The following is a 49,987-nucleotide window of genomic DNA, read 5'->3' as shown; positions in this document are numbered from 1 at the left end:
GTGCACTTCGGGATGACTTCGAGCGATCTGGGCGACACGGCGATGTGCTACCAGATGGTCCAGGCCATCGACATCGTGATCGAAGACGTTCGCCACCTCGGCGACATCTGCCTGCGGCGCGCGGCTGAGACCCGCGACATGCTCTGCGTTGGCCGCACGCACGGCATCCACGCGGAGCCGATGACGGTGGGCATGAAGTTCGGCCGCTGGGCGTGGGCGTGGCGCCGGGCACTCGATCGGCTCGAGCGCACGCGAGACAACATCGCGGTCGGGGCGATCTCGGGCGCCGTCGGCACCTACTCCAACATCGACCCGTTCGTGGAGTCCTACATCTGCGAGAAGCTGGGGCTCACCCCCGAACCGCTCTCCACGCAGGTCGTTCCGCGCGACCGGCATGCGCAGTACCTGGCCGTTCTCGCGACCGTCGCATGCACTGCCGAGGAGATCGCTACCGAGGTCCGCGCGCTCCAGAAGACCGACACCCTCGAGGCCGAAGAGCCGTTCGCGAAAGGCCAGAAGGGCTCCTCGGCCATGCCGCACAAGCGCAACCCGATCACGGCCGAGCGCGTCTGCGGGCTCGCGCGCGTGGTGAAGGCCAACGCGCAGGTCGGCTTCGACAACGTGGCGCTGTGGCACGAGCGCGACATCTCTCACTCGGGCGCGGAGCGCGTCGTGCTCGCCGACTCGACGATCGCGACTGACTACCTGCTCGACAAGCTCGCGTGGATCCTCGACGGGATGGTGCTCTATCCCGAGCGCATGATGGCGAACCTCGAAGCCACGCGCGGGCTCATCTACTCGAGTCGCGTATTGCTCGCGCTCGTGAGTGCGGGGATGCTGCGCGAGGACGCGTACGCGATCGTGCAGCGAAGTGCGATGGCGGTCTGGGACGACATCCAGAACGCGCGCAGCGGGCCGAGCTATCGCGAGCGGCTCGAAGCGGACCCGGAGTTCCCGATCTGTGCCGAGGAGCTCGACGCGATCTTCGACCCGCGCGGGTTCCTGTCGCGAGTGGATGTGCTGTTCGAGCGGCTCGAGGAGTGTCGGTTCTAGGGCGGGCTGTCCCAGCGTGCCCTAGAGGCCTCTCATCCGCCTATCTCCGGCGGATGGCTCGACCGCAGGTCAGCGTGATCAGCGCGACAAGCGCTATGCCCGCCATCCCCAGCAGGGTGATGTCGAGCGCGGGCTGCCACTCGACGCTGTCGGCGCGGATCACATAGACGCCGGCAGGTCGCGCCATTCCGCCGAAGCCGCCACCGCTGCCTTCGACGCTGCTCTCCTCGGCGATCGGACCGACGCCGCCCCCGCCCCCGCCTGCGACCATGGCCACGGGAATGACGATGACCCCGTCCTTCTCGATCGGATCGCCGAAGACTCTGCGCACCGTGTACGTGTCTCGCCAGGATTCCAACATGCTGTTCACAAACGCCATCTCGAGCGCTCCTTCCATGTCGCGGTACCACGGGATTGTACCCGCAAGACGTGCTAGACGGCCTGGACCTCGACTACCCCCGCCAGTGCGTTGGCGAGCTTGCGGTCGGCCGTCGCGAGCGGGCAGCCGAGCGAGACCGCCAGCGCCGCGTATGCCGCATCGAACGCCGACAACTGGCATTGCTCGAGCAAACCGACCGCGCCGAGCATCAGCTCCCGGCTGGGTGGCACGAGGTGCACGCCTGCGTCGTAGAACGCCTCGAGCGCAGGACTGACCCCGGAGCCGGGCAGTCGACGGGCGAACACGCCCATGAGTTCGTGGGCGATGAGCGCGGGAGCCACGAGCAGAACGCGGCCTTCGGCATGTTCCGCGAGCAATGCAGCAGCCTCGGCCACGCCGGACTCGTCCTCGGCGAGGAACCATTTCACGGCGACGCTTGCGTCCACAACTACTGTGGGAGCGTCACCGCTCATGCCGGCCTTCTTCCGCAGAGCGCGACTCGGCGACAAGGCGTGCCGCATCGCCAGTCAGCCCGAATTCGGTGCCGATTCGGCGCATTCGGCGGGCGGCGGCCTCGATGCGCAGCCGTCGCGCCTCGGCTTCCCGGTCCTCGCGGGTCGCAACGACGTAGCGAGCGGATGCCTCCTGGATGAGCCCGCTGCGCGAGAGGCCGAGCGCCGTGGCCTCGGCGTCTATCTCGTCGAGGAGCTCCTGCGGCATGGAGATATTGAGCTTGGTCATGATGGTCTCCGTGGTGGAGAATGGAATTCACTACCCAGAGGATACACCCGGACTCTGACACGAGTCGAGCTGCTGAAGAACCGTCGGCATGTCCCGCGTAGCCGTGAGCCACAACGCGTCCATGTCGACTCCGTCGTACTCGTGCGCAAGCCGGTTTCGCATACCGATCATCTGCATCCATGGTACTGCGGGAAAGCGGCTGCGAGTCTCCTCGGGCGTGCGTTTCGCGGATTCACCGATGACAGTGAGGCACCGGATGACCTGGTCTTGGATCCCGATATCGGAGACGAACTCATCGTGTGTGACGCCGTCGACGTAGCCAGAGATGCGTTTCGCATACGTGACGATGTCGAGCAGGGACGCCTCAGGGTCGCGCATAGAGCGTTCTCGCTTCGGCTAGAATCTTGCGCCGTCGCAGGTAGTTCTCGCTTCGCTCGATTCCTGGTCTTGAGACGAGATCGGTTGCTCGTCCGAGGATAGCGGCGAGTTCGGTCTCGTGGTCCGTCAGATCGAAAAGCGAAGGAGCGGCGTCGTGGTCGTAGGTCACGAGCACGTCGATGTCACTGCCTGGCCCGAAGTCCGGCCCAAGCACTGACCCGAAGAGATCGAGACGCTCGATGTTGTGTGAGCGCGCGAACGCGGCGACTGCGGCCGGCGGTGCCCCGGTGCGAGCAAGGGCGCGGAGGGCCTCCGGCTCGGCGCCCGGTAGGGCTGTCGCGTATGCGGCGGGCGCCTCAGCGGCAATCGGGAGGTCGGGCAGCTGCGTGCCGACCCCCAGGGCCTCTGCGACGGCACCGACACGTTCCAGCGTGACGTTGCGGTAAACGGCAGCCTCCCAACGTGCAATCTGGGGTTGGGACACGCCGAGACATCGGCCGAGGTCGGCCTGCGTCATGCCGCGTGACCGCCTCGTCTCAATGAGGGCGTGCCCGATGTCAGCGAGTCCGCTCATGGGCCGACAATAACGGAGACGATATATATATGCAAGGCGATATGCGCGAGCGCAACCATCGCGCCGCCGGTCGTCTATACTTCTCGCGTTCCTTGGCCCGCGTCGATGACCCGGAGATCCGCGTGACCTCGACTGACAAGACGCCCCCCGGCCCAGCGCCAGACCCCGCCGCCCAGAACTGGCAGCTCTGCCACGAGTGCGGCGGGCTGTGCTGTTGCCTGTATCTCGCCAACGACGAGAATGGCGACTACATCGGCGACGGATGGCTGCCGGCCTACATCGAGCAGTGGCTCGAGTGGTTCGAGGCCAGCGGCGCGCTCGTGTGGGAAGGCCAGCGGTACGTCGCGGGAGCCCACGGCATCGAGCCGTATCACGATCCCCGCATCAGCCATCTGCCCACGCGTGAGGGCGAGGCGTACCGCGCCGGACTGCCGACGTGGGTAGACGTTCGCAAGTGCCAGTTCTGCCACCCCGGGCTGGGTTGCCAGCTTCCGCACGAGTACCGCGCCCCGATCTGCGACGAGTACCGCTGCGAGCTCTGGAGCGACTGATTGGCCGCGCATTGCGCAGTCCTGCCGGGGCGGGTCTAAGATGTCTCCATGAAGCAACCAGCCTCACGTCCTGAGTCCTTGCCCCCCACTCTTCGCGACAAGGCAGTCGTCGTTCTCGGCTCCGGCAAGGTCGGATCCGCCGTCGGCATGTTGCTGCGCGAGGCTGGGCTCGCTATCGCGGCGGTGACGACCCGGCACTTGGCCACGGCCGAACACGCCGCTTCGCAAATGGGCAGTGAGGCGGGCATCGACAATGCCGCGGCGGCAGCCAAGGGCGACATCGTGCTGGTCACGACGAACGACGACTCCATCGCTCGTGTCGTGGCGGAAGTCGCCGAGGCGGGCGGCTTCCACCCGGACCAGCTCGTCGTGCACATGAGTGGCGCGCTCCCGCTCTCCGTCCTGGCGCCCGCCGCCGAGGCAGGTGCCGCGATCGGTTGCGCGCATCCCCTGCAATCGTTCGCCACGGCCGAGGACGCATCGCGGACGATTCGCGGGTCGTTCTTTGGCATCACGCCCGGGTCTGGCGCGCTCGAGGCGCTTGAGGCCCTGGTCGGAGTGCTCGGAGGGCATGCCGTCACCATCGACGACGAGGACAAGGCCCTCTACCACGCGGCAGCGGTCATGGCTTCGAACTACCTTGTGGCGGTCGAGGACATGGCGGTGCACCTGCTGGTGAGCGCCGGGTTCGATGAGGCGTCCGCCCTGAGAGCTCTCCAACCGCTCGTGTCGGGAACGGCTGACAACATCAGCGTCCTCGGTCCGACGAGCGCGCTGACGGGACCGATCGTGCGTGGCGACGTCGACACCGTGCGCGGGCACGTGGAGGTGCTGCGCGGACTATCCGGCGGCGAGTTGGAGCTGTACCGCGCACTCGGACGTCACACGCTCGAGATCGCTCGTCGGCGGGGGACACTCGACGCCGAGACGCTCGAGGCGTTGCGCGAGGTGCTGGCCGAGGAGCGCGGCTCCGGGAGTTGACGCGCCATCCAGGCCGCCCACGCTCCGCGTCCTACTGCGCGTTGTCGGCGAAGCGCAGCTGAGCCATGGTCGCGGCCACTCCCGCCGCGAACGTGAGCGCCAGCACCACGTAGCTGCCTGAGGGCAGCGTCTGAGGCTGACCCACCATGCCGACCATGTTCGGCACGATCGACCACGGGAACCAGTCAGACCAACCTGTCTTGCCGAACACGTTGCCGAGCGCCATCATCGCGATCGCGAAGCCGAGCGGAGGCATGAAGCCGCGCCCAACCGTGGTGATCCATGCGATCACCGGCACAAGCAGGAACGAGATCGCCGCGGCGAGCAATGCGTTTCCGATGCCGCTCGCGATGAGCGTCGTCGAGACGTCCGGCAGTCGGAGCGCGAACCCGATCGCGATTGCTTCGGTCAGCACCGCCGCTACGAGCGCCGCCCACCACGCTGCCGCGACCACGAGCTTCGCGACCACGAACCAGTGCCTGCCGACGGGTAGCGCGAGCAGGTTCTTGGCGGTCCCCTCGGTGTACTCGCGGCCAAAGATGTAGGCGACGATGAACGACAGCAAGATCATCCCGCCGATGCCCACGAGCATCGTCATCATCGTCAGGTACGACGGCCACGTCGCCTCGAGCCCCGCGAGGTCGGCCTTCGTGCCAGGAGACCCATCTGAGCTGCGCGGCCCGGCTCGCGCACGATCCACATGAACAGCGAGAGACCAAGCGGTCCCATCGACAGGCCGCCGAGCGTGGCCCACGTGACCTTGCAGCGGCGCAGCTTCGCGAACTCGGTTGTGAGTGCGGGCATCACTGCGTGCCCCCCGTCAGCCGAAGGAAGTAGGTCTCGAGGTCTTCCGACGAAGGCGTGAGCTGCGTGAGTTCGAGATTCGCGCCCACGAGGGTGCGAGCGATCTCGCTGGCGCGCTCCTCGGCATCGAAGACGCGAAGCGCGCTCTCACCGTTGCGCTCGATGTTCGCGAATCCGGTCACGCGCAGCAGCTCCTCTGCGCGCGGCAGGTCTGAGGCGCCGACCTCGACGAACGCGCGCGCCTTGGCGTGGAGTTCCTCGCGGTCGAGCTCTTCGAGCAGCCGGCCGTCGTGGAGGATGCCGATGCGGTCGGCGAGATGCGCGACCTCGGCCAGGATGTGGCTCGACATGAAGACGGTGACGCCACGGTCGTCCGCGAGCGCGCGGAGCAGTTCGCGGATCTCGACGATGCCGACGGGATCGAGCGCGTTGGCGGGCTCGTCCAGGACGAGCACGTCCGGAGAGTGCAGCAAGGCCCGCGCAAGTGAGAGACGCTGCTTGTTGCCGAGCGAGAGACGGCCGGCTCGACGGTCGGCGAGCGAGCCGAGTGCGAGGAGTCCGATCGCCTCGGCCGTGGCGGTACGCGGCGCGCCGGTGAGCTTGCGCTGGATCTCGAGGTTCTCGCGCACGGTGAGGTTCGGGTAGGCAGTCGCGGACTCGACCAGGTAACCGACGCGTCCGAACACGCTCGTCTCGCCCGGCACGATGCGTCGGCCAAGGACGCTCAGCTCACCTGCCGTGGGCGTGATCAGGCCGAGCAGCATGCGGATGGTGGTGGTCTTCCCGGCTCCATTCCGGCCAAGGAACCCGTAGATCTCGCCGCGCCTCACATCGAGTTCTAGGCTGTCGACGGCGAGCACCTCGCGGTAGCGCTTGGTGAGGCCATTCGTCGCGATCACAGTATCCGGGGTCATCGGGGCTCCTTGTAGCCGAGGGCACGAAGGGCGAGTTCGGTGGCGGCCGCGATTCCTGCGGGCATGTCGGCGGCCCGCGTGCCTGCGAGCTCGACACTCTGCAGCCCGCCGCCGACGAACCAAGCGGCCGCGTGCGGGTCGGGGACGTCGAAGACGCCTTCGGCGATGCCCTGCGTGATGATTGCCTCCACGAGAGCGACCAGCTTGGTCGCGAGATGCTCGGCGAGCCGGTCGTGCAGAGCGCGGTTCGCCGGGCTGTGAATGAAGTCGGCCAGTTCGACCGCAGCCGGGTTGGCGTCGAAGCTCGACAGGATGTCGCGGAGGCTCAAGAACTTGTCGACTGCACTCGCGTCTGCGGTCCCGACGGCGGCCTCGATCGCGGCGACCATTCCGTCTGCCATCTGCTCGGCGACGGCGAGGACGACGTCGTCTTTCGTGTCGAAGTAGAGGTAGAACGTGCCTTGCCCGGCTCCGGCTGCCTTCGCGATGTCGCTGATGGTCGTGTTCGTGACTCCACGCTCGGCGAAGACGGCAGCGGCGGCCAAGGCGAACTCGGCACGGCGTGCGTCGCGGTCGACGATCTTTGGCACGGGGGACTCCAGGTCACAGGATTATGAATGAACGTCAGTCAGAATACGCTGCACCCCGCTCGAGTGCAAGTGGCGGCGAGGTCGGCCCTCTTGCGCGTGTCATACCCACGGTGTACGGTGAAACCTAGGTTTACAACAGTTGTAAACGAGGTGATTCGAACATGGCGCGAACGGCTACGACGATCGGCTTCTCGGTGCCGCCAGAACTGGCCGCCGAGGTCGAGCGCATGGCGCAGATCGAAGGCCGGACCAAGAGCGAACTCTTCCGAGAGATGGTGCGGGTGTACCGCCGCGAGCGAGAGATCCTCGTGTTCGAGGATCTCTCGGCGTACGGACGTGAGAAGGCTCGCGCCGCGGGTGCGATGACCGAGGCGGACGTCGAGCGTCTCATACACGAGGCGCGAGGTGTCTAGAGTCGTTCTCGACACGAATGTCTACATCTCGGCGTACGGTTTCGGCGGCAAGCCGGCGGATGTGATGCGCGCCGCGATTGCCGGCAAGTTCGAGCTCGTCACCTCGCCCGCCATCCTCGTTGAGTTGGCCGACAAGCTTGAGACGGTGCTCGACTTCGACCGGGAGCACACCGAAGAGGTCGTGCGACAGATCGCGCGTGTGGCAACCGCAGTGCGGCCCGAGCGGCGGCTTGCGGTGGTGGCGGACGATGCAGACAATCGCATCTTGGAAGCTGCAGCCGAGGCTGGCGCCGAGTTCATCGTCTCGGGCGATCCGCATCTGCTCGAACTTGGCACCTGGGAGGGGGTGCGGGTGATGAGGGTGGCGGAGTTCCTTGGCCGGTAGATGGGCTGCGGGGGCGGCGATTGTGCGCGCGTGTGGCACGAATCGGCTCCTACACGCATAATCACAAGGTTACGAACGCGAGATAGGAGACTTCCATGACGACTGCAAGCGCCCGCCACATCCTCGTTCCTACCGAGGACGAGGCCAACGACATCAAGGGTCAGATCGCTGCCGGTGCCGACTTCGCCGACATGGCCCGGCAGCATTCGAAGTGCCCATCGGGTAGCGGCGGCGGCGACCTTGGCGAGTTCGCCCCGGGCCAGATGGTGCGCGAGTTCAACGACGTCTGCTTCAACGATGAGGTCGGCGTGGTCCACGGCCCGGTGAAGACGCAGTTCGGCTATCACCTGATCGAGGTCACCAAGCGCGACTAACCCCGCTGCGGTTACAGCTTCTCGGCCGACAGAGCAAGCTTGTCGAGCCACATGACACGCAGCTCCTCGAGCTCCTCGGACGCATCGGCCTCCGGGGAGCTCGATGGCTTCAGCGTGTCGAGGACCTCGAAGACGAACGCGTCTTCGCCGAGCCGGTTCTAGTCGGCCTGCAGGTCGCGAGACGGGTGGTCGCCGACCTCGAGCGTGAAGCGCTCCCGGTTGAGCCGCCCCGCCGCGTTGGGACTCGCGCCGACGAGCGCCTTGCCATCCACGGTGTTGCGGACGGCCCAGACCCCCATCGGCGGAGACTCCTTGTACGCGCGGGCGCAGCCAAACCGCGTGCGTGGTCGCGCACGTCCTCGGGCCAGGTGGCGGTCGTCTCGGCGAAGCGCCCGGCATCGCCCGCGTACAGCGCGCGCATGGCTTCCTCGAGGCCGACCTCGTTGCCCGCCATCGTGACCGTGAAGCGGTAGGTTGACTTCTGCGCCGCCCGCTTCCGGTCCGCCCCCCGCTGTCGCGGCGGGCGTTGTCCACGAGCTTGCGCAGCGTCGCCGAGGCCCCCGCAGGCTGCGTGGCGAGCCACTCCCAATGCCGGGGCAGCAGGGTCACCTCGCGAGAGACGACTCCGAGCTTCGGCCTGCCCGGGGACCGGGGCGTGGGCGGATCCGCAGTCTCGTGCGGAAGCTGGCCGAGGACATCATCCACGGTTCCTCGGAAGTCGATCTCGATCGTGTGGCGGGTGACCGCGTCGAAGATGAGGACCGTCGCCTGGTCGCCGGCGTCGAGGCGCTCCTTGGTGCGCCGGGCGACCTCGGCGAGATCGCTGCGCGCGATGAGCGAGCTGCCGGCGAAGGCGACGATGGGTGATGGTGGGCTGGTGGTATCCGTGGGGGTGCTCCTTGGCGGGTGTGTGTCGGGGAGCCATATGACCCGGGTAGAAACAAGGACGCAAGGCCATCTGGCCAGAGGTCAGGTAGATCAGGGGTTGCGAACGGTGCAATAAATCATATAATCGTTTATATGTAAGCGAGAACCGCTCACGTACGGGGAGCTCAACATGTACCGCTACACCATCACCAATGAAATAGCCGCCGACCTCGAGCGCCTTGAGGAGCTACGGCGCGTGCTTGACGGTCGCGGCGTTCTCCCCCGGCGATGGGTCGGGCGCGTACGCCGCGATCTCGAGGCAGAGGCTGTTGCCGCGTCGACATCGATGGAGGGCGTTCCGGTCACCGTCGAGGAAGTTCGCCGGATTCTCGTGGGAGATCGGCCGCGGGCCGTCTCCGAGGAGGATGAGGCACTAGTCAGAGGCTACCGGGATGCCATGGCCCTGGTGCTGCGCCGCGCAGATGACCCGGACTTCGAGTGGTCGCCCGAACTCGTTCGCAGCATCCACGATCGTGTGCTCGCGGGTGACTACTCGAGGGAGGCTGGACGATATCGCCAGAAGCAGGTGCACCTTGCGGTCGAATACGAGGGGCGTCTCGTCTACTCGCCCCCTCCGGCTGAAGAGGTCGCCGAGCTTGTCCGTGACGTGTGCGAGTGGATGGACGACTCCGGAGAACTCGCGCCTCCGTTGTCGGCGGCGCTTGCGCACGTCCGGCTTGCCGGCATCCACCCGTTTGTCGACGGCAATGGGCGCACGGCCCGTATTCTTGCGTCGCTCGTGATGTATCGGGGTGGGTTCCGCCTGCCCGAGTTCACCAGTCTCGAGGAGTGGTGGGGCGCCCACACGCAGGACTACTATGCGGCGTTCGAGTGTCTGGGCACCGGGTGGAACGCGGATGCGGATGTGACCCCGTTTGTCCTCGCGCACGTGCACACACAGCGTTCACAAGTCGAGGCGCTCTCGTTGCGGCAGGCCACGGAGCGTGCGATATGGACCGCCCTCACCGATTTCGTCACCGAGGACTTGGGGGGCGACCCTCGGATGGCTGACGCCCTCTTCGACGCGTTCTTCGGTAGGCGGATGACCAATCGCTACTACCGCGGACTTGCCGACCTCTCGCCCGTTGTTGCCGCTCAAGACCTGCAGCGTCTGACCGCGAGCGGGATGCTTAGGTCGACTGGAGCTGGACGCTCGACCGCCTACGAAGGCACCGCCCGGCTCGCGGCTGCCGTCTCGCGGGCCGCAGAACTGTTCGACGTCGACGAACAGACCCCCCTCGAGCAGCAGCGTCCGGGAATAGTCGCGATGCTGGCTGAGCGATTGAGGGGTGGGTGCGCGTAGACGCGCCCAGGCATCCGATTGAGCAACCGTCGCGGCGCGCGTCTTCTGTGACTTTCGGCCCGGCTTCTCGAATGTCGGCCCTATATCTATTTATGTCACAGTACCTTGACAGACATACTACCTTGCCGGACTATGTGGTTCGAAGGAGGTGCGACATGGTAGATGCGCCGATCAGCAGCGACCTGATTCGCGGGCACATCGATACGATTGTGCTCGGGCTACTCAGTACTCAGGACCGGTACGGCTACGAGCTGTGCAAGCAAGTGGCGGTGCTTTCGGACGGCGAGTACGAGCTCAAAGAACCGACACTGTACTCGGCGTTCCGTCGCATGGAAGGCCAGGCGCTCATCAGCTCCTACTGGGGCGAGGAGTCCCAAGGCGGCCGCCGCAAGTACTACCGCATCTCCTCGGAGGGGCGCGAAACCTACCTGCGCAATCTTGAGGACTGGAAACGTGCACGCACGCTCATCGACCGGCTGGTGTCGGGCGAAGCCGAGAAGGAGTGACCATGGAAGCCATCAAGTACTACGTCAAAGGCGCGTTCGTCGGCGTTGCGGAGACTCCGGAGGTGCTCGAGCAGCAAGAGGAGCTTATCGCCGACCTCACGGCGAAGGTGGACGACCTGGTTTCCGAAGGGCGATCGCAAGACGAGGCGCTCGGCACGGCCATCGCCTCGATGGGCGACCTGAGTGGGCTGGTCAAGGAGTTCGTCGCCAAAGAACCGGCCGATTCTGATGCCCCGGCTGCGAAGCCGGTGCGCACTGTGGAGGCGTACGTGAGCAAGTTGCGGGTCCACGTGGTCGTGATCAGCGCGGGTGTCGCGGTCGCAACGCTGTTTGTGCTCTCGGTGTTCGCCGCAGTTGAGGGTACTCTCGGCGGCTCTTCGGCGCTTCTGGACCTGATGATCGGTGTGGCGGGCCTCGGATGGATCGCGCAAGCGCTGCACGACTTCCACGCACGGCCAGAAGCTGTCGACACGGTCCCTCTGGGTGGCACGCGTCTGCGAACGGCGGTGCTGCAGTGGGCCGGTGTCTGCGCGGCGGCGCTTCTCATCAACGTGGCTCTCGGTTCGGGCCGTTTGTGGGCGTGGACGGTGTGGGTCGGCGGGGCCGCGTGGCCACTGAGCGTGTTCGTCGAACATCGGCTGCTGACCACAGGCCGTTTCGTCCATCCCAAGGTGGAGGTGGGATCGGCCTCCTCGGCCGCTGACGTGTCGGCGAGTGCGACCACCGAGAGTTGCGTCTAGCCCGAACGGGGGTCGAGCGCCATGTCCCACCCATACTCAACGGCAATCGCGTGACGCTCCGGGAGCTCACGCACGACGACCTGCCGCGCATCCTCGAGATCGTGCTGCAGCCGGGGGTGAGCGAATGGTGGTCGGGCTACGACATGCCGCGCCTGCGCGCCGACACGTTTGAGACCCCCGGTGTCACCTCGCTCGCGATCGAGTTCGTCGGCGAGCTCATCGGCCTGGTCATGTATTCCGAGGAGACCGACCCCTTCTACAAGTCGGCGGGAGTCGACATCACGCTTGCCGCGGACCACCTCGGCCAGGGACTCGGCACCGACGCGCTTCGGACAGTAGCGCGGCATCTGTTCGAGGCTCGGGGGCATCATCGCCTCACGATCGACCCCTCCGTGGCCAACGAGCGCGCGATCGCGGCGTACCGCGAGGTCGGGTTCAAACCCGTAGGCGTCATGCGCGCCTACGAAATGGACGCGGACGGCATCTACCACGACAACCTCCTCATGGATATGCTTGCCGAGGAACTGCAGTAGAGGACCGGAGCACCGATGTCGCTCGAGCCACTGCCCGCTCGTCCCACGCTCACCGTCGTCATCCCCACGCTCAACGAAGCCGAGCGGCTGGCGGTGCTGCTCGAGCGGCTGGCGGCCCAGACGTACCCGGCCGACGCCGTCGTGATCGCCGATGCGGGCTCGACCGACGCGACACGCGAGATCGCGATCGCTGCCGGAGCGATCGTGGTCGAGGGCGGCAAGCCCGGCCCAGGCCGCAATGCCGGGGCCGCGGCCGCGACGACCGACCTCATCCTCTTCCTCGACGCCGACGACGAGCCGTCCGACAACTGGATCGAGATGGCTGTGCCCGAGTTCCTGGGGCGCTCCTTGGCGGTGGCCGCCGGGCAGGTCGAGCCGCTCGAGCGCGAACCGGCGAACGTCGTCGCGTGCGAGGCGGTCAACCTCTACCTCCAGCTCGTGCAGTACGCCGTCCCGCATGCGCCCGGCTTCTGCATCCTGGTGCGGCGCGATGTACACGAGCAGATCGGCGGCTTCGACGAGACGGTCGTGCTGGCCGAGGACCACGAGTACGTGCAGCGCACCGCGGAGGTCGGGAAGTTCCGCGTGCTTCGCAGCGCTCCCATGCGTACCTCGATGCGCCGCATCGAGAAGGAGGGTCTGGTCACTCTCGCCTTCAAGTACTTGTACTCCGAGTTGCACGTGATGACCGGCCGCCCGATGCGGGAGGTCCCGTTCGAGTACGAGTTCGCCGCGTTCGACCGGGAGAAGCGCGAGACGGTTCATGTAGGACTCGACGCGTTCCGCGAGATGTGGACAGCGATCGGCGATCCACTTGAGAGGTTCTCCTCGGAAGGCATCGAGCGAATCCGGCAGTTGGGTGATACAGACATCACGCCCGAGTCGATCGAGCGGTTGCTTCGAGAGATCGCCCCCGACGAAATCGTCGAGCTGCACGACCACATGAGTCGACGTCTTGAGTACGCGCGTCGGCTTCGGCCGATCGTGCTGCGGCGCATCCGTCGGGCAGGTGAACGCGTCTGGCGCGACATCGTGGCCCAGTTCGGCGACGAGTAGGGCGGTGGCCCGGGCGGGCTCATGCCTGTTTCGCGATTGCGCCCGACAAGCCAGACGTGCGCTTTGCGCGCACAAGCGGTAGGCTCACGCGTGGAGATGACCAAGCCGGGCTCAGGTTCGGCTTCTGGTGCGAGGGAATCTATGGCCGACGAGTCACAAGCGCTGCGCGAGGCAGCGTCGGACGCATGCGGTGGACAGCATCCTGTTGACCATGGTGCCACGGTCGACGCTCGACTTGTTCGCGCTCTCCTTGGCGGCGGCTCGGGTGAAACGGCCTGCGATACAGAGGGCGACACCGAGGCCGAACGCGTCGTCGGTGCACTCGTGGAGCATCTCGGCCTCAGCGGCGCGGGGCTGTCGCTGGCTCGCGCCGGTGCCGAGGGCTTCAAACTGGAATCGGTCGCCGCTGCCGGATCGCACGCCGCCTTCGTGCGGAGTCTGCCTGCTGTGGGCTTCGAGGCCGAAGAGGAGGCCGTGCACGCTCTCGAATCCGCCGAGGCCGAGTTCGTGGGCGACGCACACGGGCTCCCCGACGTTGCGCCGACCAACGGCGTGGGGCGCTGGCGGGGCTTGGTCGCGACGAGCGCGTATGCGGTACTTCCGCTCGTGTCGCGTGCACGGGCCGTAGGTGTGCTCACGCTCGAGTGGGCGCAGACCCGCACCTTCGATGCCGAGGAGCGCGAGGTGCTCTTGGCGGTTGCGGACATCGCTGCAAGCGTGCTCGAGCCGTCCTCGGCAGGTGCGAGCGCGGAGTTGGCGTCTGACGGCGAGATCGCCGGTGACGAGGACGAAGCGCCGACCGGATCCACGGTCACTTTCGACATCACTGCCGAGGGCCACGCGGTCGTTCACGACGTTTCGGGGCGAGGTGTGAATGAGCCTGTCGCGCGTCTCCATATCGCGGTGGGCACGCCTGACGCGAGTACTGCGGTTCCCGTCTACGACCTCACGACGACCCATCCCGGTGTCGTGGACGTAGCCCTGGGCGCATGTCGCGTCGTCGACGGCTCGGCGGAGCAGGGCTCGGAGATCGTGCGGACGCTCATGCGGGGGCACAGCGTAGCCGGTCTGCAGCCCGATGATGCCGTCGCGGCGCTCTCTGCGAACCTCGCGCGATCGGGTCTGCCGGGCATGGACGTGTCGGTTGTTCGTTGGCGGCTCGACGTGTCGTCGCGAGCTCTCTTCTGGGGCGGCAGCGGCGGAGGGTTCGTCGCGATCGAGACGAACGCCGGAAGGCCCGATCTGACACTCGTGCGTGGCCCGACGCTCCCGGCAGCGGACGTAGACTCCCACACCGAGGGGCTTCTCCTCCTTCTACCGGGCGATGTCGTGGTGTTTGCGGCCGCATGCGATGGCCGGGACTCAGATGACCTCGACGCCCGCGTGCGCGAGATGCTCGCCCGGGCGGACGTGAGGCCGGGGTGCGGAGGTGGGCCGGCAGAGGCGATCCTCGGCGACGATTCTGTGTGCGATTATGCGTGTGTGGCCGTGCTTGAGTGGCTACGCTAGCCGTGTTCGACACAACAGCCGCCAAGGAGCACACCACGTCCCACTGGGTCGCTATCGACTTCGAGACCGCCTCGCGCGAGAAGGCAAGCGCCTGCGCGCTCGGGCTTGCGCTCATCGAGGACGGGCACATCGCCGAGGAGCGCTCCTGGCTCATCCAGCCGCCTGGCAACGTCTTCGAGTGGAGGAACACATCCATCCACGGCATCCACGAGGACATGGTCGCGCAGGAGCCGGAGTTCGACGAGGTGTGGCGCGGAATCGAGCCCTACCTGCGAAACGCCGTCCTGCTCGCGCACAACGCGAGCTTCGACATGGCGGTGCTGCGCGCTTCGATCGCGCGCTACGAGCTCGAGCCGCCCGCGGCGCTCGGCTACCACTGCACGGTTGCGATGGCGCGGAAGGTCTGGCCGGACCTTCCCAACCACAAGCTCGACAGCGTGTGCGGCCACTGCGGCATCGAACTGGCGCACCACGACGCGGCTTCGGATGCCGCCGCCTGCGCGCGTATTGCACTGCGATGTCGCCGCACGGTCGGGGAGCCCACGCTCGATGCGCTGGCCGAGCCGCTCGCGGTCACGCACTCCACTCGGCGTCGAGCACTGCTTCGGCGACGCGGGTGATCGCGTCTGGCTCCTCGGCGAGGTCCTCGGCGCCCGAACCCGTCTCCGACAGCACGACCGCGCCGACGATGATCGCGCAGGCGACCAGCTGCGCGGGAGACAGCGTCTCGCCGCGTACGAGCCATCCGGAGAGCAACGCCACGGCCGGTACCAGGTTGATGGCAAGTGCCGCGCGGTTGGCGGGCATGTGCGTGACGGCCGTGTTGTAGAGCCCGAATGCGCCGAGCGACACGAACGTGCCGAGGTACGCCACGCTGATCCATCCGGCCCGCGACGCGTCTACCCAGCTCGCCGGTCCGCTCGCGATGGCGCCCGGCAGGAAGAAGACCAGGCCGACGGCCGCCTGCAGTCCGGTGAGAAACCACGGGTTGTACCGCCTGGATACATGCTTGATGGCAATCATCGACCCTGCGGCACACGCCATCGCCATGACCTCGAGCACGTTGCCAAGGGCCGGGTTCGGCGCCGAGGACTGCGCCTGCCCGCCCATCGAGAGCAGGGCGACGCCCACGAGAGATACCCCGATCGCGATTCCCGACCGGATCGACAGGTGTTTGCGAAGGAAGATCCACGCCCCCGCAGCCACGAGCAGCGGCACGATGGCGGAGATGACGCCGGCGGCGCTCGATGTCGTGAGGCGAACAGCGTAGCCTTCGGCCAGGTAGTACAAACACGGCTGGAGTAGTGCGATAAGCGCGAGCCACAGTGCGTCCCCGCGCTGGTAGGCGGGCTTCGGGATGAAGAACCACACGGGCGCGAAGACGACCGTGGCCAGTGCCATGCGCAGCCAGATGACGGTCATCGGAGAGAAGCTATCGAGCGCTGTCTTGAGCGCGACGAAGCTCGTGCCCCAGAAGACGACCGCGCCGAGCAGGCAGAGCAGGGGGAAGATGCGACCTTGAGGTCGAGAAGCAGGCACGGCAGCAGCTCCAGGAGGGCAATTGGGCGGGCGCGGGCTTCGGTCAGAGTAGTGCGCGGCGGGGCGATAGCCTAGGGGTGAGCGGCAGGCAGGGCGCCCGACACTGCCGTGCCGAGGACGGCCAGTCCTCGGTCCATCTGCTCGGGCGTGGCATGCGAGAAGTTGAGCCGCACGTAGCCGGTCGCAGGAGCGGTCGCCGGGAAGAACACCTCGCCGGGCATGAAGGCCACGCCACGCTCGAGCATCTCGGGAAGCAGTGGCCGCGTGTCGATACCGCCGTGCAGCCTCAGCCAGAAGAAGAGGCCGCCCGGCGGTGCGGTCCATTCGGCAAGTTCGCCGAAGTGCTCGGTGAGCGCCGCGTCCATCGCATCGCGCTTGGCGACGTAGGCCGTGCGCAGGTGCTCCAGCCGCACGCCCAGATTCAGATCGACGAGCTGGCGGTACGCCAGCCACTGACCGAAGCGGTTCGTGTGAAGGTCCGTGGCCTGCTTGAGGCGCACGAGGTGCGGCATCAGATCCGGCGACGCGATCACATAGCCCACACGGATTCCCGGCATGAACGACTTGGAGAAGCTGCCCTGGTAGATCCAGGACGTCCGTTCGAGCCGGGCGCAGATCGGCGTGCGATCGACGGGCGCGTATACGAGCTCCCGGTAGGGATCGTCCTCGAAGATAGTGAGTCCGAGTTCGTCTGCTGCACGCGCGACAGCTGTCCGGGTCTCGGCCGAGTAGCACGTGCCACTCGGATTCTGGAAGGTGGGAATCAGGTAGGCGAGCCGGGCGCCGGTGCTGCGTGCAGTGCCGGGCAGCCGCGCGGGGTCGATACCCCCGGGCTCGAGCGGGATTCCGTGACAACGCGCGCCGAAGAACTCGAACGCCTGCAGGGCCGCGAGGTAGGTTGGCGCCTCAGTGATCATCGGCGTGCCGGGGTCGATGAACAGCTTCGCCACGAGGTCGATACCTTGCTGCGAGCCGGAGACAACGAGCACCTGCGATGTGTCGCACGCGATCCCCAGGCCGCGTGCGTTTGCGGCAACCGCTTCGCGCAGCTCAGGCTCGCCCTCGCTCGGGCCATATTGCGCGGCCGAGGCGGGGATTCCGCTCCAGTCTGGAGTGGGAAGCTCGTCGGGTGCCGGTAGACCGCCCGCGAACGAGATCATCCCCGGTTGCTGGCTCGCCTCAAGGATGTCGCGGACGAGCGATGACGTCAGGCGCTCGATGCGTTCCGAGAACATGGGGATCCCTCCTGGCGTGCTAGCGGCGCCACGCGATAGAATGGCAACATGGTTGACTCAATAGTCTCGCGGCAGATTGGATATGTCAACATGATTGACACATCACGTGAAGGCCAGCTCAACGAGGCGCTCGAGCTGTTCTTCTTCGCCTACCGCGAGTTCACGGCGCATCCGGACGAGGTGCTGGCCGAGCGCGGCCTGCAGCGCGTGCACCACCGCATCCTGTACTTCGTCGGGCGAAACCCTGGGCTTGCGGTGAACCAGTTGCTTGCAACGCTCGGGGTCAGCAAGCAAGCACTGAATGCTCCGCTCCGGCGTCTCACCGAGCTGGGACTTGTCGAGAGTACGGTCGGGGCGACGGATCGGCGTGTCCGTGAGCTGCGTCTGACCAAGGAGGGCGCGCGGCTCGAACGCAACCTGAGCGGGTCGCAGCGCGAGAGGATGGCGGTCGTGTTCGGCAAGGCCGGTCCGGAGGCTGAGGCTGCGTGGCGAGCGATCATGGGCGAGGTCGCGAGCGAGTCGGTGGCGTAGGATATTCACAGGCGCAGGGGTACCGGGAGGGCAGTCCATTCATGTGCGACAACTCGAGAGAGTGCGCCGCGGCGTCACGACACGGCTTCGGCACGCGACCAGTGTTCGGCGAAGATGCCCGCGGCGGTGTTGGACGCCGGGAGATCCGCCGCGTGCGCGCGGACGAGTTCGACGGGCTCCTCGGCATCATCAATGAGGTCGCTGAGGCGTATCGCGGCGTCATTCCTGCCGACCGCTGGCACGAGCCGTACATGTCCGCGGAGTACCTGCGTGGAGAGATCGACGCGGGCGTGCGCTTCTCCGGGTTTGAGGCCGATGGTGAGCTGCTCGGCGTGATGGGGATCCAGGACGTCCGCGACGTGACGCTGATCCGTCACGCGTACGTGCGCGCGAGCGCGCAGCGCGGGGGCATCGGCGGTCGGCTGCTGCGCCGCCTCCTTGCGGAGACGAGTCGCCCGGTGCTCATCGGCACGTGGACGGACGCGGACTGGGCGATCGCGTTCTACGTGAAGCACGGGTTCCGTGTGACAGGCCGCGAAGAGACTGAGCAACTGCTGCGCACGTACTGGGACATCCCGGCGCGGCAGGTCGAGACGTCAGTGGTGCTTGCGCAGGCGTAGCGTGCCCGCCTCCAACTAGGTGACGGGCACGCGTGTGCCTCGGCATCTCGCCTGCGGCAATGCCTACTTCGGCTCGATGAGGTAGAGCGTGCAGCGCGGGGTGCCGTCGGTTGATTCGTGGGTTGCGATCAGGGTGCCGTCTGGCGAGGCTTCGACGAAGTCGATGCTCGATTCGATCGGCTCGTAGACGGTCGAATCTCCCTCTGGAGCATCCGCAGGCCGGAGCGTGAGCCGCATCTGTTCGTCCACGATCGCGACGAACTCGTTCGTGACGCGAAGCGAGTTCGCGACAAACCCGTCGGGAACAATCGGCACGAAGCGGCGCTCACCGACTGCGTAGTAGCCGACCTGCTGGAGACTCCAGTCCCACTCGTCGGTTCGGTCAAAGTTGATCGAGTAGAAACGTTCGCCCAACCCCAGCGCGTAGCCGGGATACCGGAAGCGTATGTCGGAGAGCGTGTAGTCGCTGATGTCGCCGGTCAGGCTGTTGTAGACCCGGTAGTGGCCCGTGTTCTCCGTGACGTCGGTCCAAAGCAGGTCGTCGCCGTTCCAGGTCGGGAAGTTGTTGTAGAGATCGGGTAGTTCGAGCGGCGCGACGGCGGTCGTCTCCTTTGTTGCCAAGTCGCGGATGACGATCTGGTGCGTTCGCTCGGGAGTCAGGTCGTCCCAGGCGAGCAGGTCGCCGTTGAGTGCGGGAGCGTACAGGTCCCGTGTCGTCGACGCCACCTGCTCTTCGCCTGTCTGAGACGATCGGGCGTAGAGTTCGGTTCCGACACTCCAGACGAGCCAGTCCTGGTTCACGGTGAACCACCCGATGATCTCGGGATCTGGTGCCTCGGCCAGTGTCTCTGTGGTGCGAGCCTCGAGATCGTAGCGAATGACGGAGTCTCCCTTGCCGGCGCCGCGACTCACCGTCATGTAGACGGCCGAGCCGATTCTTTGCGGGCGCCCGCACGATGCGTAGGGCAACTCGAGAGTCTGTACGGTGTACGGAACCACGGCCCCGGCGTCGCTCTGCGCGGGCTTCGGGTCGGCCGCCTCAGTGCCGCGGCCACAACCCACTCCCAGCGCCACGATCAGCAGGCTCGCGGCCACGAGAACGGCCGCGTCACGCCGCGCGGTTCTCCGTCGTGCTACCACGCCATCACCTTGTTCGTTCCGTCGAGATCTGCCTGGTACACGGCCCGGCACAGGCCGTTCGTGCTTGTGCTTCCGACATTCTCCCACCGAACACCGTAGTAGGAGCTCAGGTAGTGCGGGTCGACGCTTCGCATGCGCATCGGAGCGACTCGGTCGTCGATTCCGCTCACCGTCATGTAGTGACGACTCGCCACGCCGTTGTACCGGGAGATCCTGCGGGTCTGGCACAGGACGATCGGCGTCGTCGGATTCTGGCTGATCGATCGCAGCTGCGTTCCGATCCGATTCACGAACGTCTCGAACGGGCTGCGGGTGTTCGCGATGTCGGAAGCGATGTAGGTGAAGTTGCTGCCGAAGGTTCCCTTATAGCTGTTGAGCGCGTTGGCGATGGCCGCCGTGGAGCTGGCCCGGTATCGCTCTGTGCCGATCTTGCTGGCAAGGGTCCATTGGCAGGGGAGCGCGGCGACCGAATGGCTCGCGGCCTTGTGGAAGCCCAGCGCCTGCCTCGCCGTAGCGGGTCCGCAGTAGTAGGACTTTTCCTGGCGATAGTTGGTCACGGAACGGGTCTGGTAGCCGTAGCGATTGAGCGAACACACCGAGTCGTCGATGGAGGCCATGTCAGGTGTCGCATTGGGTGGCGTCAGGTTGGACGTCATGCCGACAGAAGCTTCCTTCAGAAGCGTTTGTTCCGCGGGCTCGGCGTCCAGAGACGCCGTGAGTTCCGGGTCGTCGAGCAACCCTCCGTCCGAGCAACTCATGTTGACCTCGGCGTGAGCACAGCCGACCGAGAGTGACCACATCAGCGTGGTCGCGAGTACGAAGCGAGCAAGCTTGCCTTTCACAAAGCATCCCCCCTGGAGTACATGGAACGGTCGTTCCCTTTCATGACGACCGCAACGTATCAGGGGGGTCTATCCGGTCGTCTAACCCGGTCTTGCCGATCTCAATCTAGGCACCGCGCGCCTCAAGGTAGTCACGATACTCAACCAGTAGCCCGTCGAGTTCCTCGTAGCTGCGCGCCTTGTTCGCACGATCGCGCACGAACGTCGCCCCCGGCATTCCCGCCACGTACCAGGCGATATGCTTGCGCATGCGCGTGAAGGTCCTGTGCCCGGCGAACTCGACAAGCGCCGCGCCATGTTCGCGGGCCATGTCGATGCGCTCGAACCCCGTCGGGGGAGCGATCTCGTCGCCTGTCTCGATCAGCGCGCGGGCCTCGCGGAAGATCCATGGGTTCCCCTGAGCGCCTCGGGCGATCATGACGGCGTCGACGCCCGTGCGCTCAAGCATCGCCATCACGTCTCGGGCCGAGAACACGTCGCCGCTGCCGATCACGGGCACGCCGACCGCCGCCTTCACCGCCCCGATCACGTCCCAGTCGGCCTTCCCTTGGTAGAACTGGTCGCGCGTCCGACCGTGGACCGCCAGCGCCGAGGCGCCTGCCGCCTCCATCGCTTGTGCGAACTCCGCCGCGTTGACTTCGGTATCGTCCCAGCCTTTGCGGAACTTCACCGTGACCGGCACGCCGCACGCCTCGCGCACGTGCTCGACGATGCTCGCGGCAAGCTCGGGCGTGCGCATCAGGGCGCTGCCCTCGCCCTTGGCGACCACCTTGGTCACCGGACACCCCATGTTTATGTCGATCGCCGCGACGTCCTTGCCATGGTTCGCGACGATCGCCGCAGCCTGTACTGCCATGACCTCCGGTTCCGCGCCGAAGATCTGAACGGCGCACGGGGTCTCCTCGGCCGACAGGGTCAGCAGCGCACGGGTGATGTGGGAATCGGGGTTGAAGTGCAGTCCTTTGGCGCTGATCATCTCCGTGTACGTGAGGCCCGCGCCCATCCGCTTGCAGATTGCGCGAAACGGCGCCTCGGTGATCCCGGCCATGGGGCCGAGCACGACCTTGGCCGAGGAGAGCAGCGTGCGGATGTCGGTGGGCGCGTCGGTCATGGGCCGGTGCGGCGACTAGCGCGCATGCTCCACGCCAACAACGCGAGGAGCGCGATGCTGACGCCGAGATAGGCCATGTCGTAGGCCCCGACCTCGTCGGTCACGGTGAGGAGGATGTTCACCGCCACGACAGCGACTGCTGCGTAGTCGAAGAACCGCCGTCCTCTCAGTGCCAGCCAGGCAAGCATGCCCATGACGGCTGCGTTGCCCAGCATGAGGACGGCGACAAGAACCACCGCGCCCCGCTGTGTCACGCGGATGCTCACCACGTCCGTCAGCAGAAGCACCGCGAAGGCGGCCCAGAAGGCGGCGATCGTTGCGAGCAAGAACCGAGTCAAGCTCGCCGGCAACCCTGAATGGTCAGCCATCCCGCTCCGCAATCCCCGGGGGTGGAGCCGCCATTGTCTCACGAGGGCTTCTTGGCCCGCCCGCTACTTGCCAAGGACGTAGAGCGAGTCGGGTGCCGAAACGATGCGCCAGACTGTGTCGGCCTCTCGACGATACCGGACGACGTATTCGAACTCCCGCACGTCAGCCTTTGACTCGCCGGTACTCCACTCGATCGATGTCAGATGGAATGTGGCCGTCGCCGTGGCCTCGTCCCCTGCGACCACCACGTCTCCGATATCGTATGCCTCGGTACGGTGTTCGAGGTCGCCCTCGACCCACATCCGCTCAGGCTCCGCGGACCAGAACCGCCTGAGCGCTGGCGCATTGCCGCTCGTGAGCGTTGTGAGGTACTCTGTGAACTCCGCCTCGACCGCGGCTTCTTCGGTGGCTGCCTCCAGGTCCTCCGGGGGCGAGCAACCTGCGATCGCCGTCGCCGCGACCACGACAACACACAACAAGATCATCCAGCGCCAACGCATGGCGTCCTCCTCCACCCCACCACGGCACCACCAGGTCAACCACTCGCGCCGGACTCGCACCCCCTGGCCGGCCCCCGCGGCCACCACCGTTCCGCCTGCCACCCTATTGGTCGGTCTCTACACCCAGCCGCGTTCGCGATACAGTTCCTATCACGAGGTCGCGCTCGGACCACAGGTCGTAGTAGCCTGGCTCGTCGCGCCGCGGGGTGAAGCGCTTCGCGTACGGCGCCAGCAGCTTCTTGGCCTCATCGAACAGCGGAAGCAACTCGGGAGTCTTCACACTCACCGCAGGCTCCTTCAGCCTCGTTCATTCGAAACCTATTGTACCCCGCCAAGGAGATATCGCACGGCCTCGGTCGGTTATGCTGTCCGAGTGACGACGGTCCGGCCGAGCGGGGGATTGCGTGTCGAGCAACTCGAACGAGAAGGACATCGCCAGAAGCCTCGGATTTGGACGACGACGGCCGAGGCTTCCGTTCGAGTCCCCCGTCTATGCAGGCCGACATCCGATGGCGGACAGGCTCGGCATCAAGCCCGGAACGCGGGCGCTCTTCATCGGCGTGAAGGACGTGCGAGTCTCCGACGTTCGCTACGCAAGTGGCTCTCGCGTGACGTCGATCCCCCCGCGGGAGCCTGTAGACGTGGTCGTGCTCCAGGTCGACAGCCCTTTTGCGCTCAGACGCGTTCCGGAAGTCGTCGGCAGCGTCAGCGCCCTGGGGACGCTGTGGCTACTTTGGGCGACAGACGAGCGACACATCGCGGAATCGCATGTGCGCAGCTCCGGCGCAGCCTGCGGATTCGTTCCGGTGCTCACGATGGAGGTTGCGACGGGCCTCTCGGGAATGAAACTCGTGCGCCTCAGGCGGGATCGCTAGCGCCGCACGTCGGGCAGGCCTGCATCGCGAGTGGTCGCTCGAGTCCGCTGGCCTCGAGGAGCGTGTCGTCGCTGAAGACGTCGGCGGTGCGCCCGTCGGCGGTTATCGCACCGCCGCTCATAACGATGGTGCGCTCGCACAGGTCGAGCGCGAGGTCGAGGTCGTGCGTTGCGATGATCTTGGTGTGCTCGAACGAGGCAAGCAGCTCGATGAGTCGTCGCCGCGCGCGAGGATCGAGGTTCGACGAGGGCTCATCCATGATCAGCACATTCGGGCACATTGCGAGCACCGTCGCGATGGCGACCGCGCGCTTCTCGCCACCTGAGAGTCGATACGGCGGGCGATCGTGCAGGTGCTGCGCCTCCACGCGTGTGAGCGCGTCGTCCACACGCGACTCGATGTCGGCGGCAGGTAGGCCGAGGTTCATCGGCCCGAACGCGACGTCCTCGTAGACGCTCGGCATGAACAGCTGGTCGTCGGGGTCCTGGAACACCATGCCCACCGCCTTGCGAATATCGGGCAGCGTGCCCTTCGCCACGGGGACGTCGCCGATCCGTACCCCGCCCTGGGCCGGGGATAGCGAGCCGTTGAGGTGCATGAGCAGCGTGGACTTGCCGGCCCCGTTCGCGCCGACGACGGCCACAGACTCGCCGTGCGTGATCTCGAAGGACACGCCCTCGAGCGCACGCGTCCCATCCGGGTAGGCGAACCCCAGGTCGAGGACTGAGATGCTGTGGTGGCTCATGAGATCAACCCCGTCACGATGCGTCCCGCCAGCAGTGGGACGTTGTAGAGCCGGAACAGCACGAACGCTGCCGACCACCCGAGCAGGAACACGCCGTCGCGCGCGGTGAACTGAAGCCGTCGCAGTGTGCGGATGTGACCGTCAAAGCCGCGACACAGCATCGCGCGGTAGATGCGCCGTGCCCGGTCGTACGTCCGGAGCAGCAGATGACCGAGCATCTGCCCGTACACCGCGAGCCCCATCCCGCGGTTGCCGAAGCTGCGCAGCGCGCGGGCGCGAGCCATGCGCAGGGCCTCCTCGGCCAGCACGAAGATGTAGCGGTAGAGGAAGAGCAGCTGCGTGACGAAGACATCGGGGGCGCCGAGCCTTTCGAGTGCCATGCACACGCCGGTCATCCCCGTTGTGCCGATGAGCACGAGCGCCGCGCTCGTGGTGAGTGCAAAGCGCGAGAGGATCGAGCCGTAGCTCACCCACCCGCCGGATATGCCAAGCGTACCGATGTGGGCGACGATCTGTCGGTCGAGAATCGGGTTGAACACACCGATGACGATTGCGAACGGTGCGACCTGCAGGAGCTTGCGGCCGATGAATCCGAGGGGGAGGCGACCGTCGGTCGCTAGCACGATCGGGAAGATCGCGAAGGGGAGCAGCGGAAGCACGTCGTACTTGCCGAAGGACACGACGCATACGAGGAACACGATCGTCGCGACGACCTTGGCGCGCGGGTCGATGCGGTGGACCGGCGTGTCCTGGTAGGCCAGCTGGTCGAGCCGGCCTAGCTCGTAGAGGCTTGTCTCGAGGGACGACATCGCGCTGTCCCTACGCGATTCCGTCGCCGGTCGTGCTTGCCACGAACTTGCCGTGCTTCACGCCCTTCGTGCCGATGAGCTCGTCGGCGAGACGTTTGATCTCCTTGGCTTGGCCCCGGAGCACCACGACTTCGAGGCAGTGGTGTGCGTCGAGGTGGATGTGGAGGGTGGAGACGATCTCCTCGTGGTGAGAGTGCTGGTGCTCGGTGAGCTTGTCGGCGAGGTCGGTGGAGTGGTGGTCGTAGACGAGCGTGACGGTGCCGACCGCTCGCTCTTCGCCGACGTTCCACAGCTCCTCGACGAGTGAATTGCGAATGAGGTCGCGTATGGCCTCAGAGCGGTTGACGTAGCCCTTCTCGGAAATGAGCGCGTCGAATCGGTCGAGCAGACGCTCGTCTGCGGAGATGCCGAACCTGACGATCCCGGGCATGGATACCTCCTCGGTACACGGTTCGTGCGATGTTGCGTGCTGTCGGATAGCACAGTACGCACACTGCGAGAACCCGTTGTGTGAATCCGTCCGAAACGCTTGACGTGCTCGCCATGTGAGCCTACCGTCACGGTACATAGTAGCACGATGCTGTCGTACGTAACACTGAGCGCACACAGATGCGCGCTGGAGGTGCCCGGATAGATGCATATGGCAGACTCGCTTCTGAGTGTCCCGGTCGGCGGAGCGTTGTGGGCCGCCACGGCGCTAACGACCGTGTACTGCGCGAAGAAGGTCCGCGAGGACCTCGATGAGAGCAAGATCCCGCTCATGGGGGTCGTCGGTGCATTCATCTTCGCCGCGCAGATGCTGAACTTCTCCATCCCCGGGACTGGTTCGAGCGGGCACCTGGGGGGTGGTCTGATCCTTGCGATCTTGCTCGGGCCGCATGCAGCATTCCTTGTGATGGCCTCGGTGCTCACCGTGCAAGCGCTCTTCTTCGCGGACGGGGGACTGCTTGCCCTGGGCGCGAACATCTTCAACCTGGGCTTCTTCCCCGCCTTCATTGCCTATCCGCTCATCTACAGGCGCATCGTCGGCTCCAGTCTGTCGCGAGGCCGCCTCGTGACCGGCGGAATCCTCGCTGCGGTCGTGGGGCTGCAGATCGGTGCACTTGGGGTCGTGCTCGAGACGGCCCTGTCGGGTATCAGCGAGCTGTCATTCGGCACGTTCGCAACCATGATGCTTCCGATCCACCTGGCTATCGGTATCGTCGAAGGGCTCGCGACTGCGGCTGTAGTGCTCTTTGTGCTGAAAGCCGAGCCGCAGCTACTCGAGCGGGCCGGTACGCGTCGCTCTCTCAGCGGCCTGAACCTGAGACCCGTGCTCATCGGCCTGGTGATCGCCGCTGTGCTCGCCGGCGGCGCGTTCTCGTGGTTCGCCTCGGCCAACCCCGACGGGCTCGAGTGGTCCATAGGGAAGGTCACAGGTGCCGAGGAGATCGAAGGCAGCGAGCAGGGCGTTCACGGCGCAAGCAAGCAGGCGCAGGAGAAGACGGCCATCCTTCCCGACTACGGCTTCAAGTCGTCGGGAGCCGAGGAGGAGGGCGAGTCGGGTTCCGCGTGGCCGGCGGTCGACCCCGGGACAAGCGTTTCTGGTCTCGTTGGTGGGGCACTCACGCTGCTGACGGCGGTCGGTATCGGCTTCGCGCTCAGGCGCCGCTCTATGCGGGCTGTGGCGCAGACCTAGCTCGCGGCGAATCTGAGTACGTCAGATGGCCTGCTCTCGCAGTGGGAGGGTGCAGTGTACCTGCGCAAGGCCCCCCGCGTTCCGCGCGCATCGCAGCGATGCGGTTGCGCTTGTCGACGAAGACCACGCGCGGCTTCCACGAACGCGCCGCGACATCGTCTAGCTCGACGAAGCTTGCGATGATCACCAGATCGCCGACATCTACAAGATGTGCCGCCGCGCCGTTGATGCAGACGACACCCGAGCCGCGAGGTCCAGCGATAGCGTAGGTCTGCAGACGTGCGCCGTTGTCGACGTCCCAAACCCAGACCGACTCGTGGGCGAGGATGTCGGCGGCGTCGAGCAGATCGGCATCGACCGTTATGCTGCCCTCGTATGCGATGTGCGCCCCGGTCACCGTTGCACGGTGTACCTTGCCGCCGAGCATAGTACGTTGCATGTCGCTGCTCCGTTTCCTGGTGCCCGCTGTGTTTCACAGTCGAGCCCTGGTCTACGTGCGGAGTCACATGATACTGCGCGCACGCAATCGGCATCGTCCCCACCGAAGTTTCAGTTGAGCCAGCGTACCAGCCCGGAACTCAGGTTGTAGGCTGCGCCCACCACCGTTGGGTTCTCGTGTTCTCTGTGCGAGGCCAGACGTCGCTTGAGTTCGAGCACGGTGTTCTCGACATGACGGTCGACCGCAGCGGCAAGCAGCGGATTCTCTGCATCGGCGGGCGCGTTGGACGAGTCGACACCCTTCACATCGATGCGGTCTATCACCGGGGCGAGCCACGCGGGGGTGGAGCCCGCAAGCGCTGCGGAGACCGCGCCGCATTCCTCGTGGCCGAGGACGACTATCGTTCTTGCGCCAAGTCCCTCGATGGCGAAGCGAATCGATGCGAGTCCGGCATCATCGACGACATGACCTGCGTTTCGTACGACGAACAGCTCGCCCACGCCAACGTCGAAGACCGCCTCGACCGGCACGCGCGAGTCCGAGCAGCCCACGATGACTGCCCAGGGTCGCTGCCCGCCGACCACAGCTGCGCGATGTTCGGCGCTGAAGCGAGCACTGGAGCGCTCCTCGGCGAAGCGGGCGTTGCCCTCGCGCAGGCGGATGAGCGCCTCGTCGCTTCTCAGGTTCATCGGCGGTCCTAGGGTCGGCGGCGGATACACGACATAGTATCGGACTCCGCCGGTTTCTTCTCGCCGCCGGGCCCGGTTCCTGCCCGGCGTGCTGAGGCCGCGCCCATGCCGGACCCTGACGGTGCGTGGGCCGATGGCGTAGCATGGTGAGGTCGTAGCAGTTGCATCCGGTGGAGGTTGCAGCTCGATGATAGGGGGCTCTTGTGTCTGCACGGGTTCGCATGCTCTTCTGCACGGTGGCGTTCATTGTGCTGCTGCTGAGCCTTCCGGCCGTTGCGACAGCTGTCGAGGGTTCTCCGGGAGTCGTTAGCGGCACCGTGGAGGACGTATCGACAGCAATCCCGCTCTCCGGGATTCAAGTGCAGGTCTACGATGCCGAGGTGGCTTGGGGCAGCGACACGGCGCCACCACCACTAGATACAACCACAACGGTGCTGGACGGAAGCTACGAGATGTCGGGGCTTCCAACGGACAGGCTGCTGATCGTCGCATTCGTCGACCCAGGGTCGACCTACCGGGACGCGCTCTTCCCGCTGCAGGGATTGCACGTGACCGACGGTACCGCCTACCACGTTGATGAGATTCCGGTTGTCAACGGGTTCATGCTTCCGCTGACCACGCTCAAGGCGACACGAACTCAGCGTGTGTCCGGAGATGATCGCTACTCGACTGCACTGGCAATCTCGAAGGCGAATTTCTCAAGCGCCGAGGCGGCAATCATCACGAGTGGCGAGGCATTCGCTGACGCTTTGGCGGCAGCTCCGCTCGCCGGGGCCTACGAAGCACCGCTTCTTCTCACGCGCCCGACGAAGGTGCCTGCTGGCCTGATAACGGAGCTCCAGCGGCTCGGCGTGACCAAGATATTCATCGTCGGCGGCAAGACTTCGGTCACTTCCGACGTGGTCAAGCAGATAGACGCCGCCAAGCTTCCGCACCCCGAGCGAATCTCCGGTCCGACCCGGTACGATACTGCATCGGCGGTCGCTCGCAGGGTGTACGATATGTTCAAGAGCGATCCAAATCGCAACGTCGAACCCTTCATCGCTCGCGGTGACGTGTTCGCGGACGCACTCTCGCTCTCTCCGTTCGCGTACATGGAGCGGCGTCCGGTGCTGCTCACGGATCCCAATCGCTTGCCAAATGCGACAGCGGCTGCGTGGAAGTACATGACTGCCGATGCCAAGAACAATGCTGCAATCATCGTGGGCGGGCCAGCCTCGGTGCCCGTGAAGACCGTGCTACAAGACCTGGCCAACACCGTCGGATACGGGGACGGGCTGAACTACGTCCGCCTCTACGGTGCCACGCGCTACGAGACGAGCCGGGCAGTGGTCAAGTTCTATCGGAGCACGGTGTGGGAGGTCAAAGGCTTTGACATCATGGCAATCGCCTCGGGCGAGAAGTTCCCGGACGCGCTCGCGGGCGGAGCGGCCTGCGGTCACCAGGGCGGCGCCCTTCTGCTCACGCCTGGAAGCTCTCTGCACTCATCTGCCAGAAGCGAGCTCGCGGTGAGCGGGCCCTACATGTTGGCCCTCGAGTGCTTCGGTGGGCCGAGGACGGTCGCTTCGAAGACGGTCACCGCAGCGAATTCCGCTCTTGGCACGTCGGTATATGACATCAACGCCGTGGGTGGGCGGATAGCCTTGCCCGCCTCCGTCACATCGGTCGGGTCGTATCCGCTGGTGTCGCCGATGGCGGACCCCCTCGGCCACGCCCAGGGCACTTCACCCGCGATACCATCTGCGCTTCGGACCCCAAGGGTCTCTGTCGACCTGACCAACCTGCCGATGCAGCACATAGCCAGGTGACGACCGAGCGAGATTGTCCCGCCGCATCACCGTGCCTCGATTGACACCCGCAACTCCGGTACTCTGTTCGCGGAGGAGCATGAACACACCTGAGAGCGAAATCGGACGCCTTGTCGACCAGGCCGTTGGTGCCATGCACACGGCAATGGGCGCGCATCTCCGTGCGGCCGGACTGAGTCCGCTGGAGTGGGCGGTGTTGCGGCACGTGTATCGCGCCGGGCACCGGGGAGGCCGCGCTCGCGCTGCCGATATCGTGTCACACGTCGAGATATCCCACGAGCAGGTGCGTAGCCTCCTTGTCGCGCTCAAGACGCGGGGCCTGGTCCGTCTCGATGACTCCGGCGGAGCGCGGCTGACTACGGATGCAGAGCGGATCATGCCCGCTCTCGTGTCGGAGGCCGACGAGATCATCTCCCGCGCCACAGCCGGCTTCACAGGAGACGAGAAACAAGCGCTCGTGGGGCTCCTGCGCCGCTACGTCGAGAACCTGGCCTCATGAAGCGGATATCGACACCGCTCGCCCGCCTCCTCGACGGGCAGTCGGTCTCCGTGGTCGTTGTTCAGGGTCTCATTGGCATCGGTGTGCTCGGAGCGGCTGACTACTACACCGGTTCGGAGCTGAGCTTCTCGATCTTCTACCTGGCACCGGTGTTGTTCGTGACCTGGTATGCAGGACGGATTCTGGGAATGGGCTATGCGATCCTGTCTGCGCTGACGTGGATGGCGATGGACCTCGCTTCGGGCGCGAGATACTCTCACGCCGCCATTCCCGTGTGGAACATGATCGTGAGGCTCGGCTTCTTCAACATCACCCTGTATCTGTTGGACAGCGTCAAGAGGGCTCACGCCCTCGAACAGAAGCTCTCGCGCACCGACTCGCTCACCGGCATTGCCAACGGACGCCAGTTCTTCGAACGCGCCGCCGTAGAGATCGCTCGTTCGCGACGCTCGGGGCTGCCCATCACGCTGGCCTACGTCGACCTCGACAACTTCAAGAAGGTCAACGATTCGCTCGGGCATTCCGTTGGAGACGAACTTCTGCGGACGATCGCTCTGGAGTTGTCAGGACGCTTGCGCGCCACCGATCTCGTTGCGAGGCTGGGAGGCGACGAGTACGGTATTCTGCTTCCGGAGACCGACTACGATCAAGCGCAGGTAGTGCTCGCGAAGGCGAGGGACGGCGTTTCCTCGGCCATCGGCGAGGGCGGAGGGTCCGTCACGCAGACTGTTGGCGCGGTCACGTTCACGGTGGTGCCGGATTCTGTCGACGAGATGCTTCACGCGGCCGATACTGTGATGTATGAAGGAAAGCGCGCCGGACGGGACCGGATCGTCCACGTGAGCCAACCGGCGTGATCCAGGTTCCGCGAAGGGAACGCGATGCCCGAGTGTGTGTTTCACCCCGGTGTCGAGACCGAGGTGCGCTGCATGGAGTGTGACCGGCCCATCTGTCCCAAGGACATGCGCTCGACACCCGTCGGCTACAAGTGCCCCGAGTGCGCGCGCCCCGCTCGTAGCCAGTACGTTGTGGTCAAGCGCGGTCAGCTCCTGAAGGCGGCGGGCGCCGCGCTCGGAGCCGGTCTTGCCGGTGGGCTGCTACTCGGGTTCGGCGTCGGTGCGATCGGATTCTTCTTCTGGTTCATCATGTTTGGCTACGGCGCCGTTGTTGGTGAAGTCGCGCGTCGAGCCTCAGGGGGTCACCGTGAACCGGTGATAGCGGCGATTGCGGCGGCGGGGGTTGTCGCCGGCGCGCTTGTTGGCGGTTTCGGACTGTTCGAGATCGGGCTGGCAGTCGCCGGCGCGGTCTTCTATGTTCTGGGCCGGTCGTGAGGGGAGTCACATGTCGCACAACCATACATGGCACCAGAGTCACCGGGCCGACTTCACCGTCGGGCAGCGCATCGCAGATGGCACGGCGCGCGTGCTGGGTTCGTGGCCGTTCATCATCGGCCAGACCATTCTTGTGGGGGCGTGGATCGTCCTCAACCTCATTGCGTGGGCCCGGCACTGGGATCCGTACCCCTTCATCCTGCTGAATCTTATGTTCTCCTTGCAGGCGGCCTACGCGGCGCCCGTGATCATGATGAGCCAGAACCGCCAGGCCGAGCGCGATCGCTACCAGGCGCAGGCCGACTACGACACCAACACGCGCTCGGAAGTCGACCTCCAGGACGTGCAGTCGCGCCTCGAACGCATCGAGTCCGAGAAGCTCGATCGCATTCTCGGACTGCTCGAGCGAGCCGAGTAGGGGCACCTGCGGGAGCGGGAACGCCGCACCGCCGACATGGCACGCGCGCTCGAGAGCGCGCTCGATGAGAAGAAAGCATGAGGTAGCAGGGATGAGCGAGAAGATCGTTGTTGCGGTTCCATCTGCGGGCGAGGGCGGCCTGAACGCGCCGCGGTCGGCGCATTTCGGCCACTCGGAGCACTTCACGATCGTCGACGTGGTCGACGGCCAGGTCGGTGCGGTGGACATCCTGCCGAATCCCCCTCACGAACACGGCGGCTGTATGTCGACCGTGAACCTGCTTCACCAGCGCGGCGTCACGGCGGTAGCGGCGGTCGGCATGGGCGGCGGCCCGCTGTCCGGCTTGCAGCGTGCAGGAATCGCCGTGTACTTCGAGGATTCGGAGCCGACCGTCGCAGGCGCGATCGCGGCCGTCATCGAGGGCAGGACACAGCCGTTCACCGGACAGCACGTGTGTCGCGGCCACTAGGTCCGCACACATATCTCCGTGCTGTTCGATTGGCCTCTCTACCCGACCCATCGCGAACGGGCACAATCGACAGATGCGACGAATCGCGCTCTTCTCTGACATCCACGGGAACCTTCCCGCGCTCGACGCTGCACTCGCCGATATCGAGCGAGAGGGGGTGGACGAATGCTACTGCCTTGGCGACCTTGTCGGCTACGGTCCCGGGCCGGCAGCTGTGATCGACCGCATCGTGACACTCGGCATTCCCACCGTCCTTGGAAACTACGATGACGGCGTCGGCAATGACCGTGGCGAGTGCGGCTGCTACTACGCGACCCCGCAGGACCGCGCCGACGGTGCCGCATCGTACGCGTTCACAGCACCGGCGCTGGACGCGGAGCACAAGCGCATTCTCGCAGAACTACCCCGCGAGATCCGCCTGGCCGAGGACGGCGCGCGCATCCTGCTCGCGCACGGGAGTCCTCGGCGGATCAACGAGTACCTGCAGGCGGATCGGCCGGATGCGCAGCTGTTGAGGTTGGCCAAGGACGCAGCTGCCGACATCGTTTGCGTCGGTCACGTCCACGCGCCGTACCACCGGGTGATCGATGCCGGGCAGGGAGCGGGTACGCTCGATAGCGCTCCACACGTGCACTACGTCAACTCAGGTTCCGTCGGCAAGCCAAAGGACGGCGATCCACGCGCCTGCTGGGTCGAGCTGGTACTCGGGAGTGCGGATGACGTGTGCAGTGTGGCGGGAGCGGATCCTCAACTTGCCCTGGCGGGATCCACCGACGTCTACGTAGGTGTTCGCGTGCATCGCGTTGGCTACGATATCGAGGCCGTCGCTGCTGCGACGGTCTCGGCGGGGCTTCCGGCGGCCTTCGCAGAGGCGTTGCGCAGCGGGTAGTCGCCCCACCGGACCGGGGTCGCGTCCTAGCCGCTGACCCTCGCAGGCACAGCTGAGCGCCGCTCGAAATGCCCACGCGTGGCGTTCGCGATCCACACAAGGGAGAGCATGATGGGCACCTCTTCGAGCACGCCCACGACGGTGGCCAGCGTCGCTCCGGATGTCAGTCCGAAGAGGGCTACGGCAACGGCGACCGCAAGCTCGAAGAAGTTCGACGCGCCCACGAAACCGGCCGGCGCGGCAATGGGATGCGGCAGCCGCCACAGCCACGACCATCCATAGGCGATCGCGAAGATCAGATACGTCTGCACGGTGAGTGGAACCGCAATGAGCAGGATGTGCAGCGGGTTGGCCACGATGGTCTCACCTTGGAAGATGAAGATGATCACGAGGGTGGCCAGCAGGGCGACGATCGTCACAGGCGCCAGAGCCGGCAGGAATGAGCCCTTGAACCACTCAAGACCCTTGTGCTTGATGAGCTGCACGCGTGAGACCCAACCGGAGAGCAGTGGAACCACCACGAACAGCACGACTGACAGAATCACCGTGTCGTATGGAACCAGGATGTCTGTCAGGCCAAGGAGAAACATCACGATCGGCGCGAAAGCGAATAGGAGTATCAGGTCGTTCAGCGCGACCTGCACGAGAGTGTAGGCGGGGTCGCCATCGGCGAGGTAGGACCACACGAACACCATCGCCGTGCAGGGCGCAGCCCCGAGCAGGACGGCACCGGCGAGGTACTCGCGTGCGAGGTCGACGGGGATCCACCGCGAGAAGACGACGTTGAGGAAGAACCATGCGATGGCGTACATCGTGAAAGGTTTGATGAGCCAGTTCGTCACCGTCGTCACGATGAGCCCCTGGCGGCGCTCACCCACGCGCCGCAGCGAGGCGAAGTCGATCTGCAGCATCATCGGATAGATCATGAGCCAGATGAGCACGGCGACGGGGATTGAGATCTGCGCGTACGAGAACCGGGAGAGTACGTCCGACGTGCCCGGCCAACGCCAGCCGATGAACGTGCCGACGGCGATACAGAGCGCTACCCAGAGGGAGAGATACCGCTCGAAGACACCCATGCGCTTCTTGCCGGTTTCCGGTTTCGCCATTGTCACTCCGCTGTCCGTATGTTTCGGCCACTCCTTCTATATCATTCAAACGCACGTTTGACAATAAAACGCGCATTTGAATATACTCGGCCTATGGACACCGAACTCCTCAAAGCCCTGGCCGATGAGAACCGGCTGCGGATCGTCGAGCTTCTTGCCGATGGCGAGAAGTGCATCTGCGAGATCGCCGCAGCCCTCGACGCCTCGGACGCGCTCGCATCTCACCATGTGAAGCAGCTGCGCGAGGCCGGAATCGTGCGTACGCGCCGCGTCGGCCGCTGGCTACACTGCTCTCTGGAGCCCGAGGCTCTCACACGACTCGCGGGCTCGTTCGCGAACCTCGCCGGTCGCGCGGGAGCGGCTGCTGCCGGTACCGGTTGCGCTTGCGACGCACCCGGGGAGGAATCGTGAGCTCCTTGGCCATGCAGATGGTCGAAACGCCTGTGGGCGCGGTGCCGAGGGTCGCAACGCGACTGTCGTTGGGCGACCGCTTGGGCACGATTCGCGTGCGACTCAACCTCTTTCGCATGGACTACCGCGTGGAGTCCGGGCTCCACGCGGTGGGCGCTCCGAATCCGGACTCACCGGTACTCGTGAGTGCCAACTTCAAGCTCTCCTTCGACGCGCTGCGCCGCGAACTTGCCGGCATCGACGCGTGGATCCTCGTGCTCGACACGCGTGGCGTCAACGTGTGGTGTGCTGCCGGCAAAGGCACCTTCGGCACGGTCGAGCTCGCCAAGCGCGTGCTCGAATCACGACTGGCCGAGGTCGTTGAGCACCGAACCCTTGTCGTGCCCCAGCTCGGTGCGCCAGGCGTGTCCGCGCACGAGGTCAAGACCTTCACCGGCTTCCGCGTCGTGTATGGCCCGGTGCGTGCCGCCGACATCCGGGAGTTTCTGGTCGCGGGGATGAAGGCGACTCCCGAGATGCGCCGTGTTCGCTTCACCCTGCGCGACCGCGTCGTGCTCACCGGCGTCGAGACTTCCATCGCATTCCAGCCGAAGGTTCTCGCCGCAGCTGTGGGCTTCCTGGCGCTCACCGGTCTCGGTCTCGATCCCCTGTTCTCGCTCGATCGAGTGCTTGGCCGAGGAGTTCCGGTGTTGGCCGCGGCGCTGCTCGCCGTCCTCGCGGGGCTTGTGTTGACGCCCGTGCTGCTCCCGTGGGTTCCCGGACGGATGTTCTCGCAGAAGGGCGCAATCGTCGGGGCGCTCACTGCGCTGGCCGCGATCGCGGCGGTCTCGTTGGCGGGTGTGCACGTGAGCTGGCTTGCGGCTGTCGCGGGTGTGGCGGGCATCACGGCCGGCGCGTCGTTCGGTGCGATGAACTTCACCGGGAGCTCGACGTACACGTCGTTTTCGGGTGTGAACGCTGAGATGCGGCGTTGGCTGCCGGTGCAGGTCGGGCTCGCTGCGACATCGGTGGTGGCGTTGCTGGCGAGCGCGGCAGTGGCGGTGATCGCGTGAGCGGGCTGAGGTATGTCGAGGGCGTCGTGACTCTCGCGTACGACGCCGAGAAATGCACCGGCTGCCGGATGTGCGCGATGGTCTGCCCGCATGGCGTGTTCGAGATGTGCGACGGACGCGCGGTCGTGGTCGACCGTGACGCATGCATGGAGTGCGGGGCGTGCGTGCGCAACTGCGCGTGGGCCGCGATCGAGGTCGACGCGAGTGTCGGGTGCGCGGCGGCGATCATCAACGGATGGATCCGCGGCACGGAGCCGAACTGCGGCGACGCGTGCTGCTAGCTACCAAGACGCGCGGGCGAGCTGCCCGCCAGGTGAAAGGACACGAGGAAGAATGAACATCAAGATCCTTGGCGGGGGTTGCGCGAACTGCGACAGGCTCGAGAAGGTGACGCGCGAAGCGGCAGCATCCCTCGGACTCGACGCGACGTTTGAGAAGGTCGCCGACTTCCAGCAGATCATGGCCTACGGCGTCATGACCACGCCGGCGCTCGTCGTCGACGAGCAGGTCAAGGTTGCCGGTCGCGTTCCGTCCGCCGAGGAGGTCGCCCGCCTGCTCCAGGGCGCCGCCGACGCCGGTACGGGCGGCTGCGGCTGCGGCGGGAGTTGCTGCTAGCCGACCCCACGCGCGGGCGATTCCGCGCGTGGGGCCGCATGGCGGGCTGACCCCATGGATATCTTCTATCCTCTGCAGTGGCTTGCCGAGCGCGCCACCTTCGACCTGATCGGGCTGTCTCCGGACTCCGCGCTTGGTCAGGCCGTCGCGTTCTTCCTCTACGACGTGCCGAAGATCCTGCTGATGCTCGCGGTGATCGTGTTCGTCGTGGCGATCATCCGCTCGTACTTCCCGCCGGAGCGCACCAAGGGCTACCTGTCGCACTCGCGCCTCTACGTGGGCAACGTGCTCGCGGCGAGCCTGGGCGTCGTCACCCCGTTCTGCTCGTGCTCGGCTGTCCCGCTCTTCATCGGCTTCGTCGAGGCCGGTGTGCCGCTCGGGGTGACGTTCTCGTTCCTCATCGCGAGCCCGATGGTGAACGAGGTCGCGCTCGTACTGCTGCTTGGCATGTTCGGGTGGAAGATCGCCGCGCTCTACCTCGTGGCCGGGCTAGCGGTCGCCATCGTGGGCGGCATCGTCATCGGCAAGCTGGGTCTCGAGCACCTCGTCGAGGAGTACGTCTACCAGATCAAGGTCGGGGACAAGCCCGCCGAGGAGATGACCCGCGCGGACCGCATCGCGTATGCGCGGGGCTACGTGCGCGAGATCGTCGGGAAGGTATGGCCGTACGTGATCGGCGGCATTGCGATCGGGGCGGCGATGCACGGCTACCTGCCGGATGACTTCCTCGTGCGCTGGGCCGGCCCGGGCAACCCGCTTGCGGTGCCGATCGCAGTGCTGATTGGCGTGCCGCTCTACAGCAACGCGGCTGGCGTGATCCCGATCGTGAGCGTGCTCGTGGACAAGGGCATGCAGATGGGAACGGTGCTCGCGTTCATGATGGCGGTCGTGGCGCTCTCGACGCCCGAGATGATCATCCTTCGCAAGGTCATCAAGCCCAAGCTCATCGCGATATTCGTCGCGATCAACGCGGTGACGATCATCGCGGTCGGGTATCTGTTCAACATGGTGCTGTAGGGGCGAGGGCTTCTTCGTAGCGCCTTCCCCCCACGTGGAGATTCGGTGGAATCGTGCGGGAATATGCTGCTCGGGGCTACACTTTGCTATACGGAGTGCCACGTCGGGGGGCAGCCCCGCCACCCCGGCGCCCTCATAGGGAGGCAGCACACCCATGTCCACAACGCGACGCGTACTTGTCGTCGAGGACGAGAAGGCCATCCGAGAAGCAGTCACTGCCTATCTCGAGAAGGAAGGCTACTGGGTCACCGGAGCCGCCGATGGCATCGCCGCGATTGATGCTTTCGACCAGCATTCCTTCGACCTAGTCGTTCTCGACCTCATGCTCCCGAAGGCTTCCGGCGAAGAGGTCTGCCGCACCATCCGGGACGTTTCCGACGTGCCTATCATCATGCTCACCGCAAAAGGCGAGCTCGAGGACCGGGTCGCCGGTCTGGAGCTCGGTGCCGACGACTACCTCGTCAAGCCGTTCTCGCCGCGCGAGCTGGTGGCGAGGGTACGGGCACTGCTACGCCGCGCGCACGTTGGCGCCGAACCTCAGCGCGACCGGCTGGTCCACGGCTCCCTCGAGGTCGACGTCGCGGCGCACAAGGCGTTCATTGGCGAGGAAGAGCTCGACCTGACCGCGAGTGAGTTCAAGCTGCTCATGACACTTGCGCGCTATCCGGGCCGCGTGTATTCGCGCATGGAGCTCGTCGAGAAGGTCCTTGGCTATGACTTCGAGGGCTACGAGCGCACGATCGACTCCCACGTGAAGAACCTGCGCGCCAAGTTGCATGACGACCCCAAGCAGCCGACGTTCATCTACACCGTTCACGGTGTCGGCTACCGCTTCGAGCCTGCCGAGGACGACGACTGATGAAGGCCCCGGGACGCCGAGGTCTCGGGCGACGCTTGGCGCTCGCCTTTGCGGTAGTCGCCGCATTCACGGCGATGCTGTCGGCGGTCATCCTCACAGCCGTGTGGGGCGGGCAGTTCGATGCCTACGTTCGCGAAGGCCTTCAGGACACTGCGGACGGCGCGGCGACCCTCCTTGGCAGGTCATACGAGAACTCCGGAGGGTGGACGCTGCAGGGATTCTCCGAGATGCCGCGCTTCGGCATGATGAGCGGGCTCGCGCTCCAGGTGCTCGATGCGCGCGGGAGCGTCATCTACGACGACACGTACCACGCGACCATGTTGGGCCAGTCGATCGCGGGCGTGCCATCTGGCTACCGCGAGCCGCAGGGGCCCGTCGTGACCTCGCCCATCGTGGCTCAGGAAGAGATCGTCGGGGTTGTGCGCATGTGGTCACTGTCTCCGCAGGGGTTGCTGACCGAGAACGACTGGCGATTCCGCCGGTCGAGCTTCCAGGGACTCATCACTGCCGCGCTGATCTCGGTGTTCGGCGCGTCGCTTGCCGGCCTCGTGTTCGCGATGACGATAGTGCGGCCGCTCGACAAGATCACGGCGACCGCGGAGCGGCTACGTGCTGGCGACCGGCACGCACGCACGGAACTCGACGGAGAGGACTCCATCGGCGTGCTCGGCCGGACGTTCGACGAGATGGCCGACGCCATCGAGGCCGACCGAGAGATGGAGCGGCGGCTCACGGCCGACGTCGCCCACGAACTGCGCACGCCACTGCAGGCCATTCAGGCGACCGTCGAAGCGATGCAGGATGGCGTCATGCCTGCCGATGAGGAGCACCTCGGCACGGTGCGCAACGAGACGGTTCGTCTCGCACGCCTGGCCGACGGCATCCTCGAGCTGACGCGCCTCGAGCGCGGCAGCACCCCGATGAGCCTCGAGCGCATCGACCTCGCGGGCCCGGTTCGCATGGCGGTCGACGCGCACCGCGCGCTCTTCGAGTCCTGTGGTCTCACCCTGGCCGAGGAGATCGAGTCCGGCCTCATGGTGGACGGCGACTCCGACCGCCTCACGCAGGCGGTCGGCAACCTCATCTCGAACGCGTGTCGCTACACGCCGTCGGGCGGCGTCGTGACGGTCACGTTGGGTCGCGACGGGGACCGCGCTCTTATCGAGGTCGCGGACACCGGGATCGGCATCGCCGAGGAAGATCTCGAGCGCGTGTTCTCGCGCTTCTGGCGCGCGGACGGAGCACGCGATCGCGCAAGCGGCGGGCTCGGCATTGGGCTGGCGGTCGTCAAGGAGATCGTCGAGCGCCACGGCGGGAGCGTGGAGGCCGCGAACCGCGCCGGGGGCGGCAGTGTGTTCGCGGTCCGCGTCCCGCTGGCGGGTCTGCCTGAACCATCCAAGCCGCCCGCTCGTCGCCGATAGCCGCGAGTCGAGGCGCGTCGTCGACCGCGTACCGGGCACCCTACTCGCCAAGGATGCGGATGCTCCCCGCCGTAGCCTGCACCGGGTAGGACTCGGCAACGGGGCCGGTGAACCACACCTCGAGCTTCGAGGCTTGGGAGATGTCGGCGAAGGTGGCGGGGTTGTCCTTGGCGTCGAAGATCTCGGTCTTGGAGTCGACGTGGACGCTGGCCACGTTGTACCCGCTGGAACCGGGCGTGCCGTTCTCGATGAGGAAGCTGCCGCCTCCGGTGCCGTCGGCCATGTACTGCGTGACGGTCCCGGTGATGCTTGGTGGCTCGCTCGGCGGTGCGGCGGTGCAGCCGACGACGGCTGCGGTCAACACGAGCGCGGCAAGTGCAGCAATGAGGATGCGCGGCGTGCGGGACATTCATGCCTCCTTGGCAAGGTATTGATGGTGAGACGCGCGAGTCATCAATGTGGTTCTTCCGAATCGCGGGTAGTGCGAAACACGGGTAGGGTATTCAGTGAGCAGGCTCGGGCTTTGGAGGGGCGACGATGATTCTTGGAGTGGAGCTTCAGTGGGGTTCCGTGCTGGTCGGCGGGGTGGTCATGTTTCTGCTCGCGGCGTTCCAGGTGCTCGTGGGGCTGCGGGTTATCCACTTCAAGGGACGCACCCACATGAAGGTGCACAAGTGGGGAGCCTGGGTGCTGGTGGGCGCCGGAGCCGGTCATGGGCTGGTCGCAGCGACTGTGTACTTCGGGTGGAAGATCCTGAGCTGAGGATGCCGACCACCTGCGCCAACTCCTACGCCCACACGCACTGGCTCACGGGATCTCTGGATTCCGGGCAAACTCGTTGAACCGCTGAACCATGGCGATGTATACTAGATGTATACTAGGGCGATGACGGCGAACGCCCGTCCGCCTGTCCGTTCTCCTCGGTCAGACTCTGGCAAGAAGGTGGGAAGCCATGTCCGATACGGTCAAGCGCATGGTGCGCAAGCAGCTCAACATCGAACCGACTCAAGATGAGACTCTCAAGGTGCTCGCGAGAGAACGCGGGGTCTCGGAGTCGGAACTGGTCCGCGAGGCGATCGATGCGTTCGTCGAGGCGGACGCGCGGGGCCGAGAGCACGGCGAGCAGACTGCGCGGATCGTCGATGCGCTCTTCGAGGAATGGGACAGAGCGCCGTTCGATCTCGGCAGCGTTCGCGACAGCTACCGGCTTGGTTGCTACGGTGACTGATTTGCGTTGTCTCATCGACACCAACGTTCTGGTCTATGCGCGAAGCACGGCATCTGGCCCGGAAGAGCGTGCCAAGTGCGAACGGGCCCGGTCGGTGGTGAGGGCATGTGCCCGCGCGGGCATTGGCGTGCTGAGCACGCAGGTGCTCGTCGAGACGTTCGACGTCTTCACTCGCGGCACCGTGAGGTCGAGCGATCGAGCGGCGGTCCTTGGTCATGTTACGGGACTCGCCGCGGCCTTTCAGGTGCTCGCAACCGACGCGCAGACGGTCTTGCTGGCGGGAGACTGTTCGCGCAGACGGGGGTTGCGGATCTTCGACGCGCTCCTATGGGCAGTCGCATACGCGAACGGCGTCCGCATGGTCCTCTCCGAGGACTTCTCCCACCGCAGCGAGGTCGACGGGGTGTCGTTCATCGACCCGTTCGCGGCCGACTTCGCGTTTGCAGAGCTGGGGCTGCGGGCTGAGTAGCCGGACTGCGCTGGGGGCGAAGCCTGGCGAGGTGGGCCGGGTGGCAGCTTGCATCTCCTTGGTCAGCAGTCGTACCATGGGTACGACTGAATGGTACGACCAGAGAGCGAGCGACCATGGCTGTCGACAAGTTCAGCATCTCGCTTCCGCGAGAGCTCGTCTCGAACGTGGACGAGATCGCCTCGGCGGACGGGCTCACGCGGAGCGCGGTCATTCGCGAGGCGACGGCCAGCTACGTAGCCGAGCGCCGGAGTGGGGAGTACGAGCGGCGTCGTCGGGAGCGGATGGCTGCCGCGCAGGAGGGATTCGATGCGATCGCAGGCGCCTGGGGATCGGACGAAACTCCCGGGATCGCATACCTGCGCGAGCTGCGAGGCGAGGCGCCTGGGCCGTCGGACGACGAGTCGGTGTCGGCTGGTGAGTGACGAGCGGCGTCTCGTGGTCCTCGACTCCTCGGTCGGGGTGAAGTGGATCAAGCCGGAGCCGGGGCGCGAGACGGCGATGGAGCTTCTCGCGCGTCATGGCGAGGGTTCGCTCCGAATCGTGGTGGCCTCGCACTTCGTGCATGAGGTCGTGGGCGTCGCCGTTCGCCACGGTGGCCCCGAGACGGGGCGCCAGGCATGGGCGAGTCTGCAGCTGGCGGATCTCACCGTGATCGGCCTTGACGAGGAGGTCGCCGAAGCAGCTTTCGACCAATGCCGGTTGCTGGGGTGTTCCTTCTACGATGCACTCGCTCCGGCGCTCGCCGAGCGTCTCGGAGCGATCCTGCACTCGGCGGACGCCCGCGCGCATCGGCGATTTGCGGGTGTTGCTCTCGTGGAATGAGGCGGGCGGCTCGCGGCGGTTGCGAGCGGGCTTCCGAGTGCGTGACGGGCTTGCCTGGCGCAGATGAGACCTGGGTGCATTGCGGACAGGTGCGCACTCTCGTCAAGGGCCGACTGCTCGGCGAGCCGCCTGCTGCGCTCGACGCAGGGACGATGTCGCGAGTCGACATCGCCCGGCGTGTTTCCCTCGGCATGTACTGAGCGTGCGAAGCTCGAATCCGGCCTTGCGCGCCCTACAATCCCCTCGCGCTATCGCCTACAATGACCGCGTACCTCCGCGCCCTCGCAGCACTTCGACGTCCTCGGGTGACGGTGCCGACCGCACGAGACCCCGAAAGGAGCGACTGCTGTGACGCAGCCGCAGGGCCTTAGTCCCGACTCTCAAGGCAAAGTCCGCGATCTATACGATCTTGGCGACAGACTGCTGCTTGTCGCCTCGGACCGCATCAGCGCGTTCGACGTGGTCCTGCCGGAGCCGATTCCATACAAAGGCGAAGTCCTCACGAAGCTCTCTCTGTTCTGGTTCGAGCTCCTTGGCGACATAGTGGCGAACCACTTGCTCTCGACCGATGTCGCAGATTTGCCCGAGCAGTTCACTGCGCACGCCGACTACCTGCGCGGACGCTTCATGCTTGTGCGCAAGGCGACAGTCTTCCCGATAGAGTGCATCGTGCGTGGCTATCTCGCCGGCTCGGGGCTGAAGGAGTACCAGCGCGAGGGCACCGTCTGCGGCATCCAGCTGCCGGAAGGCCTCGTGGAATCGAGCCGCCTCGACGAGCCGATCTTCACGCCGTCGACCAAGGCGGAGATCGGCGAACACGACGAGAACATCGACTTCGAGCGCATGGTCGAGGTCATCGGACTCCCGTACGCCGAGGAGCTGCGCGACAAGACCGTCGCCGTCTACTCGGCGGCACGCGAGCATGCGGCCTCCCGCGGGATCATCATCGCCGACACGAAGTTCGAGTTCGGACTCATCGACGGACAGGTCACGCTCATCGATGAGGTGCTCACACCGGACTCGAGCCGGTTCTGGCCAGCCGACGACTACGAGTCTGGCCGAGGACAGGCGAGTTTCGACAAGCAATACGTGCGCGACTGGCTCGAGAGCATCGGCTGGGACAAGACCCCGCCTCCGCCGGCGCTGCCTGCCGACATCGTGGAGGGAACCAGTGCTCGCTATATCCAGGCCTACGAACTCATCACAGGCCGAACGTTCGTCCCGGAAGGGGATGCCTGATCCGTATGGCCCGAAGAAGCGCCAGCAACCCGCGCTACCGGCGTGACGCCGAGCTCGGAAAGACCCGCAAGAGCGCCGCGCGCGCCAAGCCTATGCGCGAGAAGGGCACCGTCGAGGTGACGCGAACCGCGGCCAAGAAGAAGGCCGACGCGAAGCCGGAGGTCAAAGGCTGGCGCAAGTTCTTCCAACCGCTACCCACACCCAATACCCCCGAGTTCAGACGCTGGCGCAAGATCTGGGCAGGACTCATGATCACGGGCACCGTCTTCTTCCTTGGGGCTTTGTGGCAGTTCCGCACGGAGATCGGCAACTGGATGCTCGCGCTGACCTACACGTGCCTGTTCACGGCCATCTACATCGATTGGACCAAGCTGCGCCCGATGCGCAAGGCGATGATGGCAGGCGGCAAAGGCTCTTCGAAAGGTGCGCCGGCCGCGAAGGCGAAGGAAGACAAAGGTGACTCAGCCGGGGATTCCTCGGCCAAGAAGGGCTAGTGCGAGCCGCGTTTACGGAAGGGACGATGTCGGACCATGGCGCAATACAAGGTCTTTGTGACGTACAAGAAGGGCATCTTCGACCCTCCCGGTGCGACAGCCGAGCGGGCGCTCGCCAACCTCGGCTACGCGGGGATCGAGAGCGTGAAGATCGGCAAGTTCATCCAGATTGACGCCGACGCAGACCTCGATACGGTGCGCGCGATGTGCGAGAAGCTGCTTGCGAACCCGGTTATCGAGGACTTCCGCATCGAGACTGTTGGGGAGGCGTGAGCATGCGCTTCGGTGTCGTCATCTTTCCGGGCTCGAACTGCGAGCAGGACGTGATCCACGCCGCTCGCCATCTCGGTTTCGAGGCCGATTTCGTGTGGCACGGTGACACCGACCTTTCCGGCTTCGACGCGATTGTCCTGCCCGGCGGCTTCTCCTACGGCGACTACATTCGCTGCGGCGCGGTCGCGCAGTTCTCACCGGTGATGAATGCGGTCGGGCGCTTCGCCGAGCGCGGCGGACCGGTCATCGGCATCTGCAACGGATTCCAGATACTCACGGAGGCTCACCTGCTGCCGGGCGCGCTCCTGCGCAACACGGGACTCAAGTTCATCTGCCGCGAAGTGTCGCTGCGTGTGGAAGATAGCGTTTGCCAGTGGATCGACATGCCGGCCGGCACCGTCGTGCGGATCCCGATCAACCACAACGAGGGCAACTTCGTCTGCGATGAGGCGACACGGGCCCGGCTCGAGGCGGGCGGTCAGATCGTGCTGCGCTACTGCGAGCCCGACGGCACGCGGGACGAGGACGGCAGCGCGCCGAACGGTGCACTCGACGACATCGCGGGCATCTGCAACGAGCGCGGCAACGTGTTCGGTCTCATGCCGCACCCCGAGCGCGTCGTTGACGCCGTGACCGGTGGCGTGGACGGGCAGCGATTCTTCACGACCATCGTCGCCAGGCTTGCGGAGGTCGCAGGGTAGTGCCTGCGAGCACAGATGGCTTCGGCCTTGGCATGTGGCTCCTTGCGATTCTCGGATTCGTCCTTCTGGCGGGTGCCGTCGCGATCGTGATCGATTCGATCCGCCGTCCCCGATCCGCCTTCGGCCTCACCGGGCGGTGGCCATGGATCGTGGTGCAGGCAGCCTTCTTTGGCGTGACGCTGTACGGGATGTTCGTGACGCCCGCACAGTCGCTGTCGGCCGCCATGGGGCTTCTGACGCTTGTCGCGCTCGTCCAGCAGATTGCGTACCTGCTGCGGGTGGTCTTCCCGTCGCCCCGCAGGACACGGGCTGCATCTGACGACGAGGACTGAACGCCTGTTCGTTGACGCGTCGGCTTGGTAGTCATACTATGAGTATGAATCACGGTATGACCGCGAAGGAGAAGACGATGACTGCGAAAGTCACGGTGTCCTTGCCCGACGAGCTGCTCGAGCGACTCGATGGCGAAGCTGCCGAGCAGAGAACCTCGCGCAGCGAACTCGTGCAGGAATCGCTCGCAGCCTATCTCGGCAAGACCGCCGATGAGCGTGCCGACGAGACCCGCCGCCGCCGTATGCTGGACGCGCTCGAGGGGATGCGGACATTCCACGTCGGACGCGAGGTGATGGACGATCGACCGTCGCTCGAGATCCTTCGCGAGGTGCGCGAGACGGACGACGCCGCGCCTCCGCGAGACGTCCGCAAGGATCGAGGATGAGCGAGCTTCCGGTATTCGCACTTGACGCTTCCGTGGGCGTGAAGTGGTTCAAGCATGAGGCAGGTCAGGATGCGGCTCTCGCGTTGCTGGAAAGAGCGGTTCGAGGCGAGATCTCTCTGGTTGCGCCCACGCACTTCGCGCACGAGGTGCTGTCTGTGGTGCAGCGACACTACACATCCCGGGATTTGGTTCCCGCCTGGGAGCGCCTGCAGGCCACAGACCTTGCGTTGCTCCCCCTCACCGACGAGGTCGTCGCAGAGACTGCGCGACAGTGCGAGCTCCTCGGCTGCTCCTTCTACGATGCACTGGCACCGGCGTGCGCGTCGCTTCTCGGAGCGACGCTTGCGACCGCCGATTCGCGTGCCCACGGTGAGTATCCGGATGTGTTGCTCGTGGGGTAGCCGGGAGTCCGCACGCCCTGGCAACACGGCCCTCCCTCTTGCAGTAAGATGTGCGTGTCCCGCCCGTCGCGCCCGAGGAGTCGCGCCTCATGCCGGAGTCCCTCTCCCCCGAACTCGCCCCCCAACTTGCCGAAGAACTCGGCCTCAAGCTCGCGGAATACGAACACATCGTCGAGATTCTGGGACGCGTCCCATCGGTGACCGAGCTGTATATGTACTCGCTCATGTGGAGCGAGCATTGCAGCTACAAGCACTCGCGCAAGGCACTGCGAATGTTCCCGACAACCGGCGCGCACGTGCTTCAGGGTCCGGGCGAGAACGCCGGCGTGATCAGCGTGGGCGACGGCTGGGCGGTCGCGTTCAAGATGGAGTCGCACAACCACCCGAGCGCCATCGAGCCCTACCAGGGTGCCGCAACCGGTATCGGCGGCATCATCCGCGACATCTTCACGATGGGCGCGCGCCCGATCGCGAGTCTCGACTCCCTGCGCTTCGGCACCCTCGACAACCCCCGCCAGCGCTATCTCTTCGAGGGCGCCGTTGCCGGTATTGGCGGCTACGGCAACTGCCTTGGCGTACCCACAGTCGGCGGCGAGGTCTACTTCGAGGAAGCCTACGAGGGCAACTGCCTCATCAACGCGATGTCGATCGGCCTCATGCGCGAGGAGAACCTCATGCGCGCAGTGGCGGCGGGTCCCGGCAACCTGGTAGTGCTCATCGGCTCGACGACAGGTCGGGACGGCATCGGAGGCGCGTCGACGCTTGCGAGTCAGGAGTTCGACGAGCGTGCCGAGGACAAGCGGCCAAGCGTGCAGGTCGGCGACCCGTTCGAGGAGAAGCTGCTCATCGAGGCGTGCCTGGAGCTTCTGGACGGCAATCTGCTTGTGGCGCTCGGCGACCTCGGCGCGGCTGGGCTCACCTCCTCGGCCAGTGAGATGGCGAGCCGCGGCGGTGTCGGGCTTGAGATCGACGTGGCCAAGGTGCCGCAGCGCGAGGACGCGATGCAGCCGTTCGAGATCATGGTCTCCGAGTCGCAGGAGCGCATGCTGGCGGTCGTGACGCCGGAGAACCTGGACGCTGCGCGCGCGGTTTGCGACAAGTGGGGTCTGCTGTCGACTGTCATTGGCCAGGTCACAGACACCGGCCGCTTCGTGGTGACGCAGGGTGGCGAGGTAGTCGCGGACGTGCCCGCCTCCACGCTCGCCGATGACGCGCCTATCTACGATCCTCCCAAGGAGCGGCCGGCGTATCTCGACAAGGTTCAGGCGTTCGATCCGCACTCGCTCATGCACCCCGAGTCGGTCGCCGAGCTCACGCAGACGCTCCTTCGCATCCTCGCGAGTCCGAACATCTGCTCGCGCCGCTGGATCTGGGAGCAGTACGACCACCAGGTGATGGCGAACTCGGTCGTGCTTCCGGGTAGTGACGCCGCGGTCCTGCGAATCGGTGACACCGGCCGAGGAGAGATGACCGATCGCGCGATCGCCGTAAGTAGTGACTGCAACGGCCGCTATTGCTATCTGGACCCGTACTTGGGAGCCCAGATCGCTCTGGCCGAGGCGGCGCGCAACGTTGCGTGCTCCGGCGGCGAGCCCGCGGCCATCACCGATTGCCTGAACTTCGGTTCGCCCGAGAAGCCTGAGGTATTCTGGACGTTCTTCGAGGCCGTCCGGGGCATGTCCGACGCATGCAAGGCGTGGGAGATTCCGGTCATCTCCGGGAACGTGAGCTTCTACAACGAGAGCTTCGGCCAGCCCATCTACCCGACGCCGACCGTTGGGCTCGTCGGCTTGCTCGACCACCTGGACCAGCACTGTACGATGTCTTTCAAGGTCGAAGGCGACGTTGTGGTGCTGGTGGGCGAAACCCATGACGAGCTGGGCGGCAGCGAGTATTTGAAGGTGCTGCACGACACGGTCGCCGGACGCCCGCCGGCGCTCGACCTGGAGCTCGAGTCCGACGTGGCTGACGCGGTTCGCGACGCGATTCGCGCAGGCCTTGCGAGGTCGGCCCACGACTGCTCCGAGGGTGGCATCGCTGTCGCGCTCGCCGAGAGCTGCATCGCGGGCGGCATCGGTTGCGACGTGCGCATCGACGACGAGCTGCCCGCGATCTCAAGCCTGTTCTCGGAGTCTCAGAGCCGCATCGTACTCACGGTGGCGCAGCGCGACGTGGAGGCGCTCCTTGGCATACTGGAGCAGCGGTTGGTGCCGTACGCTGTGATCGGCGCGGTGGGAGGATCGCGGCTCCACATCCGCGAGAAGGTCGACGTGGACGTCGAGACGTTGCGGCGGGCATGGGAACCCACGCTTGAGCGGCTCGTCCACGGAGAGATCCAGCCGGAGGAGCTGTACGAGGGATAGCGGGGGGAGTATGAGGGGGATCGTACGGTCGGGGGTCGTCGTGGCGCTGGTGGTTCTTGCGCTGGGCGTCCCCGTGGACAAGATTCTCGCGTCCCGCTTCGGCGTGTGTTGCCGCATGCCCAAGGTGCAAAGCGCCGTCGCACTCACCTTTGACGACGGACCTGACGAGCGCTACACACCGCAGATCCTCGACATCCTTGCAGCTCATCAGGTGCGTGCGACGTTCTTCGTAGTCGGCGAGCATTGTGAGCGGAATCCAGCGCTCGTGCGGCGCATCATCGCCGAGGGCCACGAGATTGCGAACCACTCGCAAACCCATGGAGATGTGTCTGCGATGGATGCCGCGACGCTCGCGCGAGAGTTTGAGGAGAGCCAACGCACTCTTCACCAGCTCGGTGTTGAGCCGGTGTGGTACCGGCCGCCGAGGGGAGTGCTGAACGCTGCACAAAGGAGGCTCGCATCAGAGTGCGGCCTGAGGGTCGCCTTGTGGTCGCGCGTCGTGGAACGCTCGCGGTTCCGCTCCGCCGAGGAGATGGCAGCCACGCTCGTTGGCGAGACACTCGCGGGTGACATCCTCCTGTCCCATGACGGGCGCCTGGACCGCACGATGACCGTCGAGGCGTTGCCGGGACTCCTTGGCGGGCTGCGGGCGAAGGGACTCGATGTCGTCTCGCTGAGCGAACTCGATGCGAGGGCGCGAACACGGGCGCCCGGCGCGGCGGGACAGACCCCCTGACGCGTCCGCCATAATCTGGGAATGGCCGCCGATCCGAGAGGGGGAGTCGTGGGTCTCACACCTGGAGTCCGGCGCAGTCTTGCGATCGCGCTGACGCTACTCCTGCTGTCAGTTCCTCTTGTCGCATTCGCCGAGGAGACGCCTGCCGAACCGGCCGATGCGCGTGACGGCTCGTTCGCGGGTACGTACGAGGTCGCCGGCAGCACGAACACAGGCAAGCCGATCAGTGCCGTTGTCGTGGTCACCGACCTGGGCGACGAGATCCAGTTCTCCTCGGAAGTGTATGGGTTCCCCGTCAGTTCGACGGGGGCTGCCGCATGGAACGGGGACGAGGTGACGGTGCCCGTCTCGGTGACGGCCATTCATTGCCAGCGGATCAGGCGCGATCACGCTATCGCGGGTCGAGAACGGATGGAACTTCTCGGGCAGCGGCTCGGGCAAAGTGCTCACGAAGTCCGGGACCGCGAGCGTTGCCGGTTTCAAGCCGGTTGACAAGGCCGCCACGCCCGAGGAGGTCGCGGAGGCATCCGGCGTCTCGGAGCAGGCGCAGTCGCTCGACGAGGCGGTCGGTCCACTCAAGCCCGACGAGGATCAGGGCCAGCTCGACACGTCCGAGCAGCTCGCTGGCTTGGCCGCGCTGCTGTTTCTTGCGTTTCTGGTGGTGCTTCTCGAGATGATCCTCGGAGTATTCATTCTGTTCTAGTACTTCGTTCCTGAAGAATAGTTACACATCAAGCCACCTCGAGATCGAACTTGTTCCAGCGGAGAACGACAGGCGAGGCGTTGAACTCGTCGATGCCCCGCAGGAT

72 protein-coding genes and 1 pseudogene are annotated in these 49,987 nt (G+C 65.7%); 48 read left to right on the top strand and 25 right to left on the bottom strand.

The genetic code is table 11. From position 1 onward, the window contains the following. Window positions 1-1,053 (top strand): adenylosuccinate lyase (gene purB, locus Q8K99_14330; GenBank protein ID MDP2183728.1); only part of this gene is annotated, 1,053 nt, incomplete at its 5' end. Between the two features lie 40 nt (window positions 1,054-1,093). On the opposite strand, the gene Q8K99_14325 is transcribed toward purB, so the two are convergent. From Q8K99_14325 to Q8K99_14305, 5 genes are read right to left on the bottom strand one after another with little or no spacing between them, the layout of a single operon-like run. Next, window positions 1,094-1,432, bottom strand: coding sequence for a sporulation protein (locus Q8K99_14325; protein ID MDP2183727.1), 339 nt, complete (start codon window positions 1,430-1,432; stop codon window positions 1,094-1,096). A gap of 53 nt (window positions 1,433-1,485) precedes the next feature. Then, on the bottom strand, window positions 1,486-1,905 hold the full coding sequence (locus Q8K99_14320; protein ID MDP2183726.1) for a type II toxin-antitoxin system VapC family toxin: 420 nt from the start codon (window positions 1,903-1,905) through the stop codon (window positions 1,486-1,488). Further along, window positions 1,895-2,173, bottom strand: coding sequence for a ribbon-helix-helix protein, CopG family (locus Q8K99_14315; GenBank protein MDP2183725.1), 279 nt, complete (start codon window positions 2,171-2,173; stop codon window positions 1,895-1,897). The genes Q8K99_14320 and Q8K99_14315 overlap by 11 nt, the downstream gene beginning before the upstream one ends. A 30-nt stretch (window positions 2,174-2,203) precedes the next feature. Next, entirely contained in the window at window positions 2,204-2,551 is a 348-nt protein-coding gene (locus Q8K99_14310) for a DUF86 domain-containing protein (GenBank protein MDP2183724.1), read from the bottom strand. Beyond that, the gene (locus tag Q8K99_14305) at window positions 2,538-3,125 is read right to left on the bottom strand and encodes a helix-turn-helix domain-containing protein (protein MDP2183723.1); all 588 of its coding nucleotides are present in this window, start codon (window positions 3,123-3,125) and stop codon (window positions 2,538-2,540) included. Before Q8K99_14305 ends, Q8K99_14310 begins: the two co-directional genes overlap by 14 nt. Window positions 3,126-3,166: 41 nt before the next feature. Here Q8K99_14305 and Q8K99_14300 point away from each other — a divergent pair, with 41 nt between their 5' ends. Both Q8K99_14300 and Q8K99_14295 read left to right on the top strand, forming a co-directional pair. Continuing rightward, complete coding sequence (locus tag Q8K99_14300; protein ID MDP2183722.1) at window positions 3,167-3,676, top strand: hypothetical protein; 510 nt, start codon at window positions 3,167-3,169, stop codon at window positions 3,674-3,676. A 48-nt stretch (window positions 3,677-3,724) separates the two neighbouring features. Beyond that, on the top strand, window positions 3,725-4,657 hold the full coding sequence (locus tag Q8K99_14295; GenBank protein MDP2183721.1) for a DUF2520 domain-containing protein: 933 nt from the start codon (window positions 3,725-3,727) through the stop codon (window positions 4,655-4,657). Between the two features lie 31 nt (window positions 4,658-4,688). Here the strand turns inward: Q8K99_14295 and Q8K99_14290 are convergent, their stop codons facing one another. The 3 genes from Q8K99_14290 to Q8K99_14280 are packed head-to-tail and all read right to left on the bottom strand — an operon-like array spanning window position 4,689 to window position 6,965. Beyond that, entirely contained in the window at window positions 4,689-5,411 is a 723-nt protein-coding gene (locus Q8K99_14290; protein MDP2183720.1) for an ABC transporter permease, read from the bottom strand. A 49-nt stretch (window positions 5,412-5,460) separates the two neighbouring features. Beyond that, a complete protein-coding gene (locus Q8K99_14285) occupies window positions 5,461-6,375 on the bottom strand; it encodes an ABC transporter ATP-binding protein (protein ID MDP2183719.1) in 915 nt (304 codons plus the stop codon). Further along, window positions 6,372-6,965, bottom strand: a complete 594-nt coding sequence (locus Q8K99_14280) for a TetR/AcrR family transcriptional regulator (protein ID MDP2183718.1) — start codon at window positions 6,963-6,965, stop codon at window positions 6,372-6,374. The genes Q8K99_14285 and Q8K99_14280 overlap by 4 nt, the downstream gene beginning before the upstream one ends. A 161-nt stretch (window positions 6,966-7,126) precedes the next feature. Between Q8K99_14280 and Q8K99_14275 the strand changes: the two genes are divergently transcribed. The 3 genes from Q8K99_14275 to Q8K99_14265 all read left to right on the top strand — a co-directional run bounded on the left by Q8K99_14275 (window position 7,127) and on the right by Q8K99_14265 (window position 8,137). After that, window positions 7,127-7,378 carry a ribbon-helix-helix protein, CopG family gene (locus Q8K99_14275; protein MDP2183717.1) on the top strand — a complete coding sequence of 84 codons (252 nt, stop codon included), beginning with the start codon at window positions 7,127-7,129 and terminating at the stop codon, window positions 7,376-7,378. Then, the gene (locus Q8K99_14270) at window positions 7,371-7,763 is read left to right on the top strand and encodes a putative toxin-antitoxin system toxin component, PIN family (GenBank protein MDP2183716.1); all 393 of its coding nucleotides are present in this window, start codon (window positions 7,371-7,373) and stop codon (window positions 7,761-7,763) included. Before Q8K99_14275 ends, Q8K99_14270 begins: the two co-directional genes overlap by 8 nt. Window positions 7,764-7,858: 95 nt before the next feature. Beyond that, the gene (locus tag Q8K99_14265; protein MDP2183715.1) at window positions 7,859-8,137 is read left to right on the top strand and encodes a peptidylprolyl isomerase; all 279 of its coding nucleotides are present in this window, start codon (window positions 7,859-7,861) and stop codon (window positions 8,135-8,137) included. 158 nt (window positions 8,138-8,295) lie between these two features. On the opposite strand, the gene Q8K99_14260 is transcribed toward Q8K99_14265, so the two are convergent. Beyond that, a complete protein-coding gene (locus tag Q8K99_14260) occupies window positions 8,296-8,436 on the bottom strand; it encodes a GIY-YIG nuclease family protein (GenBank protein MDP2183714.1) in 141 nt (46 codons plus the stop codon). A 26-nt stretch (window positions 8,437-8,462) separates the two neighbouring features. Further along, window positions 8,463-8,971, bottom strand: a pseudogene (locus Q8K99_14255) (DUF2239 family protein). A 223-nt stretch (window positions 8,972-9,194) separates the two neighbouring features. Here Q8K99_14255 and Q8K99_14250 point away from each other — a divergent pair. The 7 genes from Q8K99_14250 (at window position 9,195) to Q8K99_14220 (ending at window position 15,331) form a co-directional block, all read left to right on the top strand. Next, window positions 9,195-10,367, top strand: coding sequence for a Fic family protein (locus tag Q8K99_14250; protein MDP2183713.1), 1,173 nt, complete (start codon window positions 9,195-9,197; stop codon window positions 10,365-10,367). A 155-nt stretch (window positions 10,368-10,522) separates the two neighbouring features. Further along, window positions 10,523-10,873 (top strand): PadR family transcriptional regulator, encoded by a 351-nt coding sequence (locus tag Q8K99_14245; protein ID MDP2183712.1) that lies wholly within the window; start codon window positions 10,523-10,525, stop codon window positions 10,871-10,873. Between the two features lie 2 nt (window positions 10,874-10,875). After that, window positions 10,876-11,613 carry a permease prefix domain 1-containing protein gene (locus Q8K99_14240; GenBank protein ID MDP2183711.1) on the top strand — a complete coding sequence of 246 codons (738 nt, stop codon included), beginning with the start codon at window positions 10,876-10,878 and terminating at the stop codon, window positions 11,611-11,613. Between the two features lie 50 nt (window positions 11,614-11,663). Further along, complete coding sequence (locus Q8K99_14235; protein MDP2183710.1) at window positions 11,664-12,146, top strand: GNAT family protein; 483 nt, start codon at window positions 11,664-11,666, stop codon at window positions 12,144-12,146. Between the two features lie 15 nt (window positions 12,147-12,161). Next, complete coding sequence (locus Q8K99_14230; GenBank protein MDP2183709.1) at window positions 12,162-13,202, top strand: glycosyltransferase; 1,041 nt, start codon at window positions 12,162-12,164, stop codon at window positions 13,200-13,202. 141 nt (window positions 13,203-13,343) lie between these two features. Further along, window positions 13,344-14,711 (top strand): GAF domain-containing protein, encoded by a 1,368-nt coding sequence (locus tag Q8K99_14225; protein MDP2183708.1) that lies wholly within the window; start codon window positions 13,344-13,346, stop codon window positions 14,709-14,711. 2 nt (window positions 14,712-14,713) lie between these two features. Further along, window positions 14,714-15,331, top strand: a complete 618-nt coding sequence (locus tag Q8K99_14220; GenBank protein ID MDP2183707.1) for a 3'-5' exonuclease — start codon at window positions 14,714-14,716, stop codon at window positions 15,329-15,331. On the opposite strand, the gene Q8K99_14215 is transcribed toward Q8K99_14220, so the two are convergent. Further along, a complete protein-coding gene (locus tag Q8K99_14215; GenBank protein MDP2183706.1) occupies window positions 15,285-16,250 on the bottom strand; it encodes a DMT family transporter in 966 nt (321 codons plus the stop codon). The two genes, Q8K99_14220 and Q8K99_14215, sit on opposite strands and share 47 nt — an antisense overlap. A gap of 71 nt (window positions 16,251-16,321) precedes the next feature. Next, window positions 16,322-17,485 carry a PLP-dependent aminotransferase family protein gene (locus Q8K99_14210; GenBank protein MDP2183705.1) on the bottom strand — a complete coding sequence of 388 codons (1,164 nt, stop codon included), beginning with the start codon at window positions 17,483-17,485 and terminating at the stop codon, window positions 16,322-16,324. Between the two features lie 93 nt (window positions 17,486-17,578). Here Q8K99_14210 and Q8K99_14205 point away from each other — a divergent pair, with 93 nt between their 5' ends. Then, window positions 17,579-18,016: a helix-turn-helix domain-containing protein gene (locus Q8K99_14205; protein ID MDP2183704.1), complete on the top strand. Its 438-nt coding sequence runs from the start codon at window positions 17,579-17,581 to the stop codon at window positions 18,014-18,016. A gap of 41 nt (window positions 18,017-18,057) precedes the next feature. Further along, window positions 18,058-18,636: a GNAT family N-acetyltransferase gene (locus tag Q8K99_14200; protein ID MDP2183703.1), complete on the top strand. Its 579-nt coding sequence runs from the start codon at window positions 18,058-18,060 to the stop codon at window positions 18,634-18,636. A 63-nt stretch (window positions 18,637-18,699) separates the two neighbouring features. Here the strand turns inward: Q8K99_14200 and Q8K99_14195 are convergent, their stop codons facing one another. From Q8K99_14195 to Q8K99_14170, 6 genes are all read right to left on the bottom strand, one after another. Further along, window positions 18,700-19,776 (bottom strand): hypothetical protein, encoded by a 1,077-nt coding sequence (locus Q8K99_14195; protein MDP2183702.1) that lies wholly within the window; start codon window positions 19,774-19,776, stop codon window positions 18,700-18,702. After that, window positions 19,770-20,618, bottom strand: coding sequence for a C39 family peptidase (locus Q8K99_14190; GenBank protein MDP2183701.1), 849 nt, complete (start codon window positions 20,616-20,618; stop codon window positions 19,770-19,772). The genes Q8K99_14195 and Q8K99_14190 overlap by 7 nt, the downstream gene beginning before the upstream one ends. A 106-nt stretch (window positions 20,619-20,724) precedes the next feature. Then, window positions 20,725-21,729, bottom strand: coding sequence for a tRNA dihydrouridine synthase DusB (gene dusB, locus Q8K99_14185; GenBank protein ID MDP2183700.1), 1,005 nt, complete (start codon window positions 21,727-21,729; stop codon window positions 20,725-20,727). After that, window positions 21,726-22,097, bottom strand: a complete 372-nt coding sequence (locus Q8K99_14180) for a hypothetical protein (GenBank protein MDP2183699.1) — start codon at window positions 22,095-22,097, stop codon at window positions 21,726-21,728. Before Q8K99_14180 ends, dusB begins: the two co-directional genes overlap by 4 nt. A 63-nt stretch (window positions 22,098-22,160) precedes the next feature. Then, window positions 22,161-22,598, bottom strand: a complete 438-nt coding sequence (locus Q8K99_14175) for a hypothetical protein (protein ID MDP2183698.1) — start codon at window positions 22,596-22,598, stop codon at window positions 22,161-22,163. A 103-nt stretch (window positions 22,599-22,701) separates the two neighbouring features. Beyond that, on the bottom strand, window positions 22,702-22,884 hold the full coding sequence (locus tag Q8K99_14170) for a hypothetical protein (protein ID MDP2183697.1): 183 nt from the start codon (window positions 22,882-22,884) through the stop codon (window positions 22,702-22,704). A 118-nt stretch (window positions 22,885-23,002) separates the two neighbouring features. Here Q8K99_14170 and Q8K99_14165 point away from each other — a divergent pair, with 118 nt between their 5' ends. Then, window positions 23,003-23,473, top strand: coding sequence for a hypothetical protein (locus Q8K99_14165; protein ID MDP2183696.1), 471 nt, complete (start codon window positions 23,003-23,005; stop codon window positions 23,471-23,473). On the opposite strand, the gene Q8K99_14160 is transcribed toward Q8K99_14165, so the two are convergent. The 3 genes from Q8K99_14160 to nikR are packed head-to-tail and all read right to left on the bottom strand — an operon-like array spanning window position 23,457 to window position 25,457. Then, window positions 23,457-24,218: an ABC transporter ATP-binding protein gene (locus Q8K99_14160; protein MDP2183695.1), complete on the bottom strand. Its 762-nt coding sequence runs from the start codon at window positions 24,216-24,218 to the stop codon at window positions 23,457-23,459. The two genes, Q8K99_14165 and Q8K99_14160, sit on opposite strands and share 17 nt — an antisense overlap. Beyond that, the gene (gene cbiQ, locus Q8K99_14155) at window positions 24,215-25,027 is read right to left on the bottom strand and encodes a cobalt ECF transporter T component CbiQ (protein ID MDP2183694.1); all 813 of its coding nucleotides are present in this window, start codon (window positions 25,025-25,027) and stop codon (window positions 24,215-24,217) included. The genes Q8K99_14160 and cbiQ overlap by 4 nt, the downstream gene beginning before the upstream one ends. A gap of 10 nt (window positions 25,028-25,037) precedes the next feature. Then, window positions 25,038-25,457: a nickel-responsive transcriptional regulator NikR gene (nikR, locus tag Q8K99_14150; protein MDP2183693.1), complete on the bottom strand. Its 420-nt coding sequence runs from the start codon at window positions 25,455-25,457 to the stop codon at window positions 25,038-25,040. A 204-nt stretch (window positions 25,458-25,661) separates the two neighbouring features. Between nikR and Q8K99_14145 the strand changes: the two genes are divergently transcribed. Beyond that, complete coding sequence (locus tag Q8K99_14145) at window positions 25,662-26,705, top strand: energy-coupling factor ABC transporter permease (protein ID MDP2183692.1); 1,044 nt, start codon at window positions 25,662-25,664, stop codon at window positions 26,703-26,705. Here Q8K99_14145 and Q8K99_14140 read toward each other — a convergent pair. Both Q8K99_14140 and Q8K99_14135 read right to left on the bottom strand, forming a co-directional pair. Then, window positions 26,680-27,144 carry an aspartate 1-decarboxylase gene (locus tag Q8K99_14140; protein ID MDP2183691.1) on the bottom strand — a complete coding sequence of 155 codons (465 nt, stop codon included), beginning with the start codon at window positions 27,142-27,144 and terminating at the stop codon, window positions 26,680-26,682. The genes Q8K99_14145 and Q8K99_14140 overlap by 26 nt on opposite strands. Before the next feature lie 110 nt (window positions 27,145-27,254). Then, window positions 27,255-27,833 carry a carbonic anhydrase gene (locus tag Q8K99_14135; protein MDP2183690.1) on the bottom strand — a complete coding sequence of 193 codons (579 nt, stop codon included), beginning with the start codon at window positions 27,831-27,833 and terminating at the stop codon, window positions 27,255-27,257. Between the two features lie 203 nt (window positions 27,834-28,036). On the opposite strand from Q8K99_14135, the gene Q8K99_14130 reads away from it, so the two are divergent. The 7 genes from Q8K99_14130 to Q8K99_14100 all read left to right on the top strand — a co-directional run bounded on the left by Q8K99_14130 (window position 28,037) and on the right by Q8K99_14100 (window position 33,247). Further along, complete coding sequence (locus Q8K99_14130) at window positions 28,037-29,641, top strand: cell wall-binding repeat-containing protein (GenBank protein MDP2183689.1); 1,605 nt, start codon at window positions 28,037-28,039, stop codon at window positions 29,639-29,641. Window positions 29,642-29,720: 79 nt separating this feature from the next. Continuing rightward, window positions 29,721-30,140, top strand: coding sequence for a MarR family transcriptional regulator (locus Q8K99_14125; GenBank protein ID MDP2183688.1), 420 nt, complete (start codon window positions 29,721-29,723; stop codon window positions 30,138-30,140). Then, window positions 30,137-30,997, top strand: coding sequence for a GGDEF domain-containing protein (locus tag Q8K99_14120; GenBank protein ID MDP2183687.1), 861 nt, complete (start codon window positions 30,137-30,139; stop codon window positions 30,995-30,997). Before Q8K99_14125 ends, Q8K99_14120 begins: the two co-directional genes overlap by 4 nt. A 24-nt stretch (window positions 30,998-31,021) precedes the next feature. Next, window positions 31,022-31,471, top strand: a complete 450-nt coding sequence (locus Q8K99_14115) for a hypothetical protein (GenBank protein MDP2183686.1) — start codon at window positions 31,022-31,024, stop codon at window positions 31,469-31,471. A 10-nt stretch (window positions 31,472-31,481) separates the two neighbouring features. Next, window positions 31,482-31,889, top strand: coding sequence for a DUF1003 domain-containing protein (locus Q8K99_14110; GenBank protein MDP2183685.1), 408 nt, complete (start codon window positions 31,482-31,484; stop codon window positions 31,887-31,889). 91 nt (window positions 31,890-31,980) lie between these two features. Further along, on the top strand, window positions 31,981-32,358 hold the full coding sequence (locus tag Q8K99_14105) for a NifB/NifX family molybdenum-iron cluster-binding protein (GenBank protein MDP2183684.1): 378 nt from the start codon (window positions 31,981-31,983) through the stop codon (window positions 32,356-32,358). 73 nt (window positions 32,359-32,431) lie between these two features. Next, window positions 32,432-33,247, top strand: a complete 816-nt coding sequence (locus Q8K99_14100) for a metallophosphoesterase family protein (protein ID MDP2183683.1) — start codon at window positions 32,432-32,434, stop codon at window positions 33,245-33,247. 26 nt (window positions 33,248-33,273) lie between these two features. On the opposite strand, the gene arsB is transcribed toward Q8K99_14100, so the two are convergent. Further along, complete coding sequence (gene arsB, locus Q8K99_14095; GenBank protein MDP2183682.1) at window positions 33,274-34,356, bottom strand: ACR3 family arsenite efflux transporter; 1,083 nt, start codon at window positions 34,354-34,356, stop codon at window positions 33,274-33,276. A 93-nt stretch (window positions 34,357-34,449) separates the two neighbouring features. Between arsB and Q8K99_14090 the strand changes: the two genes are divergently transcribed. The 7 genes from Q8K99_14090 to Q8K99_14060 all read left to right on the top strand — a co-directional run bounded on the left by Q8K99_14090 (window position 34,450) and on the right by Q8K99_14060 (window position 39,731). Continuing rightward, entirely contained in the window at window positions 34,450-34,767 is a 318-nt protein-coding gene (locus Q8K99_14090) for a metalloregulator ArsR/SmtB family transcription factor (protein MDP2183681.1), read from the top strand. Next, a complete protein-coding gene (gene hgcA / locus Q8K99_14085) occupies window positions 34,764-35,819 on the top strand; it encodes a mercury methylation corrinoid protein HgcA (protein ID MDP2183680.1) in 1,056 nt (351 codons plus the stop codon). Before Q8K99_14090 ends, hgcA begins: the two co-directional genes overlap by 4 nt. Beyond that, window positions 35,816-36,100, top strand: a complete 285-nt coding sequence (gene hgcB, locus Q8K99_14080) for a mercury methylation ferredoxin HgcB (protein MDP2183679.1) — start codon at window positions 35,816-35,818, stop codon at window positions 36,098-36,100. The genes hgcA and hgcB overlap by 4 nt, the downstream gene beginning before the upstream one ends. A gap of 52 nt (window positions 36,101-36,152) precedes the next feature. Further along, window positions 36,153-36,434, top strand: coding sequence for a thioredoxin family protein (locus Q8K99_14075; protein MDP2183678.1), 282 nt, complete (start codon window positions 36,153-36,155; stop codon window positions 36,432-36,434). 54 nt (window positions 36,435-36,488) lie between these two features. Next, window positions 36,489-37,451, top strand: a complete 963-nt coding sequence (locus tag Q8K99_14070) for a permease (protein ID MDP2183677.1) — start codon at window positions 36,489-36,491, stop codon at window positions 37,449-37,451. A gap of 154 nt (window positions 37,452-37,605) precedes the next feature. Next, window positions 37,606-38,310 carry a response regulator transcription factor gene (locus Q8K99_14065; protein MDP2183676.1) on the top strand — a complete coding sequence of 235 codons (705 nt, stop codon included), beginning with the start codon at window positions 37,606-37,608 and terminating at the stop codon, window positions 38,308-38,310. Further along, the gene (locus Q8K99_14060) at window positions 38,310-39,731 is read left to right on the top strand and encodes a HAMP domain-containing sensor histidine kinase (GenBank protein ID MDP2183675.1); all 1,422 of its coding nucleotides are present in this window, start codon (window positions 38,310-38,312) and stop codon (window positions 39,729-39,731) included. The genes Q8K99_14065 and Q8K99_14060 overlap by 1 nt, the downstream gene beginning before the upstream one ends. A 40-nt stretch (window positions 39,732-39,771) precedes the next feature. Here Q8K99_14060 and Q8K99_14055 read toward each other — a convergent pair whose 3' ends face one another. Continuing rightward, complete coding sequence (locus tag Q8K99_14055; GenBank protein ID MDP2183674.1) at window positions 39,772-40,140, bottom strand: DUF3221 domain-containing protein; 369 nt, start codon at window positions 40,138-40,140, stop codon at window positions 39,772-39,774. 128 nt (window positions 40,141-40,268) lie between these two features. On the opposite strand from Q8K99_14055, the gene Q8K99_14050 reads away from it, so the two are divergent. The 17 genes from Q8K99_14050 to Q8K99_13970 all read left to right on the top strand — a co-directional run bounded on the left by Q8K99_14050 (window position 40,269) and on the right by Q8K99_13970 (window position 49,881). Beyond that, a complete protein-coding gene (locus Q8K99_14050) occupies window positions 40,269-40,493 on the top strand; it encodes a hypothetical protein (GenBank protein ID MDP2183673.1) in 225 nt (74 codons plus the stop codon). A 190-nt stretch (window positions 40,494-40,683) separates the two neighbouring features. Continuing rightward, window positions 40,684-40,959: a CopG family transcriptional regulator gene (locus Q8K99_14045; protein MDP2183672.1), complete on the top strand. Its 276-nt coding sequence runs from the start codon at window positions 40,684-40,686 to the stop codon at window positions 40,957-40,959. Further along, window positions 40,952-41,428 (top strand): PIN domain-containing protein, encoded by a 477-nt coding sequence (locus Q8K99_14040; protein MDP2183671.1) that lies wholly within the window; start codon window positions 40,952-40,954, stop codon window positions 41,426-41,428. Before Q8K99_14045 ends, Q8K99_14040 begins: the two co-directional genes overlap by 8 nt. 116 nt (window positions 41,429-41,544) lie before the next feature. After that, entirely contained in the window at window positions 41,545-41,853 is a 309-nt protein-coding gene (locus Q8K99_14035; protein MDP2183670.1) for a ribbon-helix-helix protein, CopG family, read from the top strand. Beyond that, entirely contained in the window at window positions 41,846-42,253 is a 408-nt protein-coding gene (locus Q8K99_14030; protein ID MDP2183669.1) for a type II toxin-antitoxin system VapC family toxin, read from the top strand. The genes Q8K99_14035 and Q8K99_14030 overlap by 8 nt, the downstream gene beginning before the upstream one ends. Then, complete coding sequence (locus Q8K99_14025; protein MDP2183668.1) at window positions 42,250-42,453, top strand: hypothetical protein; 204 nt, start codon at window positions 42,250-42,252, stop codon at window positions 42,451-42,453. The genes Q8K99_14030 and Q8K99_14025 overlap by 4 nt, the downstream gene beginning before the upstream one ends. 148 nt (window positions 42,454-42,601) lie before the next feature. Beyond that, a complete protein-coding gene (locus Q8K99_14020) occupies window positions 42,602-43,492 on the top strand; it encodes a phosphoribosylaminoimidazolesuccinocarboxamide synthase (GenBank protein MDP2183667.1) in 891 nt (296 codons plus the stop codon). A gap of 5 nt (window positions 43,493-43,497) precedes the next feature. Next, window positions 43,498-43,986, top strand: coding sequence for a hypothetical protein (locus tag Q8K99_14015; GenBank protein ID MDP2183666.1), 489 nt, complete (start codon window positions 43,498-43,500; stop codon window positions 43,984-43,986). 36 nt (window positions 43,987-44,022) lie between these two features. Then, window positions 44,023-44,259 (top strand): phosphoribosylformylglycinamidine synthase subunit PurS, encoded by a 237-nt coding sequence (gene purS / locus Q8K99_14010; GenBank protein MDP2183665.1) that lies wholly within the window; start codon window positions 44,023-44,025, stop codon window positions 44,257-44,259. A gap of 2 nt (window positions 44,260-44,261) precedes the next feature. Then, window positions 44,262-44,960: a phosphoribosylformylglycinamidine synthase subunit PurQ gene (gene purQ, locus Q8K99_14005; GenBank protein MDP2183664.1), complete on the top strand. Its 699-nt coding sequence runs from the start codon at window positions 44,262-44,264 to the stop codon at window positions 44,958-44,960. Further along, window positions 44,960-45,292 (top strand): hypothetical protein, encoded by a 333-nt coding sequence (locus Q8K99_14000; protein MDP2183663.1) that lies wholly within the window; start codon window positions 44,960-44,962, stop codon window positions 45,290-45,292. Before purQ ends, Q8K99_14000 begins: the two co-directional genes overlap by 1 nt. Window positions 45,293-45,369: 77 nt before the next feature. Then, a complete protein-coding gene (locus Q8K99_13995) occupies window positions 45,370-45,678 on the top strand; it encodes a ribbon-helix-helix domain-containing protein (protein MDP2183662.1) in 309 nt (102 codons plus the stop codon). Continuing rightward, complete coding sequence (locus Q8K99_13990; protein MDP2183661.1) at window positions 45,675-46,079, top strand: type II toxin-antitoxin system VapC family toxin; 405 nt, start codon at window positions 45,675-45,677, stop codon at window positions 46,077-46,079. The genes Q8K99_13995 and Q8K99_13990 overlap by 4 nt, the downstream gene beginning before the upstream one ends. An 89-nt stretch (window positions 46,080-46,168) precedes the next feature. Beyond that, complete coding sequence (gene purL, locus Q8K99_13985) at window positions 46,169-48,442, top strand: phosphoribosylformylglycinamidine synthase subunit PurL (GenBank protein MDP2183660.1); 2,274 nt, start codon at window positions 46,169-46,171, stop codon at window positions 48,440-48,442. 10 nt (window positions 48,443-48,452) lie between these two features. Next, window positions 48,453-49,178 (top strand): polysaccharide deacetylase family protein, encoded by a 726-nt coding sequence (locus Q8K99_13980; GenBank protein ID MDP2183659.1) that lies wholly within the window; start codon window positions 48,453-48,455, stop codon window positions 49,176-49,178. A gap of 48 nt (window positions 49,179-49,226) precedes the next feature. Beyond that, a complete protein-coding gene (locus Q8K99_13975; GenBank protein MDP2183658.1) occupies window positions 49,227-49,670 on the top strand; it encodes a hypothetical protein in 444 nt (147 codons plus the stop codon). Beyond that, window positions 49,621-49,881: a hypothetical protein gene (locus Q8K99_13970; protein MDP2183657.1), complete on the top strand. Its 261-nt coding sequence runs from the start codon at window positions 49,621-49,623 to the stop codon at window positions 49,879-49,881. The genes Q8K99_13975 and Q8K99_13970 overlap by 50 nt, the downstream gene beginning before the upstream one ends. Window positions 49,882-49,987: the final 106 nt, after the last annotated feature.

The organism is Actinomycetota bacterium (assembly GCA_030682655.1).
Lineage (GTDB): Bacteria > Actinomycetota > Coriobacteriia > Anaerosomatales > JAUXNU01 > JAUXNU01.
This window is presented reverse-complemented; position numbering and strand designations above follow the sequence as displayed.

What these genes read in the sequence shown, in the direction of transcription:
- Q8K99_14325 (MDP2183727.1), bottom strand. Translation starts at nt 1,432, where the DNA reads ATGGCGTTTGTGAACAGCATGTTGGAATCCTGGCGAGACACGTACACG.
- Q8K99_14320 (MDP2183726.1), bottom strand. Translation starts at nt 1,905, where the DNA reads ATGAGCGGTGACGCTCCCACAGTAGTTGTGGACGCAAGCGTCGCCGTG.
- Q8K99_14315 (MDP2183725.1), bottom strand. Translation starts at nt 2,173, where the DNA reads ATGACCAAGCTCAATATCTCCATGCCGCAGGAGCTCCTCGACGAGATA.
- Q8K99_14310 (MDP2183724.1), bottom strand. Translation starts at nt 2,551, where the DNA reads ATGCGCGACCCTGAGGCGTCCCTGCTCGACATCGTCACGTATGCGAAA.
- Q8K99_14305 (MDP2183723.1), bottom strand. Translation starts at nt 3,125, where the DNA reads ATGAGCGGACTCGCTGACATCGGGCACGCCCTCATTGAGACGAGGCGG.
- Q8K99_14300 (MDP2183722.1), top strand. Translation starts at nt 3,167, where the DNA reads ATGCGCGAGCGCAACCATCGCGCCGCCGGTCGTCTATACTTCTCGCGT.
- Q8K99_14295 (MDP2183721.1), top strand. Translation starts at nt 3,725, where the DNA reads ATGAAGCAACCAGCCTCACGTCCTGAGTCCTTGCCCCCCACTCTTCGC.
- Q8K99_14285 (MDP2183719.1), bottom strand. Translation starts at nt 6,375, where the DNA reads ATGACCCCGGATACTGTGATCGCGACGAATGGCCTCACCAAGCGCTAC.
- Q8K99_14275 (MDP2183717.1), top strand. Translation starts at nt 7,127, where the DNA reads ATGGCGCGAACGGCTACGACGATCGGCTTCTCGGTGCCGCCAGAACTG.
- Q8K99_14265 (MDP2183715.1), top strand. Translation starts at nt 7,859, where the DNA reads ATGACGACTGCAAGCGCCCGCCACATCCTCGTTCCTACCGAGGACGAG.
- Q8K99_14260 (MDP2183714.1), bottom strand. Translation starts at nt 8,436, where the DNA reads ATGGGGGTCTGGGCCGTCCGCAACACCGTGGATGGCAAGGCGCTCGTC.
- Q8K99_14250 (MDP2183713.1), top strand. Translation starts at nt 9,195, where the DNA reads ATGTACCGCTACACCATCACCAATGAAATAGCCGCCGACCTCGAGCGC.
- Q8K99_14245 (MDP2183712.1), top strand. Translation starts at nt 10,523, where the DNA reads ATGGTAGATGCGCCGATCAGCAGCGACCTGATTCGCGGGCACATCGAT.
- Q8K99_14240 (MDP2183711.1), top strand. Translation starts at nt 10,876, where the DNA reads ATGGAAGCCATCAAGTACTACGTCAAAGGCGCGTTCGTCGGCGTTGCG.
- Q8K99_14230 (MDP2183709.1), top strand. Translation starts at nt 12,162, where the DNA reads ATGTCGCTCGAGCCACTGCCCGCTCGTCCCACGCTCACCGTCGTCATC.
- Q8K99_14225 (MDP2183708.1), top strand. Translation starts at nt 13,344, where the DNA reads ATGGCCGACGAGTCACAAGCGCTGCGCGAGGCAGCGTCGGACGCATGC.
- Q8K99_14210 (MDP2183705.1), bottom strand. Translation starts at nt 17,485, where the DNA reads ATGTTCTCGGAACGCATCGAGCGCCTGACGTCATCGCTCGTCCGCGAC.
- Q8K99_14200 (MDP2183703.1), top strand. Translation starts at nt 18,058, where the DNA reads ATGTGCGACAACTCGAGAGAGTGCGCCGCGGCGTCACGACACGGCTTC.
- dusB (MDP2183700.1), bottom strand. Translation starts at nt 21,729, where the DNA reads ATGACCGACGCGCCCACCGACATCCGCACGCTGCTCTCCTCGGCCAAG.
- Q8K99_14180 (MDP2183699.1), bottom strand. Translation starts at nt 22,097, where the DNA reads ATGGCTGACCATTCAGGGTTGCCGGCGAGCTTGACTCGGTTCTTGCTC.
- Q8K99_14175 (MDP2183698.1), bottom strand. Translation starts at nt 22,598, where the DNA reads ATGCGTTGGCGCTGGATGATCTTGTTGTGTGTTGTCGTGGTCGCGGCG.
- Q8K99_14160 (MDP2183695.1), bottom strand. Translation starts at nt 24,218, where the DNA reads ATGAGCCACCACAGCATCTCAGTCCTCGACCTGGGGTTCGCCTACCCG.
- cbiQ (MDP2183694.1), bottom strand. Translation starts at nt 25,027, where the DNA reads ATGTCGTCCCTCGAGACAAGCCTCTACGAGCTAGGCCGGCTCGACCAG.
- nikR (MDP2183693.1), bottom strand. Translation starts at nt 25,457, where the DNA reads ATGCCCGGGATCGTCAGGTTCGGCATCTCCGCAGACGAGCGTCTGCTC.
- Q8K99_14145 (MDP2183692.1), top strand. Translation starts at nt 25,662, where the DNA reads ATGCATATGGCAGACTCGCTTCTGAGTGTCCCGGTCGGCGGAGCGTTG.
- Q8K99_14140 (MDP2183691.1), bottom strand. Translation starts at nt 27,144, where the DNA reads ATGCAACGTACTATGCTCGGCGGCAAGGTACACCGTGCAACGGTGACC.
- Q8K99_14135 (MDP2183690.1), bottom strand. Translation starts at nt 27,833, where the DNA reads ATGAACCTGAGAAGCGACGAGGCGCTCATCCGCCTGCGCGAGGGCAAC.
- Q8K99_14125 (MDP2183688.1), top strand. Translation starts at nt 29,721, where the DNA reads ATGAACACACCTGAGAGCGAAATCGGACGCCTTGTCGACCAGGCCGTT.
- Q8K99_14120 (MDP2183687.1), top strand. Translation starts at nt 30,137, where the DNA reads ATGAAGCGGATATCGACACCGCTCGCCCGCCTCCTCGACGGGCAGTCG.
- Q8K99_14115 (MDP2183686.1), top strand. Translation starts at nt 31,022, where the DNA reads ATGCCCGAGTGTGTGTTTCACCCCGGTGTCGAGACCGAGGTGCGCTGC.
- Q8K99_14110 (MDP2183685.1), top strand. Translation starts at nt 31,482, where the DNA reads ATGTCGCACAACCATACATGGCACCAGAGTCACCGGGCCGACTTCACC.
- Q8K99_14105 (MDP2183684.1), top strand. Translation starts at nt 31,981, where the DNA reads ATGAGCGAGAAGATCGTTGTTGCGGTTCCATCTGCGGGCGAGGGCGGC.
- Q8K99_14100 (MDP2183683.1), top strand. Translation starts at nt 32,432, where the DNA reads ATGCGACGAATCGCGCTCTTCTCTGACATCCACGGGAACCTTCCCGCG.
- arsB (MDP2183682.1), bottom strand. Translation starts at nt 34,356, where the DNA reads ATGGCGAAACCGGAAACCGGCAAGAAGCGCATGGGTGTCTTCGAGCGG.
- Q8K99_14090 (MDP2183681.1), top strand. Translation starts at nt 34,450, where the DNA reads ATGGACACCGAACTCCTCAAAGCCCTGGCCGATGAGAACCGGCTGCGG.
- Q8K99_14075 (MDP2183678.1), top strand. Translation starts at nt 36,153, where the DNA reads ATGAACATCAAGATCCTTGGCGGGGGTTGCGCGAACTGCGACAGGCTC.
- Q8K99_14070 (MDP2183677.1), top strand. Translation starts at nt 36,489, where the DNA reads ATGGATATCTTCTATCCTCTGCAGTGGCTTGCCGAGCGCGCCACCTTC.
- Q8K99_14065 (MDP2183676.1), top strand. Translation starts at nt 37,606, where the DNA reads ATGTCCACAACGCGACGCGTACTTGTCGTCGAGGACGAGAAGGCCATC.
- Q8K99_14060 (MDP2183675.1), top strand. Translation starts at nt 38,310, where the DNA reads ATGAAGGCCCCGGGACGCCGAGGTCTCGGGCGACGCTTGGCGCTCGCC.
- Q8K99_14055 (MDP2183674.1), bottom strand. Translation starts at nt 40,140, where the DNA reads ATGTCCCGCACGCCGCGCATCCTCATTGCTGCACTTGCCGCGCTCGTG.
- Q8K99_14050 (MDP2183673.1), top strand. Translation starts at nt 40,269, where the DNA reads ATGATTCTTGGAGTGGAGCTTCAGTGGGGTTCCGTGCTGGTCGGCGGG.
- Q8K99_14045 (MDP2183672.1), top strand. Translation starts at nt 40,684, where the DNA reads ATGTCCGATACGGTCAAGCGCATGGTGCGCAAGCAGCTCAACATCGAA.
- Q8K99_14035 (MDP2183670.1), top strand. Translation starts at nt 41,545, where the DNA reads ATGGCTGTCGACAAGTTCAGCATCTCGCTTCCGCGAGAGCTCGTCTCG.
- Q8K99_14025 (MDP2183668.1), top strand. Translation starts at nt 42,250, where the DNA reads ATGAGGCGGGCGGCTCGCGGCGGTTGCGAGCGGGCTTCCGAGTGCGTG.
- Q8K99_14015 (MDP2183666.1), top strand. Translation starts at nt 43,498, where the DNA reads ATGGCCCGAAGAAGCGCCAGCAACCCGCGCTACCGGCGTGACGCCGAG.
- purS (MDP2183665.1), top strand. Translation starts at nt 44,023, where the DNA reads ATGGCGCAATACAAGGTCTTTGTGACGTACAAGAAGGGCATCTTCGAC.
- purQ (MDP2183664.1), top strand. Translation starts at nt 44,262, where the DNA reads ATGCGCTTCGGTGTCGTCATCTTTCCGGGCTCGAACTGCGAGCAGGAC.
- Q8K99_13995 (MDP2183662.1), top strand. Translation starts at nt 45,370, where the DNA reads ATGACTGCGAAAGTCACGGTGTCCTTGCCCGACGAGCTGCTCGAGCGA.
- Q8K99_13990 (MDP2183661.1), top strand. Translation starts at nt 45,675, where the DNA reads ATGAGCGAGCTTCCGGTATTCGCACTTGACGCTTCCGTGGGCGTGAAG.
- purL (MDP2183660.1), top strand. Translation starts at nt 46,169, where the DNA reads ATGCCGGAGTCCCTCTCCCCCGAACTCGCCCCCCAACTTGCCGAAGAA.
- Q8K99_13980 (MDP2183659.1), top strand. Translation starts at nt 48,453, where the DNA reads ATGAGGGGGATCGTACGGTCGGGGGTCGTCGTGGCGCTGGTGGTTCTT.